The organism is Catenulispora sp. EB89 (assembly GCF_041261445.1).
Taxonomy (GTDB): domain Bacteria; phylum Actinomycetota; class Actinomycetes; order Streptomycetales; family Catenulisporaceae; genus Catenulispora.
The window spans coordinates 57,672-115,342 of sequence record NZ_JBGCCU010000008.1 but is presented as its reverse complement, the minus strand read 5'-3'; the positions used below and the strand labels follow the sequence as shown (position 1 = coordinate 115,342).

37 protein-coding genes and 1 pseudogene (2 of these 38 cut by a window edge) are annotated in these 57,671 nt (G+C 73.0%); 9 read left to right on the top strand and 29 right to left on the bottom strand.

Going from position 1 to position 57,671, the window contains the following annotated elements; translation table 11 throughout:
* Positions 1-3,881, bottom strand: a pseudogene (locus ABH920_RS19085) (type I polyketide synthase); its annotated part reaches 1,564 nt to the left of the window's first position; the annotation flags it as partial.
* Between the two features lie 86 nt (positions 3,882-3,967).
* Complete coding sequence (locus ABH920_RS19080) at positions 3,968-12,442, bottom strand: type I polyketide synthase (RefSeq protein ID WP_370350378.1); 8,475 nt, start codon at positions 12,440-12,442, stop codon at positions 3,968-3,970.
* A gap of 491 nt (positions 12,443-12,933) precedes the next feature.
* Between ABH920_RS19080 and ABH920_RS19075 the strand changes: the two genes are divergently transcribed.
* The 3 genes from ABH920_RS19075 to ABH920_RS19065 all read left to right on the top strand — a co-directional run bounded on the left by ABH920_RS19075 (position 12,934) and on the right by ABH920_RS19065 (position 18,364).
* The gene (locus tag ABH920_RS19075; protein WP_370350377.1) at positions 12,934-14,199 is read left to right on the top strand and encodes a pyridoxal-dependent decarboxylase, exosortase A system-associated; all 1,266 of its coding nucleotides are present in this window, start codon (positions 12,934-12,936) and stop codon (positions 14,197-14,199) included.
* A gap of 46 nt (positions 14,200-14,245) precedes the next feature.
* Positions 14,246-16,219, top strand: coding sequence for a BTAD domain-containing putative transcriptional regulator (locus ABH920_RS19070; RefSeq protein WP_370350376.1), 1,974 nt, complete (start codon positions 14,246-14,248; stop codon positions 16,217-16,219).
* 258 nt (positions 16,220-16,477) lie between these two features.
* A complete protein-coding gene (locus ABH920_RS19065; RefSeq protein WP_370350375.1) occupies positions 16,478-18,364 on the top strand; it encodes an acyltransferase domain-containing protein in 1,887 nt (628 codons plus the stop codon).
* Positions 18,365-18,534: 170 nt separating this feature from the next.
* On the opposite strand, the gene ABH920_RS19060 is transcribed toward ABH920_RS19065, so the two are convergent.
* From ABH920_RS19060 to ABH920_RS19045, 4 genes are read right to left on the bottom strand one after another with little or no spacing between them, the layout of a single operon-like run.
* Positions 18,535-19,302, bottom strand: a complete 768-nt coding sequence (locus ABH920_RS19060) for an ABC transporter permease (RefSeq protein ID WP_370350374.1) — start codon at positions 19,300-19,302, stop codon at positions 18,535-18,537.
* Positions 19,292-20,125, bottom strand: a complete 834-nt coding sequence (locus ABH920_RS19055) for an ABC transporter ATP-binding protein (RefSeq protein WP_370350373.1) — start codon at positions 20,123-20,125, stop codon at positions 19,292-19,294. The genes ABH920_RS19060 and ABH920_RS19055 overlap by 11 nt, the downstream gene beginning before the upstream one ends.
* A 2-nt stretch (positions 20,126-20,127) precedes the next feature.
* Positions 20,128-21,807, bottom strand: a complete 1,680-nt coding sequence (locus ABH920_RS19050) for an acyl-CoA ligase (AMP-forming), exosortase A system-associated (protein WP_370350372.1) — start codon at positions 21,805-21,807, stop codon at positions 20,128-20,130.
* Positions 21,800-22,078 carry a phosphopantetheine-binding protein gene (locus tag ABH920_RS19045; protein WP_370350371.1) on the bottom strand — a complete coding sequence of 93 codons (279 nt, stop codon included), beginning with the start codon at positions 22,076-22,078 and terminating at the stop codon, positions 21,800-21,802. Before ABH920_RS19045 ends, ABH920_RS19050 begins: the two co-directional genes overlap by 8 nt.
* Positions 22,079-22,310: 232 nt before the next feature.
* Here ABH920_RS19045 and ABH920_RS19040 point away from each other — a divergent pair, with 232 nt between their 5' ends.
* Positions 22,311-23,393, top strand: a complete 1,083-nt coding sequence (locus tag ABH920_RS19040) for a hypothetical protein (protein ID WP_370350370.1) — start codon at positions 22,311-22,313, stop codon at positions 23,391-23,393.
* Between the two features lie 134 nt (positions 23,394-23,527).
* Here the strand turns inward: ABH920_RS19040 and ABH920_RS19035 are convergent, their stop codons facing one another.
* The 17 genes from ABH920_RS19035 to ABH920_RS18955 all read right to left on the bottom strand — a co-directional run bounded on the left by ABH920_RS19035 (position 23,528) and on the right by ABH920_RS18955 (position 40,796).
* Positions 23,528-24,379 (bottom strand): hypothetical protein, encoded by an 852-nt coding sequence (locus ABH920_RS19035; protein WP_370350369.1) that lies wholly within the window; start codon positions 24,377-24,379, stop codon positions 23,528-23,530.
* Entirely contained in the window at positions 24,376-25,344 is a 969-nt protein-coding gene (locus ABH920_RS19030; RefSeq protein WP_370350368.1) for a 3-oxoacyl-[acyl-carrier-protein] synthase III C-terminal domain-containing protein, read from the bottom strand. The genes ABH920_RS19035 and ABH920_RS19030 overlap by 4 nt, the downstream gene beginning before the upstream one ends.
* Positions 25,345-25,400: 56 nt before the next feature.
* Positions 25,401-25,664, bottom strand: coding sequence for an acyl carrier protein (locus ABH920_RS19025; protein WP_370350367.1), 264 nt, complete (start codon positions 25,662-25,664; stop codon positions 25,401-25,403).
* 219 nt (positions 25,665-25,883) lie between these two features.
* Positions 25,884-27,134, bottom strand: coding sequence for an NAD(P)/FAD-dependent oxidoreductase (locus ABH920_RS19020; protein ID WP_370350366.1), 1,251 nt, complete (start codon positions 27,132-27,134; stop codon positions 25,884-25,886).
* Positions 27,135-27,272: 138 nt separating this feature from the next.
* A complete protein-coding gene (locus ABH920_RS19015; protein ID WP_370350365.1) occupies positions 27,273-28,052 on the bottom strand; it encodes a hypothetical protein in 780 nt (259 codons plus the stop codon).
* Positions 28,045-29,181, bottom strand: a complete 1,137-nt coding sequence (locus tag ABH920_RS19010) for an acyl-CoA dehydrogenase family protein (protein WP_370350364.1) — start codon at positions 29,179-29,181, stop codon at positions 28,045-28,047. Before ABH920_RS19010 ends, ABH920_RS19015 begins: the two co-directional genes overlap by 8 nt.
* Before the next feature lie 19 nt (positions 29,182-29,200).
* The gene (locus ABH920_RS19005; protein ID WP_370350363.1) at positions 29,201-30,187 is read right to left on the bottom strand and encodes a 3-oxoacyl-[acyl-carrier-protein] synthase III C-terminal domain-containing protein; all 987 of its coding nucleotides are present in this window, start codon (positions 30,185-30,187) and stop codon (positions 29,201-29,203) included.
* 71 nt (positions 30,188-30,258) lie between these two features.
* Complete coding sequence (locus ABH920_RS19000) at positions 30,259-31,800, bottom strand: amino acid adenylation domain-containing protein (RefSeq protein WP_370350362.1); 1,542 nt, start codon at positions 31,798-31,800, stop codon at positions 30,259-30,261.
* Between the two features lie 20 nt (positions 31,801-31,820).
* Positions 31,821-32,531: a 4'-phosphopantetheinyl transferase superfamily protein gene (locus ABH920_RS18995; protein WP_370350361.1), complete on the bottom strand. Its 711-nt coding sequence runs from the start codon at positions 32,529-32,531 to the stop codon at positions 31,821-31,823.
* A complete protein-coding gene (locus ABH920_RS18990; protein ID WP_370350360.1) occupies positions 32,528-33,388 on the bottom strand; it encodes a hypothetical protein in 861 nt (286 codons plus the stop codon). Before ABH920_RS18990 ends, ABH920_RS18995 begins: the two co-directional genes overlap by 4 nt.
* An 8-nt stretch (positions 33,389-33,396) precedes the next feature.
* Positions 33,397-33,660, bottom strand: a complete 264-nt coding sequence (locus ABH920_RS18985; RefSeq protein ID WP_370350359.1) for an acyl carrier protein — start codon at positions 33,658-33,660, stop codon at positions 33,397-33,399.
* A gap of 42 nt (positions 33,661-33,702) precedes the next feature.
* Positions 33,703-34,857 (bottom strand): acyl-CoA dehydrogenase family protein, encoded by a 1,155-nt coding sequence (locus ABH920_RS18980; protein ID WP_370350358.1) that lies wholly within the window; start codon positions 34,855-34,857, stop codon positions 33,703-33,705.
* On the bottom strand, positions 34,854-35,483 hold the full coding sequence (locus tag ABH920_RS18975; RefSeq protein ID WP_370350357.1) for an acyl-CoA dehydrogenase family protein: 630 nt from the start codon (positions 35,481-35,483) through the stop codon (positions 34,854-34,856). Before ABH920_RS18975 ends, ABH920_RS18980 begins: the two co-directional genes overlap by 4 nt.
* Positions 35,480-36,415: a 3-oxoacyl-[acyl-carrier-protein] synthase III C-terminal domain-containing protein gene (locus tag ABH920_RS18970; RefSeq protein ID WP_370350356.1), complete on the bottom strand. Its 936-nt coding sequence runs from the start codon at positions 36,413-36,415 to the stop codon at positions 35,480-35,482. Before ABH920_RS18970 ends, ABH920_RS18975 begins: the two co-directional genes overlap by 4 nt.
* 54 nt (positions 36,416-36,469) lie before the next feature.
* The gene (locus tag ABH920_RS18965; RefSeq protein WP_370350355.1) at positions 36,470-37,792 is read right to left on the bottom strand and encodes a type III PLP-dependent enzyme; all 1,323 of its coding nucleotides are present in this window, start codon (positions 37,790-37,792) and stop codon (positions 36,470-36,472) included.
* The gene (locus ABH920_RS18960) at positions 37,789-39,150 is read right to left on the bottom strand and encodes an ATP-grasp domain-containing protein (RefSeq protein ID WP_370350354.1); all 1,362 of its coding nucleotides are present in this window, start codon (positions 39,148-39,150) and stop codon (positions 37,789-37,791) included. Before ABH920_RS18960 ends, ABH920_RS18965 begins: the two co-directional genes overlap by 4 nt.
* Positions 39,147-40,796: a condensation domain-containing protein gene (locus ABH920_RS18955; protein ID WP_370350353.1), complete on the bottom strand. Its 1,650-nt coding sequence runs from the start codon at positions 40,794-40,796 to the stop codon at positions 39,147-39,149. Before ABH920_RS18955 ends, ABH920_RS18960 begins: the two co-directional genes overlap by 4 nt.
* A gap of 197 nt (positions 40,797-40,993) precedes the next feature.
* Between ABH920_RS18955 and ABH920_RS18950 the strand changes: the two genes are divergently transcribed.
* The 3 genes from ABH920_RS18950 to ABH920_RS18940 all read left to right on the top strand — a co-directional run bounded on the left by ABH920_RS18950 (position 40,994) and on the right by ABH920_RS18940 (position 43,349).
* A complete protein-coding gene (locus ABH920_RS18950; RefSeq protein ID WP_370350352.1) occupies positions 40,994-41,590 on the top strand; it encodes an acyl-CoA dehydrogenase in 597 nt (198 codons plus the stop codon).
* Positions 41,591-41,670: 80 nt separating this feature from the next.
* Entirely contained in the window at positions 41,671-42,921 is a 1,251-nt protein-coding gene (locus ABH920_RS18945; protein WP_370350351.1) for an acyl-CoA dehydrogenase family protein, read from the top strand.
* 32 nt (positions 42,922-42,953) lie between these two features.
* On the top strand, positions 42,954-43,349 hold the full coding sequence (locus ABH920_RS18940) for a hypothetical protein (RefSeq protein WP_370350350.1): 396 nt from the start codon (positions 42,954-42,956) through the stop codon (positions 43,347-43,349).
* 37 nt (positions 43,350-43,386) lie between these two features.
* On the opposite strand, the gene ABH920_RS18935 is transcribed toward ABH920_RS18940, so the two are convergent.
* Genes ABH920_RS18935 through ABH920_RS18910 form a run of 6 tightly spaced genes read right to left on the bottom strand, consistent with a single transcriptional unit; the run spans position 43,387 to position 56,098 of the window.
* Positions 43,387-43,827 carry a hypothetical protein gene (locus ABH920_RS18935; protein WP_370350349.1) on the bottom strand — a complete coding sequence of 147 codons (441 nt, stop codon included), beginning with the start codon at positions 43,825-43,827 and terminating at the stop codon, positions 43,387-43,389.
* A 28-nt stretch (positions 43,828-43,855) separates the two neighbouring features.
* The gene (locus ABH920_RS18930) at positions 43,856-49,096 is read right to left on the bottom strand and encodes a CHAT domain-containing protein (RefSeq protein WP_370350348.1); all 5,241 of its coding nucleotides are present in this window, start codon (positions 49,094-49,096) and stop codon (positions 43,856-43,858) included.
* A gap of 24 nt (positions 49,097-49,120) precedes the next feature.
* Positions 49,121-52,417 carry an FHA domain-containing protein gene (locus tag ABH920_RS18925; RefSeq protein ID WP_370350347.1) on the bottom strand — a complete coding sequence of 1,099 codons (3,297 nt, stop codon included), beginning with the start codon at positions 52,415-52,417 and terminating at the stop codon, positions 49,121-49,123.
* On the bottom strand, positions 52,405-53,073 hold the full coding sequence (locus ABH920_RS18920; RefSeq protein ID WP_370350346.1) for a 4Fe-4S single cluster domain-containing protein: 669 nt from the start codon (positions 53,071-53,073) through the stop codon (positions 52,405-52,407). The genes ABH920_RS18925 and ABH920_RS18920 overlap by 13 nt, the downstream gene beginning before the upstream one ends.
* Positions 53,067-55,025 (bottom strand): AAA family ATPase, encoded by a 1,959-nt coding sequence (locus ABH920_RS18915; RefSeq protein ID WP_370350345.1) that lies wholly within the window; start codon positions 55,023-55,025, stop codon positions 53,067-53,069. Before ABH920_RS18915 ends, ABH920_RS18920 begins: the two co-directional genes overlap by 7 nt.
* On the bottom strand, positions 55,025-56,098 hold the full coding sequence (locus tag ABH920_RS18910) for a hypothetical protein (RefSeq protein ID WP_370350344.1): 1,074 nt from the start codon (positions 56,096-56,098) through the stop codon (positions 55,025-55,027). Before ABH920_RS18910 ends, ABH920_RS18915 begins: the two co-directional genes overlap by 1 nt.
* A gap of 243 nt (positions 56,099-56,341) precedes the next feature.
* Here ABH920_RS18910 and ABH920_RS18905 point away from each other — a divergent pair, with 243 nt between their 5' ends.
* On the top strand, positions 56,342-57,094 hold the full coding sequence (locus ABH920_RS18905) for a hypothetical protein (RefSeq protein WP_370350343.1): 753 nt from the start codon (positions 56,342-56,344) through the stop codon (positions 57,092-57,094).
* A gap of 54 nt (positions 57,095-57,148) precedes the next feature.
* Positions 57,149-57,671, top strand: partial view of an RES family NAD+ phosphorylase gene (locus ABH920_RS18900; protein ID WP_370350342.1) — the 5' portion only. Its footprint extends 170 nt past the window's final position; 523 of the gene's 693 nt are visible here — the first part of the coding sequence; its start codon is at positions 57,149-57,151; the stop codon falls past the right edge of the window.

The window sequence follows — 57,671 nt, the reverse complement described above, 5'->3', positions numbered from 1 at the left end:
GCGGGGACATCCGGGTCCGCGACCACGACGAGCCGGGCTCCGGCGTCGCGCGGTTCGGCGACCCAGGCGCGCAGGGCGTCGAGCACTTCGCGGAACACCGTGCGCGCTGCGGTGATCGGAGGCGTCGCGGGGTCGGCGATCGACACCCACTGCGACCCGTCCGCGAGCCTCGCCGAGGCGTGCTCCGCCCGGGGGGTGTGCTCGATCCAGTCGACGCCGCAGTAGCCGACCGGGCCGGAGCCGCCGGGAAGCGCAGCGGCCGTCAGTGTTCTGACCCGCATCTCGCCGATGGTCAGCACCGGCAGACCAGCACCGTCCGCGACGTCAAGTGAAAGCCGGTCGTCCCCGCCGGTGCCGATCCGGACTCGGATCCCGGTGGCTCCCGTGGCGTGCAGGCGGACGTCGTGGAACGCGAAGGGGACGCGCAGATCAGCGCTGCCGCTCTCGGCGATGGAGGGGTGGAATGAGGTGTCCAGCAGCGCCGGATGAAGGCCGAAGCCGGGGGTGTCAGCCTCCTGCGGTAGCTCGGCCTCGACGTAGAGGTCGTCGCCGAGCCGCCAGGCCGCGAGCACGCCGCGGAAGGCCGGGCCGTAGGCGTAGCCGAGCTCTGCGAGCCGGTCGTAGGCGTCGTCGAAGTCGATCGGCGCCGCGTCCGCCGGCGGCCAGGACAGCGCCCAGCCGGTGTCGGCCGGGGCCGCGGATCCGGCCGCCTCCAGTCGGCCGGAGGCGTGGCAGGTCCACTCGGCGTCGTCCTCGGCGCGGGCGAAGACCCGGACCGTTCCGTCGACGGGGTTCACGACCGCCTGCAACGCCAGCGCACCCTCGGCAGGCAGCACCAGCGGGGCCTCGAAGGCGAGCTCTGCGACGCTCTCGAAGCCGGCCTGGCGGCCGAGTTCGAGCACGAGGTCGAGCACCGCGGCGCCGGGCACGACCACCGAGCCGGCCACCGCGTGATCGGCCAGCCAGGGCAGGTCGGCGAGCGCGGCCCGGCCGGTGGCGACCAGCGGGCCGCCTTCCGCGACGTCCAGCGCGGCGCTCAGCAGCGGGTGCTCGATCGCGCGCAGGCCGGCCTTCGCGACGTCAGCCGGCGCGGTCGGCGGCAGCAGCCAATAGTTCTCGCACTCGAAGGCGTAAGTCGGCAGCTCGATGACGCGGCCGCCCTCGGTGAGCGCCGGCCAGTCGACGTCCAGGCCCGCGGCGAAGGCCGCGCCGAGGCCGAGGACGAAACCGTCGAGTTCCGGCTGCCGCTTGGCGGCAGTGGCGGTCACCGGGGTGTCGGCGGCGGCCAGGCAGGAGCGGATCATGGCGGAAAGCACCGGCTGCGGGCCGATCTCCAGGTAGGCGCCGATCCCGGCGGACTCCAGCCGCCCGATCATCGGGGCGAAGCCGACGGCCTGCCGTGCCTGGTCGGTCCAGTAGGACGGCTCGGTCCAGGAGCGCTCGGGGCCGAGGTCGGTCTGCGCGGCGATCCGCGGGGCGTGGAAGGTCATGGTCGCCAGGTGCGCGGCGAGGTCGGCGATCATCGGCTCCATCAGCGGCGAGTGGAACGCGTGGCTGACGGTGAGCCTGCGGACCCGCCGACCCCGCTCCTCGAACTGCGCCGCGAGAGCAAGGCAGGCCTCTTCCTCGCCGGAGATCACGACGTCGGCCGGGCCGTTTACGGCGGCGATGCCGACCCGGTCCGCGAGCAACGGCAACACCTCCTCCGGAGTGGCCGAAATCGCCACCATGGCACCGCGTTCGCTCAGGGCCTGCATCAGCCGGCCCCGCACCGCGACGAACCGGGCCGCGTCGGGCAGGTCCCAGACTCCGGCGACGTGCGCCGCCGCGATCTCGCCGACGGAGTGGCCGGCGACGACGTCCGGTTCCAGGCCGAGCGAAGACAGCAGCCGGAACGCGGCGACCTGGTAGGCGAACAGGGCCGGCTGGGTGTAGGCGGTCTCGGTGAGCGCGGCGGCATCCGGGGAGTCCGGCTCGGCCCACATGACCTCGCGCAGCGGACGCTCCAGGTGCTGGTCCAGCGCTTCGCAGACCTCGTCGAAAGCCGCGGCGAAAGCCGGGAACGCGCGGTACAGGTCGCGGCCCATGCCGGGGCGCTGGCTGCCCTGTCCGCTGAAGACGAACGCCGCGCGGGCTCCGACCTCGGCCGTGCCGAGCACCACCGGGACGTCGTCCCGGCCGGCGATGAGGGCGTCCAGGCCGGCGAGCAGCCGGTCCCGGTCGGCGCCGACCACGACGGCGCGGTGGTCGAAGCGGACGCGGGTGGTCGCCAGCGAGCGGGCGACATCGAGGGGGCGGATGGCCTCGTCGGCCTGCACCCGGGCGCGGAGTCGGCGCGCCTGGCCTTCGAGCGCTGTGCGGCTGCGGGCGGTGAGGATCCAGGCGTGCGGCGGCGTTTCGGATGATGGCTCGGGCGATGGCTCAGGCGATGGCTCGGGCGCGGGATCGAGTGCGAGATCGAGTGCGAGATCGAGTGCGGGATCGAGTGCGGACGCCGGTTCGGCTGCGGACCGCAGCATGTCCGCGACGTCTGGCTCCTCAAGGATCACGTGCGCGTTCGTCCCGCTGATCCCGAAGGAGGACACGGCGGCCCGGCGCGGCCGGTCGCCGCCGGGCGCCCAGGCGCGCGGCTCGGTCAGCAGCCGGACCGTACCGGCCGACCAGTCGACGTGCTGCGTGGGCTCCGTGACGTTGATCGTCCGCGGCAGCACGCCGTTGCGCATCGCCATCAGCATCTTGATCATGCCGGCGACGCCCGCGGCGGCCTGGGCGTGGCCGATGTTCGACTTCAGCGAGCCGAGCCACAGCGGCCGGTCCTCGGGACGGTCCCGGCCGTACGTCGCGATGATCGCCTGCGCCTCGATCGGGTCGCCGAGCCGGGTGCCGGTGCCGTGCGCGTCCACGGCGTCCACGTCGCGCGGGTCGAGCCGGGCGTCGGCGAGCGCCTGGCGGATGACCGCCTCCTGCGCCGGGCCGTTGGGCGCGGTCTGGCCGTTGCTGGCGCCGTCCTGGTTGACGGCGGTGCCGCGGATCAGGCCGTAGACGTGCCGGCCGTTGCGCCGGGCGTCGGAGAGCCGTTCCAGGACGAGCACGCCGACGCCCTCGGCCCAGGAGGTGCCGTCGGCATCCGCGGAGAAGGACTTGCACCGGCCGTCCGCGGCCAGGCCGCGCTGCCGGGAGAACTCGACGAACAGCGTCGGGGTGGGCATCACGGTCTCGCCGCCGGCCACCGCGAGGGCGCACTCGCCGCCGCGCAGGGACTGCACGGCCTGGTGCACGGCCACCAGCGAGGAGGAGCAGGCGGTGTCGACGGTGATCGAGGGGCCCTCGAAGCCGAAGGTGTAGGAGACGCGGCCGGAGAGCATGCTGCCGGTGCTGGACACGGCCAGCAGGCCCTCCAAGGCCGGCGGGCTCGCGGCGAGGAAGCGGGTGGAGTAGTAGTCGTACATCTGCCCGGCCCAGACCCCGGTGCGGCTGCCGCGCAGCGCGGTCGGATCGAACCCGCCGCGCTCGAAGGCCTCCCAGGCGCAGGCCAGGAAGAGGCGGTGGCCGGGGTCGGTGCCGAGCGCGTTGCGCGGGCTCATCCGGAAGAACGCGGCGTCGAACTCGCCGGCCGCCTCCAGGAAGCCGCCGCGGCGCGAGTAGGAGGTGCCGACCGCCTCGGGATCCGGGTCGTACAGGGCCTCGGTGTCCCAGCCTCGGTCGCCGGGGAACTCCGAGGTCGCGTCCCGGCCCTCGTCGACCAGGCGCCACAGGCCCTCGGGGCTGTCCACGCCGCCGGGGTAGCGGCAGGCCATCCCGACGATCGCGATGGGTTCGTGGCGGCGTGCCTCGGCCTCGGCGATCCGGCTCTTCGCGTCCGCCAGGTCCGCGGTCACCTTCTTGAGGTACTCGCGCAGTTTCTCTTCACCAGCCATGGATGTTCACCCCTTCTGGGCCTGTCGGTGAGCGCTGTCCGGGTCGGCTGTCAGAGCTGTTCGATGAACTGGAAGATCTCTTCGTCGGACACCCCGTCGAACCGGTCGGCGCCGCCGCCGGTGCGCTGCGGGGCGCCGAGGCGGGCCAGGGCCGCGTCGAGGACGGCGGCCACGCGGGCGCGTTGTGCGTCGTCGGCGCCGTCGGCGCCGAGGCGGTCCAACGCGCGGTCCACGGCATCGCGCAGGACGTCGTCCACACCCGGTTCGTCGGCCGCCAGCTCCCGGAGCAGGAACCCGGCGACCGCGGCGACGGTGGGGTGGTCGAACAGGAGCGTCGCGGGGAGGCGGCGGCCGAGCTCGTCGCCGAGCGTGCGGCGGAGCTCGACGGAGGACAGGGAGTCGAAGCCGAGTTCGCTGAAGGAACGGTCGACGTCGACGGCCTCAGCGGTCTCGTGGGCCAGGGCGACGGCGACGTTGCGGCGGACCATGGCCAGCAGGGCTTCGAGGGCTTCGGGGCGGCTCAGGTCGGCGAGTCGGGCCGCGGGCGTCGGCTGCCGTGCCGGGCGCGCGCCGGGCTGCCGGGGCGGGGTGGTGGTACGGCGGGGGGCTTCGCGGTCCCACTTCGCGGCGACGACGACCGCAGTGGAGGTGGCGGTAGTGGCGTCGGCATCGGCATCGACATCGGCGGCGGTATCGGCGGAGCGCAGCGCGGCGTCGAACAGGTCGAGGCCCGCCGCCGCGTCGAGCGCGGCGAGTCCGGAGCGTGCGAAGCGTGCCTCGTCGGCCTTCGTCAGGCCCTCGGTCATGCCGACGGTCCACGGGCCCCAGGCAATCGCGATCGCCGGCAGGCCGAGCGAGCGACGATGCGCGGACAGCGCGTCCAGGACGGCGTTCGCCGCGCCGTAGTTCGCCTGTCCGGCGTTGCCGAGCACGCCGACGACCGAGGAGAAGAGCACGAAGGCGCGCAGCGGCAGGTCGGCGGTCAGCTCGTGCAGCAGCCACGCGGCGTCCGCCTTGGGCCGCAGGACGGCCGCGCAACGCTCCGGGGTCAGGGCCGCGACGAGCGCGTCGTCGAGCATGCCGGCCGCGTGCACCACGCCGACCAGCGGCCGGTCGGCGGGCACGGAGGCGAGGAGTGCGGTCAGGGCCGTGCGGTCCGCGACGTCGCAGGATTCGATCCGGACCCGTGCGCCGAGGTCGGTGAGCCGAGCGGACAGGTCTGCCGCACCGGGTGCCGCGGCGCCGCTGCGGGAGACGAGGAGCAGGTCCCTGACTCCGTGGTCGGTGACGAGCCGCTGGGCGACCAGGGCGCCGATGCCTCCGGTCGCTCCCGTGATCAGGACGGTGCCCGTGGTCAGATCGGACAGGTCTGGCGCGGCGGTCGCCGCCGAGCGCCGTGCCAGGCGCGGAGCGAGCAACCGGCCACCCTCCACGGCGAACTGGGTCTGCGCGGCGTCGAGCCCGGCGGCGACGAGGCGCCACGCCGCACGGTCGCGGACCTGACCGCCGAGCAGCCCGGGATCGGCGATCGCGAAGCGTCCCGGATGCTCGGCCTGCACACAGCGGATCAGGCCCCAGACAGCTGCGGCGGCGGGCGTCGTCCGGTCGGCAAGGACCAGCAGCTGCGTATCCGCGAGGCGTTCGTCGGCGGCCCACTGCTGAACGAGGTCGAGCATCGGCGTGAGCGCTTCGCCGATGGCGCGCGCCGCCTCTGCCGCGCAGGGCACGACGACCACTGCGGGCAGCTCGCTGCGGGGTGCCGTGACCAGGGCGGACAGATCGTCGAAGTGCTCGATGTCGGCGCCGAACTCCTTCAGCGCGGCGGTGATCGCCGCCGATTCGCTGCTGTCGCCGAGCACGGCCCAATGGCGTCCTTCGAGGTCTGCTTCGCTCAGGCCGGTCGCCGCCCACGTGAAGTCATACAGGCCCGAGGCGGCCGAACCGCCGAGTGCGCGATTCACCGGAACGCGGCGCAGCGCGAGGCTGTCGACGCCGCCGACGCGACGGCCGGTGGAGTCGAAGAGATCAAGCTTGACCGCGCTGTCGGAACGTCCGGTCAGGCGCACTCGCAGGCTTTCGGTCCCGGTGACGGCCACGTCCAGGCCCGAGAAGGAGAACGGGAGCAGCAGGCCGGCGTCGGGCGCGTCGCTCATCGCGTCGAGGACGAGGATGTGCAGCACCGCGTCGAACAGCGCGGGGTGCATCGCGAATGCACTGGCTTCGGGCATGGCGCCTGCGGGCAGCCGGACCTCCGCGCAGAAGCCGTCGTCGGTGCGCCATGCGGCTTGGAGGCCTTGGAACGAGGGTCCGTATTCGTACCCGGTGGCGGCCAGTCGCTCGTAAAGGTCTTCGAGGTCCACGGGGACGGCGTCGACCGGTGGCCAGGTGGCCGGCACCGCTCCCCCGGCGGGGGCGGAGTCGCCGGGGCCCAGCTGTCCGCTCGCGTTCCGGGTCCATTCGGAGCTGGAGCCGTCGCAGGGACGGGAGTACACCGACAGGGAGCGCCGGCCGGACGCGTCGGCCGCGCCGACCGTGACCTGGATGTCCATCGCGTCCGATGCCGTCAGCGCCAGCGGCGTGTGCAGGGTCAGCTCCTCGATCCACTCGGCCCCGGCCCCGGCCGCGTCCGCGGCTTGCAGGGCGAGCTCCGCGAAGGCGGTGGCGGGTAGGAGCACGACACCGCCGATGGTGTGGTCTGCGAGCCATGGCGACGAAGCGAGGGAGAGCCGGCCGGACAGCAGGATCCGGTCGTCCTCGGCGACCGCCACGATCGAGTCGAACAGCGAGTGCCGCTGGGCGCTCGTCGATGCGTGATCGGTGTTCTTGGTGCTGTCAGCGTTCTCAGTGCTCTCCAACCAGAAGCGCTGGCGGTCGAACGCGTACGCCGGCGGCTCGACGTACCGGTCTGCGGAACCCAGCAGCGCCTGCCAGTCCACCGGGGCGCCTTGGACGTAGGCCTGCGCGGCCGCGGCGAGGAACTGCCGCCGGCCGCCGGAATCGCGGCGCAGCGAGCCGACGGCCGCGCCGTCCAGGCCCGCCTCGGCCAGGGTGTCCTCGACGTCGCCGCACAGGATCGGGTGTGGGCTGACCTCGATGAACAGCGGCGACTCGACGACGGCGGAGGCGGCGCGGACCGCCTCGTCGAACCGGACCTGGCAGGCCAGGCTCTCGTACCAGTGGTCGGTGCCGAGCGTGGCCGGATCGACGCGGGCTCCGAGGTAGGACGAGAGGATCGGGATGTCGGCGGCGGCGGGGGTGATCACGCCGATCTTCCGGTAGAGCTCGTCGCGGACCCGGGCGATGTGCGGGGTGTGCGCCGCGTAGGCGAGGGCGGCGCGGCGGAGCTGGATGCTCTCGCCCCAGCGCTGCGTGAACTCCTCGACCGCGTCGGGATCGCCGCCGATCACCGTGCTGTGGGGGCCGTTGCGCAGCGCGACCCACAGCCGGTCGGCCCACGGTGCGAGCAGCTCGTGGATCCGCGCGGCGGGCGCGACCGCGGAGAGCATCGCGCCGGTGCCGTCGATGGAGCCGATGACCTGGCTGCGCGCGGCCACCAGCTTCGCGGCGTCGGGCAGGCTCAGCGCGCCGGCGATGTGGGACGCGGCGATCTCGCCCATCGAGTGCCCGACCACCGCCGCGGGACGGATCCCGGCGGCCTGCCAGAGCGCGGCGAGCGCGATGGTGACCGCGAACAGGACCGGCTGGATGACGTCGGAGCCGTCCATCGGCGGGGCGCCTTCGGTGCCGTGCAGGACGTCGAGGACGGACCATCCGGTGTGCGGGGCCAGGGCTTCGTCGCAGCGGCGGAGGTGCGCGGCGAAGGTCTCGTCGGTGCGGGCGAGTTCGGCGGCCATGCCGTGCCACTGCGAGCCCTGGCCCGGGAAGACGAACACCGGCTCGGTGCGCGGGGAGGCGATTCCGGTCCAGGCGGCGGGGTTCGGGCGGTCGGCGGCGAGGTCTTCGAGCGCGGCGCGGAGGTGAGCACGGTCGGCGGCGACGACTGCGGCGCGGTGGGGGAACTGAGCGCGGCGGGCGAGGGCTGGGCCGGTGGCTAGCAGGGTGCGGTCATCGACGGCGTCGAGGTCGGCGGCGAAGGTCGCGAGGCGGGCGGCGTAGGCTCGGAGGGAGGCGGCGGTGCGTGCCGAGAAGGTCCAGACCAGGGGCGCGGTGGCGGCCGGAGCGTCGGGGGCCGGAGCGTCGGCGGCGGGTGCGGGTGCATCGTCGAAAGGCTCGAAGGACTCGAAGGACTCGATGATCAGGTGCGCATTGGTGCCGCTGATCCCGAAGCTGGACACCGCCGCGCGCCGGGGCCGGTCCTGCCGCGGCCAGGGGCGGTCCTCGGCGAGCAGCCGGACGGCGGCGGCGTCCCAGTCCACTTCCCGCGTGGGCTCCTCGGCGTGCAGGGTGCGGGGCAGCAGCTCGTGGCGCATCGCCATCACCATCTTGATGACGCCGGCGACACCCGCGGCGGCCTGGGTGTGGCCGATGTTCGACTTCACCGATCCGAGCCACACGGGAGCGGCGTCGGAGTGCGCGCGGCCGTAGGTGGCGGCGATCGCGTGCGCCTCGACCGGGTCGCCGAGCGCGGTGCCGGTGCCGTGCGCCTCGACGACGTCCACCTCGTGGGCGGCGAGCCCGGCGTCGGCCAGGGCGCGGCGGATCACGTCCTGCTGAGCCTGGCCGTTGGGCGCGGTCAGACCGTTGCTGGCGCCGTCGGAGTTGACGGCGCCGCCGCGGACGACGGCCAGCACCGGGCGGCCGGCGCGGCGGGCGTCGGAGAGACGTTCGAGCAGCAGCAGGCCGGCCCCCTCGGCGAAGGCGGTGCCGTCGGCCGAGGCGGAGAAGGCCTTCGCGCGGCCGTCGGGGGCCAGGCCGTTCTGGCGGCTGAACTCCACCAGGTGCCCCGGGTTCGCCATCAGCGTGACCCCGCCGGCCAGCGCCATCGGGCACTCGCCGCGCCGCAGCGCCTGCACCGCGAGCTGCACGGCGACCAGCGAGGAGGAGCAGGCGGTGTCGACGGTGATCGCAGGACCCTGGAACCCGAAGGTGTAGGCGATGCGGCCGGACGCGACGGACAGCGCGGTGCCGGTGAGCAGGTGGCCGTCGGCAACCCCGGTGGGCCGGTGCAGCCGCGGACCGTACTCGGCGGCCATCGCCCCGACGAAGACGCCGACCGGCGAGCCCTCAAGCCCGGTCGGGTCCAGGCCGGCGCGCTCCAACGCCTCCCACGCGGTCTCCAGGAGCAGACGCTGCTGCGGGTCCATGGCCAGCGCCTCGCGCGGGCTCAGACCGAAGAACGCGGCGTCGAAGCGGTCGGCGTCGTGCAGGAAGCCGCCGAAGCGGGTGGCGCAGCTACCGGGACGGCCCGCGCCGGAGCCGAGGAGCGCATCGAGGTCCCAGCCACGGCCGGTGGGCAGGGGGGTGATGGCGTCGGTGCCGGCGGCGACAAGGCGCCAGAGGTCGGCGGGGGATTCGACGCCGCCGGGGTAGCGGCAGCCGATTGCGGTGATGGCGATGGGGTCTTGGGCCTGGTCCTGGTCGGGGCTCTGCGGGGCGCTCGGGCTTCTCGGCGCGGCGCGGGTGAGCCGCGCAGGCTGTGGCTCGTTCGGCGCGGAGGGCGGGGTATCGGCCAGCCCGGCGTGCAGGTGGTCGGCGAGGCGCTTGGGGGTCGGGAAGTCGTAGACGGCCGAGGTGGCGAGGCGCAGGCCGGTGGCGGAGCGCAGGCGCCGGCAGAGTTCGACGGTGGCGGATGAGTCGAAGCCGAGGTCTTTGAAACTGCGGGAGTGGTCGATCGCTCGGCGATCGGGGTGGCCGAGGATGTGCGCCGCGGTGTCGGCGACCAGGTCGCGGAGTTCGGTGCGGCTGCGGGCAGCAGTAGACGTCGGATGCGCGGGGGCCGGCGGCGGTTCGATGGCAGTCGGCTCGGTCGGCTCGGCCGACTCGGCCGACTCGGCCGACTCGGTCGACTCGGTCGGCTCGATCGGCTCGATCGGCTCGATCGGCTCGGTCGGCCCGGCCAGCTCGGCCGACTCGGCCAGCTCGATCGGCTCAGTCGGCTCAATCGGCTCGATCGGCTCGATCGGCTCGGTCGGTTCAGTCGGCTGCGGCATGTCCGCGAGCCAGTGGCGCTCGCGCTGGAAAGCGTAGGTGGGCAGGTCGATGAGCCGGGCCCCGGGGAGCACGCAGTCCGCGTCCCAGTCGATGTCGGCCCCGGCGACGAACGCCTCGGCGCGAGCGTGCCGCAGCCGGTGCGGTCCGTCTTGGTCGCGGCGCAGGGTGCTGACAACGGCGACGTCTTCCGCCTCGGCGCTCTGCTCGATCGCCTCGATCAGCACGGGATGCGGGCTCGGCTGGATGAACAGTCCGGCGCCGAGGTCGATGGCTCCGCGTACGGCGTCGGCGAAGCGCACGGGATGGCGCAGATCGCGGGACCAGTAGTCGGCGTCGAGGGTGGCGGTGTCGATCGGCTCGCCGGTCACGCTGGATATGAAGGTGGCGGGCACGCTCCTCGGCCGGATCGAGGCGAATGCGGAGCGCAGCTCGTCGGCGGACGATCGCGCGTCCAGGCTGCGCCGCGCGACGACGAGCGCGGCATCCTCCAGGTCCAGCGCACCGATCGCGGTCGCGGCGGCGATCTCGCCGTCGGAGTGGCCGATCACGATGTCGGGCCGCACGCCCCAGGAGCGCCAGAGCTCTGCGAGTGCCACCGTGACCGCCCACCGCACGGGCTGCGCCACGTCGATCCGGGACGGCTCCGGGGCACCCGGCCGCTGGTGCAGGACGTCGAGCAGCGCGTAGTCGAGATGCGGCTCCAGCGCTTGGGCGCACTCGTCGAGGCGGCGCTCGAATGCCGGGCAGGCTCCGTCGAGCAGGTCGCGGGCCATGCCGGGCCACTGCGAGTCCTCGCCGGGGAAGATCAGCGCGACGGAACCGGAGACTGCGCGCCCCGTGACGACTGCCGGCTCGGGGCGGTTGTCGGCGAGCGCGTCGAGGCTGGCTTTCAGCGCGGTGCGGTCGGCATTGAGGAACACGGCCCGGTGTTCGAAGCGGGTCCGGGTGCGGATCAAGGAGAGCACCACGTCGGCGGTGTCGGTGGCAGCGTTGCGGTCCAAGTAGTCGGAGAGGCTGCGCGCCTGGCCGCGCAGGGCTTCGGCGGAGCGAGCGGAGAGCACTACCGCACTCGGGCGGGCCTGCGCAGAGACCGGTTCGGCCGACACCGCAGCCGGCGCCTCGGCGAGCACCAGGTGGCAGTTCGTGCCGCCCATGCCGAACGAGCTGACCCCGGCCACCAGCCGCCGATCCGGCCTCGGCCAGCCCCGCCGCTCGCGCACCACATCAAGCTTCAGATCCGCGAGAGGGATCTGCGGCGACGCCGTGGTGAAGTTCAGGCTCGCGGGGAGTTCCCGGTGCGTGAGGCTGAGCACGACCTTGAGCAGCCCCGCGATGCCTGCCGCGCCCTCGAGGTGGCCGATGTTCGTCTTCACCGAGCCGACTAGCAGCGGTCCGGCGCCGTCGTCTCTCCCGGCGCCGTCGCCTCCCGCCGCGTCAACCGCGTCAACCGCGTCAACCAGCGCCCCGCCCAGCGCCGCCGCCTCGATCGGGTCGCCGACCGCCGTCCCGGTGCCGTGCAGCTCCACGTACTGCACCTCGGCGGCGCCGACGCCGGCCTGGCGCCAGGCGCTGCCGATGACCTCGCGCTGGGCCCGGGCGTCGGGGACGGTAAGGCCGGTGCCGCCGCCGTCGTTGTTCAGCGTGCCGCCGAGGATGACGCAGTGCACTGTGTCGCCGTCGGCCAGCGCCGCACGCAGCGGCTTCAGCACGAGGAGCGCGCCGCCCTCGCCGCGGACGTAGCCGTTCGCGCGTGCGTCGAAGGTGTGGCAGCGCCCGTCGGGCGACAGGGCGCCGAAGCGGCTGATCGCCTCGGTGGTCTCCGGCAGGAGGTTGAGGTTGACGCCGCCGGCCAGCGCGATGCGGGAGTCGCCGCGGCGCAGGTCCTCGCAGGCGCTCAGCACGGCCGCCAGCGACGAGGACTGGCCGGTGTCGACGGTCATGCTGCGGCCGCGAAGGCCCAGCACGTAGGAGATCCGGTTGGCGATGATGCCGCGCTGCACGCCGGCCAGCGTGTGCGAGCTGAGCGCGGCGGCGCCGAGCCGGTCCACGAGGGCGGCGTAGTCGGCCGCGATGGCGCCGACGTACACCGCGGTGTCGCTGCCGCGCAGCCGGTCCGGCGCGATCCGCGCCTGCTCGCAGGCCTCCCAGGCCAGCTCCAGCATCAGCCGCTGCTGCGGGTCCATCGCCGCCGCCTCGTGCGGGGAGATGCCGAAGAAGCCCGCGTCGAACCGGTCGACCTCGTCCAGGAACCCGCCGCGCCGGTACCCGGCCGCCGCGCCCTGCGGCCAGCGCTCCGCCGGTACCTCGCCGACCGCGTCCACGCCCTCGCGCAGCAGCGTCCAGAACCCTGCGGGGTCCGACGCGCGAGGCAGCCGGCAGGCCATGCCGATCACCGCGATCTGCTCCGCGGGCACCGTTCCCTGCGTTCCCTGCGTTCCGTGCGCTCCGTACACCGGCGTGCCGCCTCGCTCGCTATTCCGGGAAGACATAGAACACCCACCGTCGCAGTGCCGATAAGTGGGCCCGCGGACCCTTGGAAATCCTGTGAAACGTTTGTTGCAGAGTCAAGGTTGATAATGCCGCCGACCGCTGGCATGTAAGTGCCGACATAAAGCTGCCACCGGCAATACCCTGAATCGGGTTCCGGCATTATCGCAGTGCACCGACAACGCGCCAGGTATTCCCCGGCGGCCGTTTTCGGCAAAGCACGTGACCTACCGCCCGGACCTGCGGAACACGGCCACCGGGCACGTCCGCGGCGGCAGCAAGGGCGCGGACTTAGCCGTGCGGGACAGTTTGTCCACGGCGACTTGGCCACATCGGACGAGGCGCGATCGCTGATCGGCGGATAACGTTCCTGCTGATCGAATCAGTGTTCTTCATTCCGTGTCGAGGAGGGCCTCTCATGACGAATGCCGCCCCGGACCGGGCCGTTCCGTTCAAGCGCGACCGCGGCGTCCTCCTTGTCGGCGGAATCCCGGCGGACCGGCTGGCCGAACGCGTCGGGACGACACCGTTCTTCGTGTATGACAGAGCACTGATCAGCGAGCGGGTGTCCGCGGTGCGCGCCGCGCTGCCGGCGGGCGTCCGGCTGAACTACGCCGTCAAGGCCAACCCGATGCCCGCGGTGCTCCAGCACCTGAGCGGCCTGGTCGACGGCTTCGACGTGGCCTCCGCCGGGGAGCTACGCGAGGCGCTGAACAGCACGATGCCGGCCGAACACGTGAGCTTCGCCGGCCCCGGCAAGACCACGGCGGAGCTGCGGCAGGCGGTGGCCGCCGGGGTGACGGTCGAGGCGGAGTCCGAGACCGAGCTCGCCCGGCTGCGCGAGGTCGGCGGCCTGCTCGGCGTCCGGCCCCGCGTCGCCCTGCGGGTGAACCCGGACTTCGCGATCCGCGGTTCGGCGATGCAGCTCGGCGGCGGCCCGCAGCAGTTCGGCATCGACGCCGAGCGGATCCCGGACGTCCTCGCGGCGGTGGCGGACGGGGATCTGGACTTCGAGGGCTTCCACGTCTTCGCCGGATCGCAGAACCTTGACGCCGAAAGCATCTGCGACGCCCAGCGCCGGACGGTCGAGCTGATCCTCAAGCTCGCCGCCGCGGCCCCCGGACCGGTCCGCTACCTGAACCTGGGCGGCGGGTTCGGCATCCCGTACGCGGCCCGCGACCGGGCGCTCGACCTGGCCCCGATCGGCGCGAACCTCGCCGAGCTGATGGACACCGCGATCCGGTCCGAGCTGCCCGCGGCGCGCGTCGTCATCGAACTCGGCCGGTACCTGGTCGGCGAGGCGGGGGTGTATCTGACCCGGGTGGTGGACCGCAAGGAATCGCGGGGCCGGACCTACCTCGTCGTCGACGGCGGCCTGCACCACCAGCTCGCGGCGTCGGGCAACTTCGGGCAGAAGATCCGGCGCAACTACCCGGTCGAGCTGGCGACCGCGGCGGGCGACGCCGCCGAGGACGCGAGCGAGAACGAGAACAAGAACGAGTACGAGACGGTCGACGTCGTCGGCTGCCTGTGCACACCGCTGGATCTGCTCGGCGACCGCGTGAGCCTGCCGCCCGCGCGGATCGGCGACCTGGTCGCGGTCTTCTGCGCCGGCGCCTACGGCCTGACGGCCAGTCCCACCGCGTTCCTCGGCCATCCCGCGCCCGCCGAGGTCCTGGTCTGACGAGCGGCACGACGCGATGCTGGCCCGACCCCGAGCGGAGTACAGAGTGCAGACCCTTCCCGGAGTGGCGAGCGGCGCTCCGGGTGTCGCGACCGTCCGATCCCCGTCGCCGTCGCCGTCGCCGTCATCGCCACCGTCAGCCGACGGGTCCGCGCAGTTCCCCGCACAGCCGCCGCGCTTCAACGTCCTGGGGCCGCTGCACGTGTTCGGCGACCGGCTGGTCCCGATCACCGCGCGCCGGCAGCAGATCGTGCTCGCGCTGCTGCTGCTGAACGGCAACCGGACCGTGCCGCTGGAGACCCTGGTCGACGCGCTCTGGGACCACTGTCCCCCGGTGACCGCCCGGGCCCAGGTGCAGACCTGCGTCTCGGCACTGCGCCGAGCGCTGCTCTCGGCCGGCCTCGGCGAGCGGATCCACCTGCGCGGCGGCGGGTACGACATCTCCGTCGGCCCGGCGGAGCTGGACCTGCTGGTCTTCGAACGGCTGATGGCCGCCGGCCGGACCGCGGCCGCCGCGAACCGCCCGGCGCAGGCCCGCGCCGCGTTCCGCGAAGCCCTGGCGCTGTGGCGCGGCGAGCCGCTGGCCGGCATCGACAGCGACGCGATCCAGGGCCACAAGGTGCGGATCGGCGAACGGCGGGTCGAGGCGATCGAGGAGTGCATCGACTCCGAGCTGCGGCTGGGCCGGCACCACGAGGTGGTCGGCGAGATCTCGACGATGGTCGCCGAGCACCCGCTGCGCGAACGGCTCGTCAAACAGCTGATGACCGCGTTGCACCAGTGCGGCCGGCGGGCCGAGGCGCTGGCCGTGTACCGGAACGTGCGGCAGCAGTTCGTCGAGGAGCTGGGGCTCGAACCGGGCCACCTCGTGAGCCGGGCGCACCAGGAGATCCTGAACGGTTCGCCGGTCGCCGAGGAGGCGACGCCTGCGCCTACGCCTACGCCTATGCCTGTGTCGGAACCAGCGCCGGTGCGGGTGCCGATTCCGGTGCCGGTACCGGTGCCACGCATGTTGCCGGCGCGTATCCCCTACTTCACCGGGCACTGCGAACTCCTCAAAACCCTGTGCTCCCGCCTGGTGGAGAACCGCGGTTCGGACGCGGGACTGGTGACGGTGCTCACCGGACGCGGCGGGGCGGGCAAGTCGGCGGTGGCCAACGAGGCCGCGAACGAGGTGGCGGCCGCGTTCCCGGACGGCCAGCTCTACGCCCGGATGGCGGCCGGCGGGGACCGGATCGAGAACGTCTCGAACGTCCTGAAGCAGTTCCTGTCCGCACTGGGGTTCCCACTCGCGCAGATCCCGGCCGAGATGGAGGACCGGGCCGCCGTGTACCGCAGCGCGATCGCCGGCCGCCGGATGCTGACGGTGGTCGACGACGTGGCCGACGAGGCGCTGCTGCGGCCGCTGGTGCCGGGCACGTCCAGCTGCCGGCTGCTGGTGACCACCCGGGCCCGGACCGCCCCGCTGCTCGGTTCGGCGGTCTTCGAGCTGGACGTGTTCAGCCCGGAGGAAGGCGTCGAGCTGCTGGCCGCGATGATCGGCCGGGAGCGGATCGAGGCCGAGGGCCGGGCGGCGGCCGAGCTGGTCCGGCTGTGCGGCGGGCTGCCGCTGGCGGTGTGCAGCGCCGCGTCCCGGCTCGTCGCGCGGCCGCACTGGACCATCGGGGACTTCGTGGCGCTGCTGCGGGACGAACGCGGCCGCCTCGACCAGCTCGACAGCCGGGGCTTCGACATCCGGGAGAGCTTCCGGCGCGGCTGCCTCGGCCTGTCCCCGGCCGCGCGGCACCTGTTCGCCCAGCTCGGGCTGCTGGAGTCGAGCACCTTCAGCGCGCGGGTGGCGGCGCAACTGCTGGCCCCGGACGCGGGACCGGTGAGCGAAGCGCTGGAGAGCCTGGTCGACGCGCGGCTGGCGGACATCGTCACCGGGAGCGGCGCGGCCGCGCACTACCGCATGCACGAGCTGGTCCGCATCTTCGCCCGCGAGTGCGTGTTCCGGGACGGGATGGGACGTTCCGTCTGAAGGCCGGATCCGTTCCCCGCATCACCGATATCCGGTTCTGCGATATCCACGCGCATATTGAACAGTCGTTCGTTGACAGTTAGCTGCCGACACGTTCCAGACGACGCATAACCGGCTACCGCCGTTGACGCCCCGATCAATGACAAAGCACACTAAACGCACAAGGGCGTCGCGCTACGTCACGGCTCCGTGACAATTCGCGCAGCTATGCGATTCGCCCTTTCTCCATGGCCTCGTTGAAACGGCGGTGAGCGGGTTTTGGCCTCCCTGGATTCCGATTCGGCGGCGGGGGAAGCGATCGCGGTCATCGGCGTCGCCTGCCGGGTCGCGCAGCCTGCCGACGCCCTGGAGCTGGCCTGCGAAGCGATCGAGGACGCCGGGATCGCGCCGGCCGGGCTGCGCGGTTCGGAGGCGGGCGTCCACATCGGCTCGATCGGCGGCGACCAGGAGGCCGAGCGGATAGCGGAGCGGCTGGGACTGCGGGGCGCCGCTCGCGCCCCGAGCTCGTGTCTCGGGGCAGTGCGGTCCGCGTGCGAGGAGCTGCGGCGGGGCGCCGCGCGGCTGGCTCTGGCCGGCGGCGTGAGCGTGGGGGTGGGCGGCGCCGTGGTGGTGCTCAAGCTGTTGTCCGTGGCGCAGGCCGATGGCGACCATGTTCATGGCCTGATCGAGACTGCCGCGCTGGGTGCCGGCGACGGTGCGGGGCTCGGCATCGGCGGAGCCGATCAGGGCTCGCGTCCGGTCGGCTCGTGCGCGGGCGGGGTCGGCTCAGGTGGGGTCGAGGTCGAGGCCGCCGATCCGCAGGATCCTGCCGGCGTAGCCGACCTGCTGAAGCTCGTGCTGAACCTCAGGCACCGCCGACCACCGCCCGGCCCGCAGCATCAGCGCCCTGATCCCCTCCTGCTGTCCGCTCGGAGCGCTCCGGCGCTGCGGGCGCAGGCCGGCGCTCTGCTTGAGCGGATCGTCGCGCGGCCGACCGGCGAGGGCTCGGGTCGGCCGCTCACCCCGTCGCTCACGCCGTCGCTGTCCTTGTCGCGGCCGCGCGGGCGGTTCGAGCACCGCGCTGTGGTGTTCGGTGAGGACCGTGCCCAACTGCTCGCCGGGCTCGAAGCGCTCGCCTCGGGGCGGTCGGCCGAGTCCGTCGTGGTCGGCAAGGCCGTCGCGGGTCAGGACGTGCTCGTCTTCCCCGGCCCGGGTTCGCAATGGCCGGGGATGGCCTTGGGGCTGCTCGAAACCTCGCCGGAATTCACGCGGCGGCTGGCCGAGTGCGCCGAGGCGCTGCGGCCGTACCTCGCGTGCCCGCTGCTGGATGTGCTGCGGGGAGGGCCTGCCGTGCCGGATCTGGACCGGGTGGGAGTGGCGGAGCCCGCGCTGTGGGCGGTGATGGTCGCGCTGGCCGATCTGTGGCGGGCGCACGGTGTGCAGCCCGCGACCGTCGTCGGCACGTCGCAGGGCGAGGTCGCGGCGGCCACGGTGATCGGCGCGCTCACGCTCGACGACGCCGCCCGGCTGGTGACCGCGGGCAGCCGGATCGCCGCGTCCCGGGCGGGCGGTGCGCTGCTCGCGGTCGCCGCGCCGCTGGCCGCCGTCACCGGGCTGCTGGCCGGGGCGCCGGAGGCGGCGCTCGCCGTCGTCAACGGTCCGCGGTCGGCCCAGGTGTGGGGCCCGACCGAGGTGATCGAGGTGCTGCGGGCGGCCGCGGCGGCCGACGGGCACCGGGCCGAGATCCTGCCGGTGCGGCACGCCTCGCACTCCCCGGCCGTCGACCCGCTCCGTGAGGAGCTGCTGGAGGCGCTGGCGCCGATCCGGCCGCGCGCGGCCTCCGCCACCTTCGTGTCCACCGTGACCGGGCTGCCGACCGATCCCGCGACGCTCGACGCCGAGTACTGGTTCGCCAACCTGCGCCGGCCGGTGCGGTTCGACGACGCGGTCGCCTACACGCTGGAGCGCGGCGCGCGCCGCTTCATCGAGTGCAGCCCGCATCCGGTGCTGTGCGGGAGCGTCGAGGAGAACGCCGAGCACGCCGGCCACGAGGTCGTCGCGCTCAGCACGCTGGCCAAGGACGACGGCGGCCCGGAGCGGGTCCGGCGGGCGATGGCGCGGGCCTGGGCGGCCGGCGCGCCGTGTTCGCCGATCGCGCGGCGGTGATCAGCACACTGCGGCAGTGATCAACACACTGCACCCGCGCCACGACAACCCTGCCCGGCGCGGGCGTGATCAGCAACCGCGCCTCGGCCACGACATCGCCGGAACCCGAGCGCGAAGTCGTGGCCGAGGCGCCCCCGGCGAGATGTCCGAGATGTTTCGCCGTACCTCGCTCAGGCCAGCCGGCTGCGGCCCCACCCGCGGGCCAGCCGATAGGCCGCGACCGAGCCGGCCGCCACCCCGATCGCCAGACAGATCGACGCGGCGCGCATCATCTCGCCCGCGTGCCCGTTCACCGCCGCCTGGGTCATCCGCAGCCCCCAGTAGCCGGGCGACACCGGCGCGACGTGCCGCGCCCAGCCGGGCATCAGCGCGACCGGCAGCAGCGCCCCGCCGAGCGCGCTCACCGCGATGGACCCGACGTCGGAGGCCATCATGAGGTCGCCGCGGCTGCGCACCAGCGTGGCCAGGGCGGAGCCCATCGCCATCAGCGTGAAGCCCCAGACCGCCACGCCCAGCACCAGCAGCCCGACCGACTTGGGCGCGGGCATCCCGACCACCAGGCAGCCGTAGTAGATCAGCACGATCTGCTGCAGCACCAGCACCGCGTACACCGGCAGCGACTTGCCGACGAGCAGTTCGCCCTTCGTCGCGCTGCTGGCCCGCAGCCGGTCCCAGGTCCGCCATTCGCGCTCGATGAAGATCGAGTTGCCGACGATGGCCATGGCGAAGACCGAGAACATCACCATCTGGCCGGTGACCGCCTGCACGACGCCGCCGTTGAGCGGGCCCGAGTAAGCCTTCGTGTACAGGGGCTTGAGCAGCAGCATCAGCACCATCGGCGTGACCATGTAGCTGATCAGCTGGCCGGGGTCGCGCAGCCGGAGGATCAGGTTGTGCTTCACCAGCGCACTCGTGCGATACGGGACGTCACCGAACATCGGACACCGCCAGGGATCGGTAGAGATCGTCGAGGTTCGCCGGCCGCAGCTCGATCTTCTCGACCGGCCCGCGCACCGTGCCGAGCAGCTCCAGCAGCGTCGAGGTGACGTCGGTGGTGGTGACCACCTGGTCGCCGTCCGCCGCGCCCACCAGGACCTCGCCGGGGAGCCCGTCGAGCAGTTCCGCGGCGCTGCCCCGGGCCACGATCCGGCCGCGGGAGGCGACCGCGATGGTGGCCTGGAGCTCGCTGAGCTCGTGGAGATAGTGCGTCGTGTACACGACCGCGGCGCCCTCGCCCGCCCGGCGCTTGACCGCCTCCAGCAGGGCCTGGCGGGTCTCCGGGTCGGCGCCCGCGGTCGGCTCGTCGAGCAGCAGCAGCCCCGGGGAGTGGATGAGCGCGGTCGCCGCCTGCGCGCGCCGCTGCTGGCCGCCGGAGAGCAGGCCGGCCGGCCGGTCCAGGAACCCGGTCAACCGCAGTTCGGCGGCCAGGTCGTCGATCCGGCTGCGCAGCGCGGCCGGGCGCAGTCCGGCGAGCCGGCCGTACAGGCGCAGGTGTTCGCGCACTGTGATGGATCGGTAGAGGGCGATGTGCTGGGGCGATATCCCGATCCGGTCGCGGGCCTTGGCCGGCGTGCGACCGTCGACGCGGATCTCTCCGCTGTCCGGATTCTGCAGCCCGGAGACCATCTCGACGAAGGTCGTCTTGCCGGCGCCGTTGTGGCCGACCAGGCCGACAATCTCCCCGGCTGCGGCCTCCAGGCTGAAGCCGTCCAGGGCCTGGACGTCGTCGAAGCGTTTGGTGAGGTCGGTTGCCTGCAGCACGGTCACTCCTTGTCCAGGATCCGGCGCAGCCCGACCCGGTCGAATTTGCCGTTCACCGATCTGGGCAGCCGGTCGAGCACTTCGACGCGCGCCGGAAGCATGTAGGCCGGCAGTTCCTTGGCCAGCGCCTTGGACAGCACGGCCGGGGAGGCGCCGGGGCCGGTCAGCACGACGGCGAGCACGACGCGCTGGCCCAGCCGCTCGTCCGGCACGCCCAGCGCCACCGCCTCGCCGACCAGACCGGTGGCGTAGGCGGCCTCCTCGATCTCGGTCGGGCTGACCCGGTATCCGGAGGTCTTGATCATCTCGTCCGCGCGGCCGACGAAGTACAGGAAGCCTTCCTCGTCCCGGTACACCGTGTCCCCGGACCAGACGGCGATCTCCGGCGGGACCGGCGGCACCGCCCGGTCCGCCCCGGCCGCCCCGTCGGCCCCGCCCGCGCCCGCGACCGACGCCGGCACCGGGCGGAAGCGCGCGGCGGTGCGCTCGGGGTCGCGCCAGTAACCCTGGGCCACGAGCGCGCCGCGATGCACCAGCTCGCCGTGCTCCCCCGGGTCGCAGAGCGTTCCATCCGGCCGCACCACCAACAGCTCGGCGTTCGGGATGGCCTTGCCGATCGAGTCCGGACGGCGGTCCGCCTCGGCGGGGTCGAGATAGCTCGACCGGAACGCCTCGGTGAGCCCGTACATCAGGTAGGGCGCGGCCTTCGGAAAGATCTCCCGCAGCCGGGCCAGGACCGCCTCGGGCATGCGGCCGCCGGTGTTGGCGAAGTAGCGCAGTCGCGCGGTGGCCTCGCCGGGCCAGTCCTGCGCGATGAGCTGGAGCCACAGCGGGGGGACGCAGGTGAGTGCGGTGATCTGGTGCCGCGCGCAGAGCCGGACGACGTCGGCGGCCACCAGATGGTTCGCCAGCACCACGTGCGCGCCGGCGAGCAGGCCGGTGGTGAGCTGGCTGAACCCGGCGTCGAAGCTGAACGGCAGCAGGGCCAGCACCACGTCGTCCGGGCGGTGCCCCAGGTATTCGGCCACGCTCGCGGCGCCGGCCAGCAGGTTGCGGTGCGAGAGCACCACGCCCTTCGGGCTGCCGGTGCTGCCGGAGGTGTACATCAGGGCTGCGATGTCCCGGTCGACGACGGCGACGCCGTCGGGGACCGGGGTCGGCTCGGAGGCCTCCAGCTCGGCCCACGCCGACACCTCCAGGCCCGGCGCCGTCACCGGTTCCGGACCGTCGGCGCCGATCAGGACGGCGGCGCGCACCGACGTGTCCGGAGCCAGCGCCGCGCTGACGGTCTCCCAGCGACGGCCGGTGGTGATCACCATCCGGGCGGCGCAGTCCTCGACGACGTGGGCCAGCTGCGGGGTGCGCAGCAGCGGGTTGGCCGGCACCAGCACGGCCCCGGCCGCGGCGATCGCGAGCAGGGCCACAGCCGTCTCGATCCGCTTCTCGACGTAGACCACGACCCGGTCGCCCCGCCGGACGCCGCGCGCGTGCAGGCCGTTCGCGACCCGCGCGACCAGGTCGCGGGCCTGCGCGTAGGTCAGCGTCCGGGCGCCGAAGGTCAGCGCCGGCCGGTCGGGGTCGCCGCCGCGCAGCACGTGGTCCAGCCGGACCGGCGCGGACACCCGGCGGCCGGCCGGCGCGGGCAGCTCGGGCAGCTCGGGCAGCTCGGGAAACTCAGACATCGGCGAACCGGTCGGCCCCGACGAGCCGGCCGACCACGCCCCACAGCGAGCCGACCGTCCCGAAGGTCTCCTCGGTGATCAGCTCGTCGGGCAGTTCCAGACCGAAGGTCTCCTCCAGATCGGTCAGCAGCTGGACCACGCCCATCGAGTTGAGACCGAGCGCCGTGAGGTCGTCCGCGGCCGTGAGGTCGGCGGCGTCGGCGTAGGGGAGGTGGGCCAGCAGGGTCTTGCGGAAGGCGACCGGAATGTTCGTCGTCAACGTGATCTCCATGGGCTCCGGGTCAGACCTGTCTGCAACGCAGTGCACCACGCCCCGCGATCGATCGGACCTCGAACCGCTATCGCCCGGGCGGGACGGGCAGGAGGGCCGCGAGAGAGGAACAGGAGCGGGACGGAAGCGGGGCGGGGGCGGACGGCAGCCGGCGCGATAGCGGCTTGAGGGACCCCTCTGCCACGGTGAAGTCGACCAAGGCATCTTGGGCATCTCACCCCTGGGAGGCAGTGTGCTCACCACCATGCCGGTTCTGGCCGCCGAAGACGCACCTGTCGCCGACCAGCCCGTCGGTCCCGTCGGGCCCGTCGAACTCGCCGAACGAGCCGAGGCCGACGTCTACCGCCACGCCGTCCAGTACGGATCGATCGAATCGCTGGAGGACGCCGCGGCCGTGCTCGGTCTGCCGGTCGTCGAGATGTTCGCCACGATCACCCGGCTGATCGAACTGCGTCTGCTGCGCACCGATGACAGCGCGGGACACCGGCTGGTGCCGGTGGATCCGGGCGCGGCGGCCGCGGCGCTCGTCTCCCCGGTCGAACGCGCGATGTACGAGCGGCGGGAGCTCGCCGACCGGCTGCGCGACCGGATCGAGGCCGTCACCCGGCCCTCGGGCGCCGGCGCCATCGCGGGCGGCGGCACGGCGCCGGTCGGCGCGATCGACCACCTCGACGGGGCGGCGGAGATCCGGGGCCTTTTCAAGCTGGTCGGCGAGACCTGCCGCAAGGAGGTGCTGATCCAGCGGCCCAGCCACGAGGACGAGGATCTGCTCGACCACCTGCTCGAACCCTGCTACCAGACGCTGGGCCTGGGCGTGGACGTCCGGGTGGTCGGCCCGCACCGCAGCCGGGCCGGTTTCGCCTCCCGGGCCAAGGCGAAGCGGCTGATCGAGGACGGCGCGCAGATCCGCACGGTCAGCTACCTGCCCCAGGCGGCCGTCGTCTTCGACCACTCGCTCGCGGTGATGCTGAACGTGCCCGGATCGAGCGCGCCGCCCACGGCCCGCCGGATCCGCGACGGCGAGGTCGTGCGGTACCTGGTCGATCTGTTCGATCAGCTGTGGGAGGGGGCGGCGCCGTTCGCCCTCGCGGAGCCCGGCTACGCGGACGTCACCGACAGCCTGCACCAGTCGATCGCGCGGCTGATGGCCGAGGGCCTGACCGACGACGTGGTGGCGCGGCGGCTGGGGATGTCGGTGCGGACCTGTCGGCGGCACATCGCGGCGCTGCTGCGCGATCTGGATTCGGTGAGCCGGTTCCAGGCGGGGGTGCAGGCCGCGGGGCGGTTCGCGATCAGCGGGCCCCATACGGCCTGAGTCCTGGTTCTCGGGGCTGGTTCTCGATTCTCGGGCCTGGTTCTCGGGCCTGGTTTTCGGACGCCGGCGGTGTGGATCGAGTCCACGGCCGCCGGCGTTCCGCATGCCCGTCGGCAGATCGCAGCCGACCCCGATCAGGACTCGGCGCCGATCAGCGCGACGTCGCCGCCGAGCAGTACCGACGCGGTGTCCACCGCCTCCACCAGCAGCCAGCCCTCGCGCAGCGGACCGCATGCGTGCATCAGCACGCGGTCCCCGTCCCGCACCTTCTCGGCCGCGAGCGCCTCGTGGAACGCCAGCCAGCCGTCGCACGGGCCGCGGCCGGAGAACCGGTGCTCCGCCCAGCCGGGACCGTCGTCCGGAGCGCCCTCGCCCCAGCCCAGGACGCGCAGGGGACCCGGGCCCCGGCGCAGCCGCAGGCCCACCGCCTGGAACCGGCCCGGCACGCGCGCGTCGATGAACACCGGCTCGTCGCAGATCACCGCCGTCGCCCCGGTCCGCTCCGGGACGGCCCACTCCAGCACGCCGAAGACGGCGGTCCCGCCCAGCTCTTCGAAATCGGTGAGCCCGACGTCCTCGCCGGCCCAGCCGGACTCGTGCACCAGCTGGGCCAGCGCCGCCACCATCCCGTCGCGCAGCGGACCGGAACGCACCAGGAACAGCGGCTGCGCCGTCGCCGGGGCGCCGAGGCCGGCCAGGGCCAGGGTGCTCACGTCGGGCCCGGGCCAGCCCTCGGTGTCGTCCTCGCCCGGCGGGCGGATCACCAGCACGTGCTCGCGCGGGATGCCGTGGTCCCGCTCCAGCCGGGCCCACATGGCCGTGTCCGGCACGACCACGTCCGGCCCGACGGCGTCCAGCGGCACGTAGTTCTCGAAGGGAAGCGTCGCCGCGCTGAGCGCCTCGACGCTCAGACCCGCGCTCCCGTTCGCCGCGCTCCCGTTCGCCGCGCTACCGATCTCCGCGTTCCGCGGCTCGCCGCCCCTCACGAGTCCTCCTGGACTTCGACGATCACTGTTTGGATGTACATACCCTGACCGACCGCCACCAGCGCGCACCGGTCGCCGGGGCTGAGCCGGCCGGCACCGTCGGCGTGCTCCAGGGCCATCAGCGCGTCCGTACCGAAGTTGTGTCCGCGCTCGGCGATCAGGTCCAGGCAGATCCGGTCCCAGGCGAATCCCGCGTCGTTGCAGAACCCTCGCCACATCGTTCGGTTGGACAGGTGCGGCATCACCCAGTCGACCTGCTCCAGGTCCAGGCCCGCGGCTTGCGCCGCGGCGCGGACGGCGTGCACGACCTGGTTCCGGACGGCGTCGGCGAAGCCCACGCGTTCGGCCTGCGACATCCGCAGGTTGCGGTGGAACCGGGTGTCCCGGACGAGCGCGCCGCCGAGGTACCGGTAGCGCGGACGCCCGGCGCCGGGCCCCTGGACGAGGACCGCGGCGACGGTGTCCCCGGCCACGGTGAGGCCGGGCGTGACCCGGGCCCGGTCGTAGCGGCTGCCCTGGTCCCCGCCGAGCACCAGCACCCGGTCCGCGGGGTCGGCACCGGGCCGGCCCAGGAAGCGGCGGGCGAGCTCCACCGAGCGCAGCACCGAGACGCAGTTGACGTGCGAGACGCCGGACAGGACGGCACCGGGCACGCCCAGCCGCTCGCGCAACCGGTCCCGGAACGCGCCGCCCATTTCGACCTCGGTGTACATCAGGGTGTGCCCGTACAGGACGAGCTGGGCGGGCCGGCCGTCGAGCGCGGCCCGGCCGGCCCGCACCAGCAGGTCCTCCAGCCTCTCGTCCTCGGCCAGCGTCGGGCTGTCGCGCAGCCCGTGCACCTTGGCGAACATCCGCCGCTCCCGGGGCCCGCTGCCGGTCCGCTCCAGGATCGCGTCCACCGACTCGACCCCGCCGGGCAGCCGGACCGCCACCCGGGACAGTCCAATGCCCGAGTCCGATCCCAAGGCCGGTTCCGAGGCCGGTCCCGCGGCGCTCGCAGCGGCCTGACTCAGCACGGCGGCTAGGCCTTCGCGGTCTTGGCCAGCGCGGCCTCGATGTAGTCGCCCAGGCTGGCGACGGTGCTGAACACCGCGGGACCCAGCTCCTCGGGGTCGATCTCCAATCCGACGGTGTCCTCCAGGACCATCAGCAGCTCGATGACGCTGGTCGAGTCCAACGACAGGTCCTCGAACAGCCGCGCGTCCTCCCGCAGTTCGGGAACCTCTCGGTTCAACACCTCGGACAGGCTGCTGCGCAGCCCGACGAGAATCTCTGCACGGTCCATCACAACTCGCTTCCCTCGACTGGTGAATAGGCCAACCTCGTGCTGTGCTGAGGGCCCGCACTCATCTAGCCAGCAGGTCCCGTACACGGTCAATGACCAGGCCGTTGACAGCTTTCTGCCGTTCCTTGGACCCGCACGGCGGCACCGCACGGCACGGCACAGCCCGCCCACGTCGCCGGCATCCGGCGATGGGGGCGATCCGGCGGATCCGAGGCCCGCTCACACGCGAACCCGCCGGGCATCGCGCATCCACGCGATCGCCTGCCGCACGGACTGCGCGGCGTCCGCGTCGGTGCCGGTGCCGGTGCCGGCACCGGTCAGGCTGCCGGCCCCGGACCGCGGCGCGCCGGCCATCGCGGAGAAGAACTCCTCGACCCGCACGGGATCGGCGGCGACCTCGCGCAGCATCCCGACCCGGTGCCAGGGCACGGCGAGCCGCGCCGTGCTCAGGGTCCTGTGATAGTCGCCGAGCAGCGCGTCGTACCGTTCCCGGGCGTAGCGCGCCAGGGCGGCGTCCAGCCGGGCCGGGTCGTCGAGCACCGGGGCGACCAGCCCGGCCAGCAGATCGGCTTGGAGGAACGCGTGCGTGATGCCGCGGGCGGTGATGGAGTCCCGGTGGTGGCTGGCGTCGCCGGCCAGGGCCCAGCCGGGACCGGCGGCCGTGCGGAAGAAGTTGCGCTGGTCCCCGGTGCCGTACAGCCGTCCGGCCTGCCCGCCCGCGAGCATCCGTTCGTAGAGCTCGGGAGCCGTGGTGCGGACGTTCTCCAGGTACGCGGCCGGCGCGTCGGCGCGGACCCGGGAGAACTCGTCCTGCCGGAAGTACGCCTGGACCAGGGTCAGGCCGTCGTTGGTGGGTACCGCACCGACCCACCGGCCGGGCGCCTCGTAGAGCTCGAAGTGGTCGGCGGCACCGGCCCAGAACGAGTAGTAGACGCAGGTCTGCGGCGGGTCGCGCACCAGATCGGTCGCCCCCACGCGCGCGGCGACCGTGGACCGCATGCCGTCCGCGCCGACGACGAGGCGCGCGGGCTCGTCGAGCAGGGCGCCGCCCGAGCGCAGCCGCACCCCGGTGATCCGGTCCCCGGCGTACAGCAGGTCCTCGACGCAGCAGGACTCGCGGAACTCGGCGCCCGCGGCCACCGCCGCCTCCACCAGGATCGCGTCCAGGCTGTAGCGCCGGGGCGCGTACGCCGCCCGCATCCCGTCGACCGGCCGGGGGAAGCCTTCGAGACGGACGTCGCCGATCTGATAGCTGATCCGGTCCAGGGCGGGACACACCGCGGCGACCTGATCGAGCAGACCCCAACGGTCCAGATACCCCACGCCTCGCCGCTGGATGTACAGGGTGGACATGGTGTCGCGCGGGAACGCCGCCCGATCGACCACCAGCACGCGCCGTCCGGCGCGGGCCAGCAGCAGCGCGGTGGCGGCACCAGCGCATCGGGCGCCCACGACCACGGCGTCGTACATGGAATCAACCTCCTGTGACAGGACCCGCCTCGGGCGGATGCATCTCGCCGGGCCGCTCGGCGCTCGACGCTCGACGAACGCAGCGGTCTCGACAATCTCGGCGCCTCGACGACCGCAGCGACCTCGACGACGCGGCGGTTACCGGACCGGATCCGGATCCGGCGTCAGCGCCGGCGCACGCGCCAGTCGCACGTCCGCAGCGCTCTCGGCCCGGATCAGCACCCAGCCTTCCCGGAACGCGGTGCGCGCCTCGATCAGGATCCGCTCGCCGTCGGCGATCGCACCGGCGGCCAGCGCGTCGAACAGATCCACCCAGCCGTCGCACGGACCGGTGCCCGCGAACCGGTGCTCCACCGCCTCGGCCGCCGCTCCGGGCGCGCCCTCACCGCAGTCGAGAACCCGCAGCGGCCCCGCGCCGGGGCGCACCCGCATGGCCACCGCACAGAACCGGGCCCCACCCAGCCGCGTGTCTCCGAACAGAGGCTCGTCGCAGATCAGGGCGGTGGCGCCGGTCTCGGGCATCGCCCAGTCCAGCAGATCGAACACGACGGTCCCGCCAAGCTCCTCCAGCTGCGTGATGCCGACGTCCTCGCCGACCCACCCGGAGCCCTGCACCAGTCCGGCCAGCGCCGAGACCATCGAGTCCCGCGGCACGTCGTGGACCAGGAACAGCGGCTGCGCGTCCCCGGGCAGGCCCAGCGCCGCCAACGCCAGCGCGCCGACGTCCGGTTCATCCCCGGAATCCGCGGCGTCGTCCATGGCGACCTGCATCGCGTGCTCCACCGGGATGCCGCGGGCCCTGCGCTGGTACCGGTCCGCCACCTCGATCGGAGCGGACGCGACATCGACCCGCAGCGGCAGGTAGCCGGTCGAAGGCAGCACCGCGACACCGAGTGCGGCCACACTGAGATCAGGCATCTGCGTCTCCGGTCTGATAGCCGCGCTGGACATGCAGCCGCTGCATGTTGCTGGTGCCGTCCATGAACTCGAACGCGCACACGTCCCGCGTCCACTTCTCCAACAGCGGATGCTCCAGCAAGCCGCCCGGACCCATCACCCGAGCCGCCCAGCGACCCGTCTGGATCGCCATCTCCACGGCCGTCACCTTCACCGCGCTCGACCAGTACGCCCGCTCCGGATTGCGGTCCAGTCGCGCCGCAGCCGCGTACAACGCCTGGCGCCCGGCCTCCGCACGCGCGACCGCCACATCCAGTCCCGGAGCGCTTTTGCGGTGCTCGCCGACGTACTCCACCATCGCCAAAGCAGTGCCGATCGCGGCCGCCGCGACGTGCAACCGCACCTGGTTGAACGTCTTCAGGGCGCCCCACAACCCGCGTTGCGCCACCGGCAGATGCTCGCCCAGCATCATCTCCCCGGGCACCGGAACGCCCTCGAACGTCAGCTCACTCAGATAGGCGCCCCGCAGACCCACCGTCTCCAACCGCACCCCGGACCACCCCGGAGCCGGCAGCTCCACCAACGCCGCCCGAATCGACAGCGCCGAACGCCCGGTGCGTCCGAAGACCACCCCGATGCCGCCGCGCGCGGCGTTCCCGATGTACCGTTTCGAGCCGAACAGCAGCCAACCGCCCGCGCCGTCGGGCTCGAACCGCGTGTCCATCGCGCCCGCGTCGCTCCCGTGCGCGGCCTCCGTCATCGCGAAGAACGGCCACGTCCGGCCGCCGTGCAACCGGCGGAAGAACACCTCCTGCTGCGCCGCGTCACCCAGCAGGCGCACCATGACGCCGGCCAGGCCCGGCCCCGGGCAGGCGAACGCGGTCGCCGCGTCGCCGCACGCGGTCTCGGTGAAAGCCACCACGGTCTCCAGGCAGCCGCCGGCGTCGGGCGGCCGAGAGAAGCCGGACGCCGACTCACGGAACTCCGCCGGAGTATCGGACTCCCGGATCGTCGCGAAGACCGGGGAGTCGAAGTGCGCCTCCATCGCGTCCGGATCCGCGTCGATCGCCAGTGCCCGGGAACGCAGGTCGGCGCTCGCCTCGCGCGCGGAATCGCGCACGCCGCGCAAATAGTCGTCGAGCTCGATCATGTCGGTCCTTCCTCCCCTGTCACGACGCGTCGTCCAAAACCTCGACGATCGCCGCCTGGAAATACGCGCCCCGGGCGGTGGCCACCAGCGCGCAGCGGTCTCCGGGGCGCAGCCGCCCCGCGCGGTCGGCGTGTTCGAGCGCCATCAGCGCGTCGGCGCCGAAGTTGTGCGCCCGCTCGGCGAGCAGGTCCAGACAGATCCGCTCGAACGGAAAGCCCGACTGGCTGCAGAAGCTGGTCCAGACCATCCGGTTCCCCAGGTGCGGCATCACCCAGTCGATCCCGTCGAAGCCCACTCCCGCGTCCTCGGCCGCGCGCCGGACCACGTCGAGCGTCTGCGCCCGGATGACCTCGGTGTTCGCGGCGATCTCGGCCGGGGTCATCCGCAGGTTGCGATGGAACCTGGCGTCCCGGCTGGCGGCGCCGCCGAGGTACCGGTAGCGCGGCCGGTCCGCGGCGTCGGGATGCTGGACCACGACGGCGGCCACCCCGTCCCCGGAGACCGACCGGCCCGGGAAGACCCTGGTGTGCTCGAAGACGCTGCCCTGCTCGCCGGCGAGCACCAGCACCCGGTCGTCCGCGGCGCCGCCGCGCCGGGCCAGGAAGCGGCGGGCGAACTCGATCGAGCGCAGTCCGGCGACGCAGTTCACGTGGGAGACGCCGAAGACGGACGCCTCGCCCAGGGCGAGCCGGTCGCGTAGCGACTCCCGGAACGCGCCGTCGCAGAGGTCGATCTTCCGGGTCAGCAGCGTGTGTCCGTAGAGGACCAGCGCGGCCGGCCGGCCGTCGAGCGCCGCGTGGCCCGCGTCGAGCAGCAGGTCCTCCATCCGCTCGCCGTCGGCCAGGCTCAGGACGGTGCGCAGGCCCAGGGCGTTGAACTTCCGGGCTTCCCGCTCGTCGTACCCGGCGCGCGCCACGACATCGGCCACGGGCTCGGCCCGGCTGGGGATCCGGACGGCCACCCGGGACAGACCGACCGCCCCCAACGCGGTCGCAGAGTAGGCCATGGTTCAGTCCTCCGCGGCCGTGGCCGTGGGCGGTGTCGCGGCGCACGGCCACGCGGTCTCGGACAGGCGCATCAGAACTCACTTTCCGTTCGGGAAAGGCTGCTCGCCGCCCGCGCGGCGAGCGCGGGCCGGTCGGTCTTCCGGTTCGCGTTGAGCGGGAACTCCTCGACGTACTCGTACCGCCGCGGGATCAGCTCCCGGGGGAAGAACCCGCCGAGTTCCTCCATCAGGTCCGCGGCGGGGCGGGGTTCGCCGATACAGAACGCGAACAGCTCTCCGCCGACGGCCACGGCCACGGCGTCGGTGACCCCGGCGCAGCGCCGCAGCGCCGACTCGACCTCGGCGAGCTCCACCCGGATCCCGTGGATCTTCACCTGGTGGTCCCGGCGGCCCAGGTAGCCCAGTTCGCCGTCGGGAAGCCGCAGGACCAGGTCGCCGGTGCGGTACCAGCGTTTTGCCTCGTGGTCGAGAAAGCGTCCCTCGTCGTCCGCCGGGTCGAGATAGCCGGGAAACATCTGCGGGCCGGTGACGCACAGTTCGCCGTTGTCCGGGTTCGGATTCCCCTCGGGGCCGAGCAGCAGGTACTCGCTGCCCGGATGCAGCGAGCCGATCGGCACGACGTCGTTGACGCACCGGCCGGGCGAGGTCGCCGGATCCCACCGGTGCACGCTGCAGGAGATGGTCAGCTCGGTCGGGCCGTAAAGGTTCTCCACCACGGAGTCCGGCGCGGCCGCCTGCCAGTCGGCCGCGTCCCGGCTCAGCAGCGGCTCGCCGCAGAACAGGCTGTAGCGCAGTCCGGCCAGGGAGTCGGGACCGAGCGCACTGCGTCGCCGCAGGAACGGGATCACGCTCGGCGAGGAGAACCACACGGTGATGCCGTGCCTGGCGACGAAGGCGGCCACCGAGGCGAAGGCCCGGGGCGGCACCGAGACCAGGGTCCCGCCGCTGCCCCACGCCGTGAACAGGTCGAACATCGCCAGGTCGAAGGTGAGGTCGAAGGTCTGGGAGAACACGTCGTCCGGGCCGAAGCGGTAGCGGTCATGCACGAAGCGCAGGTAGGCGCAGACGTTGCGATGCAGGACCGGCACGCCCTTGGGGCGTCCGGTGGATCCCGAGGTGAACAGGATGTAGGCGGTGTCCTCCGGGCCGGGCGTGCGGGGCCGCTCCAGCGGCGCGGCGCCGCCCGGCTCGTGCACGACCGGCACTCCGGCCAGCACCTCGGCGACCCGCGGCACGACGGCCAGGCCGGACTCGTCGACCACGAGCGCGTCCAGCTCAGCGGCGGCGATCATCCGCGCGGTGCGCTCGGCCGGGAACTCCGGGTTGAGCGGCACCACCGCGGCGCCCGCGTAGCCGGCGGCCAGGATCCCGGCGTACGCCTGCTCGCTGCGGGACGCGAGCAGGCCGACGCGGCGCGGCCGGTGCTCGGCGTGCCGGGCCGTCAGCTCGCCGGCCAGGGCCAGCGCCCGTTCGTGCAGCCGCCGATAGGTGAAGCTCTCCCGGCCGATCCGCAGCGCCACCGCCTCCGGGTCGGCCAGCGCGCTCCGCAGGAACCAGCCGTGCAGGTGGTCCTCGGCAACACTCGGCTCCGTCCCAAGCGCCAGACTGCTCATCGTCATCCCCTCACGTGCTCTCAGCCGACCGCGGCCGCCGGCTCGGGGACGCTCGCCGCGTCCCGGGCCGAGGCCACCGCCCGCGCCACCGCCCGGCGGGTGCCGGGCAGATCGGTCATCTGGTAGAAGTCCGGTTCGGGGATCCGCACGCCGTAGTGCTCCTCGAGGCGGGTCAGCAGTTCGATGGTCAGCGCGGACGTGGCGCCGAGGTCGCCGGCGAAGGACTCGGCCGCGGCGACGTGGATCTCGCTGGAGCCGAACACCTCCGCCGCCATCCGCGCGACGTCGTCCAGCCCGCCGACCGCCCCGGCGCCCGCGTCCTGCTCCCGGGGCGCGGCGCGGTAGGGGGACGGCGGGCGGCCCCGGTCCGAGGCGGCGACCGCCATCACCAGATCCACCTGGTGGGTGAGCGCCACGGCGATATCGCCGATCCCGGCCTCGTCGGCCAGCCGCCGCGCACCGCCGGACAGCGCCACCGCGGGGGCGCCCCAGTCATCGGCGCAGACCTCGATGTCGGGCCATCGCAACCCCTGGCCGAAGCCCCGGCCGAGCAGTTTGCAGGTGGCCTCCTTGACGCAGAACCGCCCGGCCAGCCGTTCGAGGCAGCGCGCCGAACCGAGCTGCCCGGCCTCGCTCAGCTCGCGCTCGGTGAACACCAGCGCGCGGTAGCGGCGGTGCTCGGCGACCCGCGCGAAGCGGGACACCGACATCAGGTCGACGCCGATCCTCATCGCGACCCCGCGCTTTCGGCCATCGGACCCGTGCGGTCGGCCAGCCGCACGGATGCGACGTCCACGGCCGCCAGCAGCAGCCAGCCCTCGCGCACCGGACCGCGCGCGTGCACCAGGACGCGCTCGCCGTCCCGTACCTCGCCGGCCGCCAGCGCGTCGTGGAACGCCAGCCAGCCGTCGCACGGGCCGGGCCCGGAGAACCGGTGCTCGGCGCGGTCAGAGCTGTCAGCCCCCTGAGACCCGTCAGCGCCGTCAGCCCCCTGACCGCCGTCAGGGCCATCAGCGGCGGCCGGTCCACCCACGCCGCAGCCCAGGACCCGCAGCGGACCCGGGCCCCGGCGCAGCCGCAGGCCCACCGCCTTGAACCGGCCCGGCACGCGCGCGTCGGCGAACACCGGCTCGTCGCAGACCACGACGGTCGCGCCGGTGTCCGCCGGAACGGCCCAGCCCAGCAGATCGAAGACCGCGGTCCCGCCCAGCTCCTCCAGATGCGTGATGCCCAGGTCCTCGCCGGCCCAGCCGGACTCGTGCACCAGCTGGGCCAGCCCCGCGACCATCGAGTCGCGCAGCGGACCGGAACGCACCAGGAACAGCGGCTGCGCCGCCGCCGGGACACCCAGGCCGGCCAACGCCAGCCCGCTCACGCCGGGCCCGTCCCAGACAGAGTCCTGCGACGACAGCACCAGGGCGTGCTCGGGCGGAATCCCGTGCTCCCGCTCCAGCCGGGAGCGCGGAACCGCGAGCTCGTAGGAGTCCACCGGCACGTAGTTCTCGAACGGGAGCGTCGCAGCACTCACCGCCTCGACGCTCAGACCGGCCGTGCCGGCCCGCGCGCCCTCAGGCTTGCCGCTCTCCACGGATCCCCCTAGGCCTTCGCGGTCTTGGCCAGTCCGGCCTCGACATACTCGGCCAGGCTGGCGACGGTCTTGAACACCTCGGGCGCCAGCTCCTCGGGGTCGATCTCCAGCCCGACGGTGTCCTCCAGGCTCATCAGCAGCTCGATGACGCTGGTCGAGTCCAACGACAGGTCGTCGAACAGCCGCGCGTCCTCCCGCAGTTCGGGGACCTCCCGGTTCAGCACCTCGGACAGGCTGCTGCGCAGCTGGAGAAGAATCTCGGCACGGTCCATCACAACTCGCTTTCCTCGACAGGTGAAAACGGGACGAGCGGGTCAGGCATCCGCGTCCCCGGTCTGATAGCCGCGCTGGACATGCAGCCGCTGGATGTTGCTCGTGCCGTCCATGAACTCGAACGCGCACACGTCCCGCGTCCACTTCTCCAACAGCGGATGCTCCAGCAAGCCGCCCGGACCCATCACCCGAGCCGCCCAGCGACCCGTGCCCACGGCCATCTCCACCGCCGCCAATTTCGCAGCGCTCGACCAGTACGACCGCTCCGGACTGCGATCCAGCCGCGCCGCCGCCATGTACAGCGCCTCGCGTCCGGCCTCGGCCCGCGCGACCGCCACGTCCAGTCCCGGAGCGGTTTTGCGGTGCTCGCCCACGTACTCGACCATCGCCAAAGCCGTCCCCACCGCACCGGCCGCGACGTGCAGGCGCACCTGGTTGAACGTCTTCAGAGCGCCCCACAACCCCCGCTGCGCCACCGGCAGATGCGCACCCAGCATCATCTCGGGTGCCACCGGCACGGCGTCGAACACCAACTCGCTCAAATACGCGCCCCGCAACCCGACGGTGTCCAACCGCGTCCCCGACCACCCCGGAGCCGGCAGCTCCACCAACGCCGCCCGAACCGACAGAGCCGAACGCCCGGTGCGTCCGAAGACCACCCCCACTCCGCCCCGCGCCGCGTTCCCGACGTACCGCTTGGAGCCGGACAGCAACCAGCCGCCCGCACCGTCGGGCTCGAACCGCGTGTCCATCGCCCCGGCGTCGCTCCCGTGCGCGGCCTCCGTCATCGCGAAGAACGGCCACGTCTGCCCGCCGTGCAACCGCCGGAAGAACACCTCCTGCTGTGCGGCATCACCCAGTACCTCGATCAGGACTCCGGGCAGGCCCGGGGCGGGGCAGGCCAGCACGGTCGCCATGTCGCCCCGGGCGACCTCGATCAGGCTCACCACGTTCATCAGGCAGTTCCCGCGGTCCGGCAGCGACGCTCCGTCGGGCAGTTTCAGACCGCCGGACAGCGGCTCGCGGAACTCCGCGGGTGTCGCGGTGATCCGGAGCAGTTCGAAGGCATCGGAGTTCAGATGCTCTGCCATCGCTTCCGGATCGGCGTCGATCGCCAGTGCCCGGCCCCGCAGATCCTCAGCCAGCACGCGCGCGCCGTCCCGCACGGCGCGCAGCTGGTCATCGAGCTCGATCATTCCGACACCTCTTCGCGGGGAACCCAGGTGCCCGCCACGAGCGCGGACACGTACAGAGCGCGGCCCGGGCCCTCCGCCAGGTAGCCCGCGGCGCCGAAGAGCTTCAGGACCTCCCAGCCCAGAACGTCCAGACGGGTGTGGACGTCGGCAAGCGCGGCCGGCCCACCCTGCGTCGCCACGGAGGCGCGCAGCATTTCACTGCCCGCCATGACATCGGCGATCGCGCCGACGATCAGTTGTTTGCGGATCAGCGGCTCGCCGCCCGACTCCCGGCCGGATAGGTGCTCGACCGCCCGGTCGAGGGCGGCGCGCAGCACGCCGAGCCGGACCGCGGCCAGCAGCCGGGCCACCTCGGTCCACGTCGGACCGCCGTCAGGGTGCTGACCCGGGCATTCCACGAAGACGACGCCCTCCGCGTCGGCGAGGCGGTGACGGAGCACCGTTGCGCCGCCGTCCGGGCCCGCGCCCTCCGCGCCGGCGGCAGGCACCGCCGCGTACCGGCCCGGCGCGGTCTCGGCGACCGACGTCCCCGACAGCACCGCTGCCAGGCCCGCCGCCAGGCCTTCCTCGCGTCCGGCCTTCTCGCACTCCGCCATGCCGGCCTGCGACAAGGTACTGATACTCATGAATCCTCCTCGACCTCGACGACCATCGCCTGGAAGTACGCGCCCTGACCGATGGCGAACAGCACGCAGCGGTCGCCCGGCCGCAGCCGGCCCGAGCGGTCGGCGTGCTCCAGCGCCAGCAGCGCGTCGGCCCCGTAGTTGTGGCCCAGCTCCGGAATCAGGTCCAGGCAGATCCGGTCCTTCGGGATGCCCGAGCTCCGGCTGACCCGGCCCCAGAACATCCGGCTGGTCAGGTGCGGCATGACCCAGTCGACCCGGTCCACGGTCAGGCTCGCGGCCGCCACCGCCCGCCGCAGCGTGCGCACCGTCTGCTCGCCGCTGGCCTCCTGGAACAGCCCGAGCTCCGGCGGCGACATCCGCTGGTTGCGGTGGAAGCGGGCGTCCCGGGAGGACGCGCCGCCCAGGTACCGGTAGCGCGGTCGGCGCCGCGTGGTCGGGGCGTGGACCATGACGCCCACGGCGGCGTCGCCGGGCACTGCGACGCCGGGGATGACCCGCGCCCGGCCCTGGTGGCTGCTGGCCTGGTCGCCGCCGAGGACCAGCACCCGCTCCGCGGGACCGGCACCCGGCCGGGTCAGGAAGCGCCGAGCGAGTTCCACCGAGCGCAGCATCGCGGCGCAGTTGATGTGCGACACGCCGTAGAACGCGGTGTCGGACTGCCCGAGCCGGGAGCGCAGCCCGTCCAGACGCGCGTCGGCACTGTCGAGGTCGGAGTTCAGCAGCGTGTGTCCGTACAGAATCAGCTGCGCTGGCTCGCCGCCGAGCGCGTCCAGGCCGGCCCGGACCAGCAGGTCCTCCATTCGCTCGTCCGCGGCCAGCGTCGGGCTTTGGCGCAGCCCGAAGACCTTGGCGAACATCCGGCGTTCCATGGGTCCGCGCCCGGCCCGGACCAGCAGATCCTCCACGGGATCGGTCGACCGGGGCAGGCTCACCGAGACCCTGGACAGGCCGACGGCGCTTTCGACAGACGGCGGTAGCAACACAGGTCACACCGCTACGGTCTCGGCGGGTTCGCGTCCCTCGACAGGCAGCGCACTGCGATAGAGGTACTGCGGGCTCATCAGGTCCTCGGGCTCGTCACGGCGGCGCACCAGGTGCGCGGTGCCGTCCACGACCAGCACCTCGGCCGGGAACCCGTGGCTGAGGAACAGGCCCGGCGACGCCGAGGGCCCGTAGGCGCCGGAGCAGCGGATGCCGAGCAGGTCGCCGGGCCGCAGCGGCGGCAGCTGCGCGTGCTTGAGGATCGAGTCGTTGGGCGTGCACAGCGGACCGGTCACGTTCCAGGACTCGGGCGCCCCAGCCTCGCCGGACTGGTCGGCGTGGTCTGCGCGCCGGCTCAGCAGCTCCGCCGGGAAGTTCCGCTTGACGAAGGAACCGATGCCGACCGCCGCCATGTGGTGGTGGGTGCCGCCGTCCGCGACCGCGAACCGCTCCCCCATGGACTCCTTCACATAGCGCACGCCGATCACGTACGTCCCGGCCTTGCCCGCCAGGTATCGGCCCGACTCCATGATCAGGCGGGTGTCCGGGTGGCTCTCGGCGAACGCCGCCAGCTGCGGGTTGAGCTGCGCGGCCAGGTCGGCGGGGTCGAGGTCCCGCTCGCCCTCGAAGTACGCGACACCCAGACCCCCGCCGATGTCGACGGTGTCCAGCCGGATGCCGGTGCTGTCCGCCACCCGGTCGGCCAGGTCCAGGATGTAGGCGGTGTTCTTGCCGACCACCTCGGCGTCCAGGATCCGGGTGCCCAGGTAGACCTGGACGCCGGCCACGTCGGCGTGGCCGTACTTCTTCGCCAGGTTGCCGGCCGAGAGCACCTGCGCCTCGTCGATGCCGAACTGGCGGGGTTTGCCGCCCATGGTCAGCCGGGACCCGCCGATCGCGACCTCCGGGTTGACCCGCAACAGCACCCGCTGACGCACTCCGCGCGCGGCGGCGAGACGCTCGATCTCGTCCAGTTCCGCGAACGACTCGCAGACGATCGCGTGGATCCCGGCCTCCAGGCACGCGGTCAGCTCGCGCTCGCTCTTGCCCGGGCCGAGGAAGATGATGTTCTCGGGCGTCGCACCGGCCGCGAGCGCGGTGCGCAGTTCGACGAGCGAGGAGACCTCGGCGCGCGCGCCGCCGGCCCGGAGCACGTCGAAGACGCTGATGTTCGGGTTGGCCTTCAGCGAGTAGAAGAACTCCAGGGCCGGGTGCAGCGCTCGGCGCAGCCCGGCGATCGCCTCGGTGAGCACGTCGCCGTCGTAGACGTAGAGGGGCGTGCCGAAGCGCTCGGCCAACTCCTCGTATTCGATGCCCTGGACGTTCATGCCTGCTCTCCTGTCATCTCGTTGAGCCGCCGCTCGGCCTCGGTGCGCACGGCCAGCGCGGCCTCAGCCGACTCGGCCAGGCAGATCGCGTAGAGCCGGCCGTGGAAGCTGCCGTCCTCGGCGGCCGCCGCGTTGAGCGTGGCGAAGTTGTTGATCAGCACGCCGGAGCGGCCCGCGCCGTCCAGCAGCAGCCCGCCGAGCGCCTGCGCGACCTCGCCGAAGGTGTGGCGCCGGGTCAGGCGCAGCCCGAACGTGGCGGCGATGGCGTGGGTGCCGTCCGGGATCAGCCGCTCGGCGATCCGGCTCTGATACGTCGACATGTTGAACCTGGCGTTGATCTCCAGGCAGGGGTAGAACGTGTCGTCCTTGCCGAGCATGGCGTCGACGCCGACCAGCCCGAAGTAGCCCTCGGCCGACAGCGCCTCGCCGATCCGGCGCGTGGCGTCGTGCAGCTGTTCGGTGACCGCCGGCGAGAGCTCGACCGGGAAGCGGTGGCCCTGGTGCACGCCGTCGCGCAGCACCGCGGCCTTGACCGTCTCGAACCGCACGCCGCCGGAGCGGGCGACGACGAACTGGTAGTTGAGGTCCTGCGCGTGCTCGATCCAGGACTCGACGACCAGGTTGGCCGGGGCGTCCGCGCCGCGCCGCTCGATCAGGCGCAGCAGCCGCTCGGCGCCGCGCTCGGTGTCGACCCGGACCATGCCGCGCCCGGAGACGCCGAGCGATTCCTTCACCACCACGCCGCCGCCCAGCCCCAGCTGCTCGGTGTGCGCCATGTGCTCGGCGAGCGCTTCGCGCAGCTCGCCGACCGTGCGGCAGGTCCGGCCGGGGACGGCGCGCAGACCGGTCCGGTCGACCAGATCGCGGCTGAACACCTTGCCGTTGACGGCTTTGCAGATGGCCGCGCTCGGACCGGCCAGCGGCAGGCCGGTGGCCTTCGCCAGGTCCTCCTCCGCGGCGGAAACGCCCAGCGGCATCAGGTAGGTGCGGCCGTCGTCCAGCGCACGCAGCTGCTCCAGCAGCAGCGGCGAGGCCAGCGCGTCCTCGGTGACCATTCGCTCCGGCTCGTGGTTCTCGGCCGCGACCGTGTGTCCGGCGGCCGCGCCGAGGGTCGCGAGGTACGCGGCGAACTCCGGGTCGAGGCCGTCCTTGAGGACCACGACGTCGCCCTCGCCGGCGAGCAGGACGCCCATCTCCTCCATGCGGTTGACCGTCGCGCCCGCGAAGGAGACGCCGGCTCCCGGGAGCTTCGGCTCGCCGAGCGCCCAGCTGCGTTCCACCTCGAAGTTGTTGACGAAGACGAAGCGGGCCGAGGCGTCGCCCGTCAGATCCTGTTTCAGACGCTCAACGAAGTTCATCGTGGATTCCCAATCTGCGGCGAGCGCGTCATGCCTGCGGCGAGGGCCCGGAGCGGGCCGGCCCCGGCGAGTTGGTCGAGGGAGACACCGGTCCAGCCGAGGTCCTGCAGCGCGGCGAGGACGCTCGGCAGGCGCAGGACGCGTCCGCCGGCGGCGACGTAGCTGGTGGCGGGATCGACGTGCGCGAGGGCGTTGGTTTCGGCGGTGATGGCGGCGAGGGCTTGTTCGGCTTCGGTGGCGGCCTCGGTTGCGGCTTCGGTGGCGGCTTCGGTGGCTGGATCAAGAGCCTTTGCCGGCTCGGCAAGGGGCAGAGAAGAGGCGAAGCCCATGAGGTCCGTGGCCTGACCGGTCGTCAGGTCGGTGCCGGGTTCCCGGTGCGCCTCCAGCAGCCGCGCGTATCCGCGCAGGAACGCCTCCACCGCGTCCCGGTCCATGATCTCGGCCGTGGCCTGCAGGGCGAGCGTGACGCCGTCGGACCACTCGTAGATCCGGAGGTAGAGGTCTGAGCCGGCCTTCGCCCAGTCGGTCGGCGCGGCGTTCCAGGTGAGCCTTTCCCGCCGGGTGCCGCAGGAGCGCGGCGCGTTGTCCAGGAAGTTCACCTCCGTGGCGACGCGCAGCGGCCGGCCGCGCCTGGCGCCCTCCTGCGCGACGAACTCGGCGACCCGGTCGTACGGGACGTGCGCGTGCTTCATCGCGTCGTCGATCCGATGCGCGGCGCGGCGCAGCACCGTGCTGAAAGCGGGGTTGTCGGTGAGGTCGAGCGAGGCCAGCGTCGGGTACGACAGGCAGGTCAGCACCGTCGGGAAGCCGCTGGCAGTGCGCTGGCTGGTGTACAGCCGGTGCGCGACGCGCCGCTCGCCGGTGTACGCCGCCACGGCCACCGCGTACGCGGCCAGGTGCACGGCCGCCGGCCAGCAGCGCTCGCGGGCCGCGATGCCCCGCGTGGTCGCCAGCAGCGACGGCACGGTCAGCGACGCGCTGTGGCAGCCGACAGCGGAGGGGTCGCGGCGCCGGGCGAACACGTCGGTGGGCAGCGTCCGGACCTCGCCGCGCCAGTGTTCCAGCGACGCCTCCACCGCTTCGGGCGCTCGGGCCGCCTCGAACCGCGCCAGGTCCACCGGCTGCTGCGGCACCGGGTCCAGCGTCGCCGGACGGCGCTCGACGCGGGCGGCCAGGATCGCGTCCAGGTCGCGGCCGAGCACGCCCAGGCTCACGTCGTCGAAGGAGAGGTGGTTGAAGACCAGGTGCAGTCGGCGCAGACGGCCGCCGGTGGTGACGACGCAGGCCCGGATCGGCCACTCGCGGGTGACGTCGAACGGGGCGCGGGTGATCCGCGTGATCACCTCCATCGGCGCCGGCGTGCCGTCGTCCTCGGTGGTCGCCTCGGTGACGCGCAGCGGGGCCGGGGGCTCGACGCGTTGCCGCGGCCACGGCTGCGCGTGCAGGTCGTAGACGGTGCGCAGGCCTTCGTGTCTGCGGACCAGGTGGTTCAGGGCCCGCGTGACGTCCTCGGCGGTGCAGCCTTCGGGCAGCGGGAAGTCGGCGGTGATGTGCGCCTCGTGCCTCGACGCGGCCGGAACCTGGTGGTACCGCAGGAGGTGGTAGTGCTGGCCCCAGCACAGCCGGGCGCTCTTGAGGACTGGCATCGGGCTCCCTCCAGTGGTTGTCGGTCGTGATGCTCGGCGCAGTGATAATCGCCCGGCCCGGTCGGCGCGGACCAGAGCCCGCCGGTGGCGTCCTCGGCCGCGAAAAGCTGCCAGCGCGGCACGCCCGCGACCGTCCGCAGAGCATTGACATGCGCGTTCGCGGACGGCGACCCTTTCGGCGGAGAACGGAGGAACCGATGCAGAACACGATCACGGCCTGCGAGGAAGCCGGCCGCCACGACGGACTCGCGGCGGGTCTCGCCGTGGCTCTGGCCGCGCTCGACGCCGGCGCGGCGCCGGGCGGCATCGCGGCGCTGCCCGCGTCCGCGGTTCCCGCCGGGGCCGAAGTGATCCGGCACGAGATGGCGCTCGCCGAGGGCATCGGCTTCGTCCGTCCGGCGACCCGGCGCGAGGCTCCGGCCGACGAGCTCACGGCGCTCGCCGCGCGCCTCGGCGCGGTGCGGATCGGGGCCACCCTGCGGTTGATCGAGCAGGTGGCCGGGCATCTGTCGCGCCGCTTCTTCGGCGGGGAACCGGTGCTGGCCAAGCAGCTCGTCCAGGGCACGCTGGCCGACGCGCTGGTCGCCACCGAGACCGCGCGCTGCGCGCTGGCCACGGACAGCCGCGCCGCGATCGTGGACGTACACGACCGGCTGACGCAGGTCGACTGGGAGCTGGCGCGGATGTTCGGGGCCAGCGGCTATGCCGGCCGGGGCGAGGGGAATCCGGCGCGCGGCGCGTATGTGTCCCGCCTGGTCGCGAACTGCTGGGTGGCGAGGGAGGGAGTCACATGAGCTTGGCGGAGAGCCGCTTGGAGGCGGCGAGAAGTCGCGTGGACGTCGTGGGCGGCCGCACAGGCGTCGTGGGAAGTCGCGTGGACGTCGCAGGAAACCGCTTGAGTGCGGCGAGCGGTCGCAGGAGCGCGGCGGAGGACCTGACACCGGGGATGCTGGAACTCCGCGAACTCTGCCGAGCCGTCGCGGGCGACCTGCGGCGCGAGGCGCTGGCCGTGGACGCCGACCCGTTCGACAGCGCCCGGCTGCGGAACTGCGAGGCGCTGGAACTGCTGCGCCAGATGAGCATGCCCCGGGACTACCGAACGCGGGAGGTCCCGGCGTGCGCCGACGAGTTCACCGGCAGCGCGCTGGGGCGCGTGGTCGCCAACATCGAGGTGGCCGGCGGCGACGCCGGGGTGGTGAACGCGTGCGCGACGCCGTCGCTCGCGGGGCTGGCGGTCGACGCGCTCGGCGATGAGCGGCAGAAGGAGCTGTTCTACCGGGACATGGCGGAGCGGCGGTCGTGGACGTTCTTCGCGATGACCGAGCCGGATCACGGGAGCGACGCCACGGCGATGGAGACGCGGCTAGACCCGGATCCGGGCTCGGGTTCGGTTCCGGGCTCGGCTCCAGGCTCGGGCTCGGGCGGCGACGGCTTCCTGCTGAACGGGACCAAGCGCTACGTCGCCAACGCCGAACGCGGCGACATCGGCGTGGTGTTCGCCCGCACCGGCCGCACGCCCCTGTCCATCCGCGCGGTGATCCTGCGCCGCCCCTCCCCCGGCTTCACCGGCACGCCGCTGGCGATGACAGGCCTGCGCGGCGCGTGCATCGGCCACATGGAGTTCCACGACACCCCGGTCGCCCGCGAGATGCTGCTCGGCCAGCACCTGCCCGCGTCCCGCCGCGGCATGTGGGGCGCGATGCGCGCGTTCAACGTCATCCGCCTGCAGATCGCCGCACAGGCGCTCGGCGCGGCGTTCGCGATCCGCGACTACGTGCGGGCACAGCGGCCCGGATGGTCTGGCGCTCGGGGCTGGCCGGGCGAAGAACTGATGTCCGCGCGGCTGGAAGCGGCGCGCGCACTTCTGCACCGGTACGCGATAGAGGTCGACCTGGCGCCGGACGCCCGGCTGGCCCCCTCCATCGCCAAGCTGCACACCACGGAGCTGGCGCAGGAGACGACCCGCTGGGCCGAGGCCGCCCTGGGCCCCGGCTCGCTGCTGGAACACCCGCTGTTGGAGAAGTGGTGCCGCGACGTCTGCGCGTTCGAATTCATGGACGGCACCAGCAACATCCTGCGACTCACCATCGCCGCGGACGCCGAGCCGACCCGCGCCCGGGGTTGAGGTCGGGCCGCCGACGGGGTAGGAGTCATACCATGCCCTCGCCCACGGACAGGATCGCCAAGAGCGCCGCCCGGAAGCTGCCCTCGCCGGTGCTCCGCGTGACCGCGCGGGTCGCCGGCAGGTTCCTGCTGCCGGTCGCCGGCGCCGCCGCGGTCGCGGCCGTGCACCGGGCCAGGTGGCGGCTCGGCGCCCGGCGGAACCCGCCCGGGACGGTGGTCGTCGACGTCGGCCGGGGACTGCACGTGCTGGCCCCGGTGTCCGGAAGCCCGCCCGAGCCGCTGCTCGCGCTGACCGAGCGGGCGCACGTGACGCTGGCCGGGGTGCCGGGCCGGTCCGTCACGCAGCTGCGGGCCGTGCCCATCCGGGCCGGAGACGACATCAGCGAGGACGTCGCGCTGGCCAAGCGGCGGCTGGAGACCGAGACGTAGGCCGGGGACGCCCCGACCTCGCCAGATCACCGGCCGATCACCGCCGGCCGGCCACCAAGCTGACGAGAAACTGGCCGCCGCCCGCATCGACCCGGGCGGTCACCGGCAACCCCGGCACCAGACGCGAGAAGCGGTCCACCAGCCAATCCGCCGCATCCTGCGCGTCCTGCTCGGTCGGACAGCGGCCCACCACCTCGCGGCCGCCCTTGCGCTCCAGCCGGTCGGCGACGGCGATCAGCGCCGCGGGCTCGACCACGTACAGACTGTCCGGCCAGGGAATGACCACCTGGACCGCACCCTTGCGGGTGTTGCACCCGCGATGCGCAAGGCGCTCAACGACCTTCGCCTTCCGATCGGCGGTCCGGCTGTCGACGCTGGGCCCGCGCGGATCGTTCACCGACATGTCGGGGTCGACGGGCTCGTCGCACACCCAGCACCGCCAGCCGTCGCGTTCGGCCACGTCGTCGAGGATAGTCACTGGGGCAGACTAGCCTGCGCCCTCAGCCTCAGTGCCCGTGGTGCGTGAACGCCGCCCAGAACACCGGGTCGGCGAGGTTCTTCTCCTCCAGTCGGGCGAACGCCGCCTCGTCGGCCCCGTCCGGGACGACGCGGTCGGGGTCGAGCATCCACATCTGCGCCGCGCGCAGCGCGTCCGCCGGGGATCCTGCCGACTCGGCGCCAACGGCGTGCAGGAAGTGGTGGAACATGTACATCAGCACGAGAGTCTGCGGCTGGTCCGCGATGGCCCACTTCGAGCCCACCACCGAGCACGCGCCGGAGGCCAGGACCGCGGTGGCCAGGGTGACGGACTCGTCGTAGCGCGCCACGGCCAGGTCGGTCACGCAGTCCGCCAGGACCACCAGCCCGCCGGGGGCCCGCGGGTCACGCCCGAGCGCGCCGGACAGCAGGCGGTCGACCGTCAGGACGCGGCCGGGCTCGGTACGGCGGTGGTCGTCCAGGATCAGGCGGGAGTGGGACGCGTCGACCGTGGACACCGCGTGGCAGTTGGCGATCGTCACCGCCGCGCTCGTCGGGCCCCGGCCGGGGAGGTAGGGGTCGAGCGCGTCGGCGAGCGCCGGTCGGGGCTGCGGCCGGCGCCATGCGGAGTCGCTCTGAAGGGGGTGGAAGCCGAGGGAGCCCACGACGTCGGCGTCGGGGTAGAAGCGATACCGGATCAGGACTGCTTCCTTCTTGGCGATCGACGAGCCCTGCGGATCGACGACCATCACGGCCGGCCCGGCGACCGGCATCCGCGGCCGGGCCGCGACCTCGACCAGCTGGCGGGCGGTCGCGCAGTACGACACCACGGCGTCCTGGCAGACGTAGCGCTCCCGGCCGGTCGACGTCGGCAGCGTTCCGGCGTGCCAGGGCACCATGCCCAGCGGCCCGACCGGGACGAGCACGAGGCGCGGGGCCCGGCCGCTCACCGCCGCGCGCACATCCGCCAGCACCGGGGCCATCATCCGTCCCGTCCAGGCGCCCAGGTGAAGCAGTGCCTTGTGCCAGCGGTCCTCCACACCGGCTGCCGGGGCCGCGTCGCGGGCGCGCAGAGCTGCCGCGTAGGCGGTCAGCTCGGGGCTGTCGAGGCTCAGCCCTTCGATCGCGACGGTCCGGACGGCACCGGACGCGTCGACGACCAGCACGTGACCGTTGCCTTCGCCTGTGTCGGCGAGCAGGTAGACGAACGCGTCCGCGCCGACCGCGACGAGCGCGCGAGCGGTCTCGGCCGGCGAGGGCGCGGACAGCAGCCGGCGCTCGGCGGGGCTGCCCTCGACCGCGAGCAGAACCCTGCGTCGCAGGTCGTCGGGGACGCTGTCCGAGGGTGACAGGGACAGCGACGGCGACGAGGATGGAGACAGCGCGGCGCCGGTAGCTGCGGTGCCGATGACCGTGGCGTCGGTCGACCCGATCTCGGTAGACCCGATCTCGCTCGTCCCAGCCCCGCCGACCCCATCCCCAGCGACCACCGCATCAGCCGCACGCCACTCCGCGGCCAGCCCCGGATGCCCGGCCGCGACCAGCAGCGCGGGCACCGTCGAGGCGACGGTCGCCGCGTGCAGCGTCAGCCCCCGCCCGAGCTCGACCGCCTCCAGCGCCCCGGCGGTGTCGTCGTCCGCGAGGCACCAGCGCACGAGCCGAGCCGCATCGTCACCGGCCCGCCGTGCGGCTTCCAGAGCCCTGCGGGTACCGCTCTGCAGCAGCACAGCGCGGCCATGAGCCCACATCACCGACCGGGCCGCGACCCGCGACCGCTGCCGGTGCGCCGGGTCCGCGGCCCCCATCCGATAGGTGGAAGCCAGAGAACGCTTCAACGCCGCCGCGAAGGGGTCGGCAGAGGCCGGTCCATGAACGTTCTCGGCCTCGGACAGCGCCGCGATGGCGCGCTCCAGATCCTCGGGATCGCCGGTCACCCGGTGCCGCGCCGCCAGGAGTTCGCCGAGGCCGTACTGGCATCGGGCCCAGCCGCCGTAGTAGAGCGCCGACGAGCCGCGGGTGACCTCCGACAGCTCCCGCACGATGTAGGCGGCCAGCACCAGCCCGGACTCCCGGGTCCGCACGTCGGCCAGCTGCGCGGCCGCCACCGCCGCGGCCCGCAACAGCAGTCCGGGACGATGCTGGCTGGACTCGGCGCACGCCGCGGCAGCCGCCGCGACGTCGGCGGCGGCGACGATCCGCGCCGCGGCGTCGGCCCGGCGGCCCGCCTCCGTCCAGCGCACGAGCGCGCTCTCGGCGAGCGCCGCCGGCCGCAGCGGATGCCGCGCGCCGAGCCCGGCGAGGGCGGACGTCAGCCGGTCCAGGCCCAGTGCACGCAACTCCGTGGCGGTCAGCGCGCCGTCCTCGGCAGCCAGTTCGGCGCCGTCGTCCCGGGACACGAGGTCGGCAGCGGCCAGATCGGCCAGTCCTGCAAAGGCCAGCAGCTCGGCACGGAACGGGCCCTCGTCGAAGAGGTCGGCGCGGAACAACTCGCGCACACCCAAGACCTCGTCCTCGGCGGCGGCGGCGTTCAGCAGCACGGCCAGACCGGCACGCGGTCCATCCGGCGTCGTTTCCAGCAGCGCGCTCCATATCGAACGCGCGGTCTCCAGATCCGCGTGGTCGCCGTAGAGCAGGTAGCGGTCATGGAGGAGCCCTGCGACGACAGCGTTGACACGGTCGGCCAGCTCGGGCCGAGCCGTAGCAGAACGGGACGCCGCACCCCGGGCCAGCCGCACGGCCAGGCTGATGTCGGCGGGGTCCCGCTGACGCAGCCAGCGGACGTGCAGCGCCAGCGCGGTGAGCGCGGCCGGGACCGGTTCCCTGACACCGTCGGCATTGGCGTCGGCGGGCCCGTAGAGGCGATCGACCGTCTCGATGACCAGACCCGGCGGGTGGATGAACGGCGACTCGGACCCGTCGCCGAGCAGCGGGGCGGCCGAGGCCGCGACCACGCCGAAGACGTCGGACTGGACCGGCTCGCCTTCAGGGACCGGACGTTGCGGAGCTGTGAGCGCGGGCTCGACCGGACCGCGCAGCATCGCCTCGACCATCCTGGTCAACTGCCCCATGGCGATCGCCGGCTCATCCTCGACCAGGGCCAGGAAGCGGTCGATGTACTGCGTGCCGAGGCCCTCGGGCACGACTGCCCGGAAGGCTCTCAATTCGGCCACGGCCGACCGGACGGCGGCGATGTCCGCTCCCGCGGTCAGCGCATGAGCGGCCTCGATCATCGCGGTCATGATCTGCAGGATCAGGCGCGGGACTGCCTCCGACTCGTCGGTCCGGTTCAGGGCTTGCCGCAGACGCCGGGCCCACATGTCCAGTTGCTCCAGCGAGGGCGGCCTTTCGTCCCATCCGCGGGCGTCCACGAAGATGCCGAGGAAGATCAACGCCGGGTCGGGATCGGCGGTCTCGTTAAGAATGGCCTCCATCATCCGCCGCGCGAGGAACAGCTCCTCGACGAGGGCGGGAGTCATCGCCTCAATCGAAAGATCCACGTCTGTCCCGGGCTGTGACTCCATGCCGCGCAATGAGGTATCCGTCATGAGGAGGGCTGCCACCGTCAGCAGGACCATCTGCTGCCGCTCCGCGGGGCTCACCACCCAGTCCTGCGGGTTGAGATCGTGGAGCTTGCGCTGCCATTCCAGGCCCTCGCGAAGAAGCGCCCGGTCGCCGTGCGGAAACGACATCAGGAAATGGAGCGGGAGGCTGTACCCGATGATCAAGGCTCCCATCGGATAGAACTCGTCCTGGACCGGATACAGGCTCAGGCCGATCCGCACCAGATCGGCCGCCCGGGCGAAGTCCGCCGCGAGTTCCGGATCCGATGCCCCGACCGTCATGACGAGCGGGCGGGCGAGCAACCCCGTGTCGTACCGCATGGAGTCGAAGTACGGCGCGAGTCGGCGGAAGGACCTCCGGAAGATCAAAGCCCCGACCCTGATGTGCAGCTCGGCACGCATGCTGTCGTCAGGGCGCGTTGTCGCGAGCAGTTCCGATCCCAGGGCGATGGCCCGGTCAGTGATTTCGGGTTCGACACCGTCGTGGTCCAGGCGTGCCAGCACGTCGAACAGGAAGGACTTCACACGGTTCGACTCGTCGCTGTCGGGCAGCGTCGCAAGGAGTTCGTCGTGCACGGCATCCACCTGCGTCACGGCCTCGCGCAGGAGAGCCAGCCGCTGGGGATCGGTTTCCGGCCATTCCTCCTCGATCACGATCTCGACAAGAGCGAGCGCCAGATCCACCCGGTAGCCGCGCAGCTCCTTCGCGGTCCAGCCAGGATGTTCCACAGCCAGCCGGTACCACTCGACGGCGAGCATCCGGTGCTCCGGACCGGGATCGTGGTCGACGAGGTCGTTGACCAGCAATGTGCACAGCTCCAGGACCCTGGCGCCGGCGTAGACGTCCGCGTCGTCGATCAGGGGGCTGAGCATCGCGAGCAACGTGTGCAGTTCCTCCGACGCGTCGGGCCGGGACCAGTCCAAGAGCTTCCAGCGCAGTCGACCCTGCTGGACGTACATCTCCCACTTCAGTTCCGGGTCGACGTCCAGGTCGGCAGCCTTCTGCCACAGCTGCGCCCCGCGGACCTCGTCCAACGGCGGCACCGTCTCGCCGGTGTCGGGGTCGCGTGCACTGTCGGCCAACGCGGAGGCCAGTGCCATCCACACCTGCGCGAGCAGTTCCTGGTCCTGGTCGGCCGGATCGGCATCGACGTCGGCATGGGAATCGACGTCGACATCGGCCAGCGGCCCGAGCAGCTCCACGACCCGGGCGCGGTCGTCAGCCGCCTCGCCGGCCGTGAAGCGCTGGGAGTAGAGCAACCCGAGCCAGCCCCGGGTGTCGCCGTCGACATCCAGGTCCCACCACATGTCCGGCGGCGGCATCGGCGGCACCAACGCCGCCTCCAGCCATGTGATCATGTCGTCGAGGGGTAGCACGCGCTCGAACAGCAGCGCCTCGGTGCGCAGGCTCTGCGCGGTCAGCCAGCACAGCCGGTGTCGGCGGCCGCTGCCCTCGGGCGCCTCGGGCAGCAGTTCCTCGACCAGCGCCGAGGCTTCCCGCCACAACGGTTCCGCGTCGTCCTCGACCAGCGGCGGCAGCTCCAGCGTCGCGGTCTCGATGATCATGTCGGCCCGGGCGAGCAGGACGTCGCACAGCTCAGTCCGCAGCTGCTTCGCGTCGTCGCTGTGAGCGGGAACCGTCATCAGCTCGAGCCGCACCCGCCGCGTGGTCTCCAACAGTCCCTCGTAGTGCTCATACCGTTCGTCCATTGCGAGGTTCCCGGTTCAGAGGGGTCACCGGCCTGTGCGGCCGGCGTTGTCGAAGCTTCTGCGGAGGGTGGGAAGCAGCAGGCAGACGAGCAGCAGCGCCGTCACCCACGCGTACCAGACGGCAGCCGTGTCGGTGGTGCGCCACAGCCACCCGGTCAGGCCGGGAAGGACCGGTCCGCCGAGCGCGAGCGGCAGGCTCGGCGAGACCAGCCACGCCGCGGCGCCGACCGCCACCGCCGCCGGCCACACCACCCAGCCGCGCCGTTGCCGGCTCAGCAGCGTGACGGCCACCGCCAGCACCGCCAGGACCAGGGCGTAGCGGCCGACGAGCGCCGACGGATCGGGCAGCGGAGCGACCGCCGCCGCGTGGACCGCGCCGCGCGGCGCCGGTGGCACCGTGACGGCCGGCGCAGCGGGGAACATCTCGCGCTGCGCCACCGCGCCCGTCCACGCCGCGGCGGACAGGACGAGGAACAGCACGGCTCCCCCGATGACCAGCGCTCGCGTGCGGTACTGATTGCTGCGTTCGCCGAACCAGCCGGGGACTCCTATCAATGCGGCGGGGGTCCGCCCGGCCGTGAACGGGGAGCCGTTGGCGCCCGACAGACCGCTGACCGACTCCGCGCCTCTGATCACCGCCACGCCGGCGCCCAACGCCGCGAGGGAGAGCACGATCACCCAGCCGGAGTTCATCGAACCGGCCGCGTGGCCCAGCGTGCGGCTCAGCGACTGCTCGGCCGACTGCGGCAGGCCGACCGGGCTCGGCGGCTGGACCAGGCCCGCCATGCCGGCGATCACCGCGACCCCCGGCGGGACGCTCCGCAGCGGTGCGGTGGTGCCGATCCCGTAGGCCGCGGCGACCGCGGCCACCGCCGCCAGCAGGGAGAACCCGAGGTATCCCAGCTGCGCGGAGCTGGCGCGGACCGCGATCAGGGGTATCTGGAGCCAGAGTTGGTGGCCCTTGTCGACGGCGTCTGACGTCAGGACCTCGAAGAACCCCCGCGCCACGAAGGCGCACCAGCTCAGCAGCGCACAGGCCAGAACCATGAGCAGCACCTGGCCGACCAGCGCTCCGGTGCTCGGCAGCGGACGCCAGGGGCGCGCCGACGCGGCCCGGGCGGGGTCCTTCTGCTTACGGGCCTGCAGATCCTCGGCCGCGATCCGCTGCACGGACACAGCGGCGGCCACCGCCGCGATCCCGCGCGCGGTCCGGACGTCGGCCTTGCCCGCGTCGGCGGCCAGCTCGCGCCACCAATCCGCCGGACGCGGTCCGAGGGCACCTCTGCCGATACGGAGATCGGGCACGGCGGTGGGTTCCAGGGCGAGCATGAGGGCCGTGGCGTAGATCGCGTCCTCGTCCGGCTTCACCGCGCTCGCGGCCCCCCGTCCCGTCGCCCATCCCGTCCCCGCTCCCGCAGCCGTCCCCGGGACGTCACTCGCAACACGGTCAGCGATCCGTTGCGCGAGCGGCACCGCTTCGTTCACGAGCGCGGAGGCCCGTTCGAGGACCGCACATGTGTCGCGGTCCGCGCATTCTGTGTGGTGGCAGTCGGCCAGCGCCGCGACCGACAGGATCCGGTTGTCGATCAGGATCTTGGCGAAACTCCCGCCGGGTTCCCGGGCCAGGCCTTCCACCAGACCCGCGGCGTCGGCCCGCCGGCCCTGGAACCGGGGCTCGATCTTGGGCGCGAACGTGGCGATGAAGGACGTCACGGCCACCGCCGCGCGCAGCGGGTCCCGGCCCACCGCGGCCAGGTCGTGGGTGTCGTAGCCACTGCCGGCGGTCTTGAGCCAGGCGGCCAGCCGGGCCGCGCCGCCGTCGGCCATCCACTCGTCGGCGCCGGTGCCGTCCGCGGCCATCTGCCTGGCCAGATCTTCGGTCTGCCGCATGCCGCGGCCCCGGTAATTCAGCTCCTTGCCCTGCGGCTGTCCGCCAGGCCTGCTGCTCTGCCGGGGAAGCGGCGGACTCCCCCCGGCGAGCCAGTCCCGCACCTGCTGGCCGGTCCACCGGTCCTCGCGCGCCAGCAGACCGCGCAACAGCATCCGCCAGCGTTCGGAGGAGACCTCGCGCAGATCGAGGTCTCCGATGTGGCGGGACCGGAAGACGACCTCGTCCGGCTGGCCCTCGTGCCGGTGCCGGCCGGTCAGGATCTCGTAGACGATCTCGCCGAGCCCCCACCACGGCCACGGCACGGCCCGGTCGTTCCAGTGCTCCTCGGGCGGCGCGTAGGCCTGCTTGTAGCGCGCCTGGCTGATCAGCTGGCTGGCGCGAAAGGCCACGACGCCGCCGAAGTCGGCCAGCACCAGCTGCGGTGTCGGCAGTCCGCGCCGGACCAGGATGTTGTCCGGGGAGAAGTCGAGCGGATTGCGCTCGACCTTCTGCTGCCAGAAGGTGATCAGGTTGGCCAGTTCGGCCACGAGGGCCTGGGCGCTGACCTCAGAGAGGCCGCCGGGCTGAGCCCGCTCGCGGTGGATGAGGTCGGCCAGCGACTCCGGGAAGAACTCCATGACCAGCCAGTACCGGGAGCCGCCCGAGGTGTGGGAGCGCCCGGAATCCAGGATCTTCGGGACGTGGCGGATGAAGGCGGGATCGGAGCGCAGGTACTCGACGAGCTCGGTACTCATGGGCTGCCCGGCGTAGTAGACCTTCACGGCCACGGGGTCGCCGCCGTCGGCGGGCCGGGCCTTCCACACCATCGCCTCGGCGCCCTCGCCGGCCTCCTCCTCGGGCACGTACCGGTCGAGGAGTTCGTCGGGGAACCAGGAAGCTGAGGTGCGCGAACCGGAAGCGGGTTCCTCGGGCTCGGGTTCGGGTTCCGGCTCCGCCTGGGCGCCGTTGTCGCGCGGCAGCCCGAACTCGTCCAGGTCTGCCAGCTCGATGACGACGGCGACCCGGTCGGCCAGCCGCAGGCTGGTCCCGGGCGCGACCGGCTCCTCCACCATCGGATCGATGCGCCGGCCGTCGATGAAGGTGCCGTTGTCAGAGCCCAGATCCATCACCGAGAGCCGGCCGCCGTGACAGCGGATCCGAGCGTGGTGGTCGTCGATCCCGGCCTTGTCGGCCAGCCCCGGCACCGCCGCGCACCCGCGGCCGAGTTCCAGGCCCTCGGGAGGGACGACGACGTAGGCGCCGAGGACGCGCACCTGGTAGCGGGTGTCCAGGTCGCCGGCAGCGGCATCCTGGCTCTGCGGGCCGACGTCGTCCGTCGCGCTCACGCGCCTGCGGCGAAGCTTCTCCAGCGGGTGCCGCGGGCAGAACCCGGGCTTGCTCTGCGGCGGGCAGTCCGGGTCGATCTCGCAGTAGTAGGTCACGGTCGCCACGAGACACCGCCTCCGAAAGTCAGTCCGTCGCCGCGCATGCGTCGCTCGGCCTGGGTCAGCACGCCGCGATCCGGGATCCCCACCAGCAGGAGGGCCTGGTCGTCGGCGAACACCTGCATCTCCGTGTTCTCCACGACGCGGTCGGCGTGGCCCGCGTAGCGCTGCCGGCCCAGCGGCGTGCGGGGCAGCAGGCGCTGGTTGGCCGAGCCCCGCCAGGCCAGCCGGGTCGGCTCCGCGACCCGGAACCGGCCGGTGATCAGGGCGTCGGCGCTGTCGGCCAGACGCAGGGCGGCGGGACCGAGGCCGGCGAGTTCGTCTTCTTCGTAGCCGGTGTAGACGAGCACGTCCGCCTCGCAGCCGACCGCGGCCGCCACGTCCCGGGCCGCGTCCAGGAAGTCCGCGAGCGCCGCGGCCTGTTCCATCGGCTCGCCGCCGCTGACCGTGATGCCGGTCGCGCCCAGATCCAGGAAGTCGCGCCACAGCGCGGTCAGTTCCTCCAGCGTGACCTCGCCGCCGCCGTCGGCGTCCCACGTGTCGCGCGACATGCAGCCTGGGCAGGCCAGCGGGCAGCCCTGCACCCACAGCACGAAGCGGCGCCCCGGGCCGAGCACCTCGACCAGGCCGGGTGCGGTACGGCTGAGCCGGAGGGTCACCATCGGTCGACCTCCGCGGTCCAGAACTCGCTTTCGTTGAAGCTGCGGACCGAGAGCGTCTCCCCGGCGCCGGCCGGCCTTTGGAACAGCTCGCGAGACAGCGGGTTGATCAGCGCGGCCTCGACGACGTGGCCGATGCCCCGGCCGCCCTGGGTCCCGGCGCGCTCCAGCGCGACGTCCAGCAGCGTGGCGCGGGCCTCGGCGGTGACTTCGAGCCGTGCACCGTGCACCGCCGCCACCCGGCGGCCCACCGCGGCCAGTCCTCGGTCCAGGATCCATTCGACGCTCTCCTTGTCGATGAAGCCCATGTCGACAAAGCCGTCGCCGAACCGGTTCCGGAGCTCGGGCCGCTTGATCTGCTTGTCGAAGAAATCCTCGAAGGCCTTGCGCAGCAGCTTGCTGACCGTGGCGGGCTCGACGGCGGCGGTCAGGACCGGCTGGTCGTTCTCGTCGACCACGCCGAGGTTGGAGGTGAAGATCAGGACGCAGTCGCTGAAGTAGACGGTGTCGCCGCGGCCGTCGGTGAGCCGGCCGTCCTCCAGGATCTGCAGGAAGATGTCGAAGACCCGTTTGTCGGCTTTGTCGATCTCGTCGAAGAGCACGACGCTCATCGGGTTGGCCCGGACGGCGTTGGTGAGCTCGCCGCCGGACTCGTGGCCGACGAAGCCCGGCGGGGCGCCGATGAGCCGGTCGCGGGCGTGTTCCTGGCTGAACTCGCTCATGTCGAACCGCAGCGGCGCGGCGTCGTCCCCGAACAGCATCGTGGTGATGCCCTTGGCCAGCTCGGTCTTGCCGACCCCGGTGGGCCCGGACAAGAAGAGCACGCCGCGCGGCCGGTGCGGGGAGCTGCTGGACTGCGCGCCGGTCAGGCCGGTCGCCGAGCGCATGAAGATATCGACCGCCTTGCGCACGGCGGCCTTCTGGCCGACGACCCGCTCGTTGAGGTACGCCTCGCCGTCGGCGATGCGCGAGCGCAGCACGTCGCTGTTCCAGGGGTTGTCGACCACGCCGATGCGGTAGAGCCGCACGGCGTCGTCCATGCGGTCCGGCGGCAGTTTCCGGTCCTGGGCCAGCCGCGCCACGGACAGGATCTGGTCGTTGCTCAGGCCGGCGGTGGAACGCAGGAGCTTGGCGGCCGCCCGCTCGCGCGCCGCGGCGTCCGCGCTCTGGCCGTTCGCGGCGAAGAGCTGGGCGACCACGTGCCCGCACGCCGCCTTGCGCTGCCGGCTGTCCCCGGCCGGGACGCTGACCACCCGGATGCGGTGGTTGGCGGTGTCGAACTCGGCCGGCAGCTCGTCCTGGCGCTCGACGAGCCAGAACACGGTGTTGTAGGGCGTGACCGGCTCCGGGCCCGGGACGGCCGAGGCGCTGTGGCCCAGCGCCTCGGCGGCGGCGAAGAAGCCGCGGCCGTCGGCGCTGAGCTCGGAGCGCGGCGAGCCGAGCCGGGAGGTGTAGGGGAAGACCACGGCGATCGCCGGGCCGCGGTGGGCCACGGCCGCCACCAGGGCCTGCCGGAGCCGGCCGTAGGGGATCGAGCCGGGGGCCTCGCCGAATCGGGCGCCGCCGCCGGTCGAGGGCCGGGACACGTCCAGCGCCGCGAGGGCCGGAGGCAGCTCCAAGTCGTCGGTGAGGACGGTGATCTGGAAGCCGTCGCGCACGATCTCGTGGACCGCGATCGCGCCGTAGCCGCGCGCTTCGCAGATCCGCTCGATCGCCTCGACCATCGAGTAGGGGGCGAGGGTTGGGGGTTCGTCCTGGTCCGGGTGCTGGTCCTGGTGCTCGTTCGCGTTCTCGTTCTCGTCGGCCTCGTCGGTCTCGTCTTCGGCAGCCGGAGGCAGCAGGAAGACGTCCCGGACGTTGCCCGACAACAGGATCTGGGGCTGGACCGGGAGCGCGAGGTCGACCTCGCGGTACCACGCGGGCAGGACGCCGTCGTGGTCTGTCGGTTCGCTCACTACCGGGCTCTCCCGTCGTCCTTGTGACGTGTCGTGCCCTCGCCGCGGTCCCAGGCCAGGGCGGCACTGGTGCCGGGCGGCGGATGGCCGGGGTCGTTGCGGTGGAAGGGCCGCATCGCGACGCCGGCGGTGGCGAAGGACTCGGTGAACCGGGGCAGACCGCTGTCGCAGAACTCCTGCTGGACGGCGGTGTCCCGGTCGGCGTCCGAGGCCACGTCGTCACGCCGGACGACGGCGGTGAGCAGCCGGTCGCCGTTCTGGAAGCGGACGATCAGCCCGTAGGGGCCGTCTTCGAAGGGCGCGACCACGGACTTGGCCTCGGCCAAATCCAGCACCGCGCCTTCGGATACCCGGCATCCCAGATCGCGCAACGCCTTCACCGCGACGGCGGCGACGGCCGCGGTCCGGCGGGCGGCGTCGGCCCGGCCCACGGCCGCGGTCACGGCCTGGCCCGCCGCTTTCAGATCCGCGGCGCCGGTGACCAGGTCGCGCAGCGACCCCTGCTCGGCCTCCGGCGCGTCAGCGACCAGAGCGAGCAGGCGCGCGCGACGGATGTCGGCCTCCCGGGCCGCGTCGCCGGCGATCGCGGCCTTGTTCATCTGGATCTTCATGCTGTGCAGGGCGCCCCGGACCTGCTGCCGGGTCTCGGCTTCGGCCAGCTGCCGCTGGCAGACCTCGACGAACCCGAGATCGTCCGGCAGGCACCGCGCGCGGTAGTCGTCGACGAGTGCCTCGGCCTCGATGAGCGCCGCGTCGCGCTCGGCGGCCACGACGGCGAGTTCCTCGGCCTCGGTGGGTCCGGCGACCGGCGCCGAGAGCCGGCTGCCGCCCTCCCGCTGGGCCGACGCCCGCGACAGGGCTTTGCGCAGGCGCTTCTCCCCCACGCGCCGGTGCTCGTTCTCCACCGCCGCGCGAGCGGTGGCCAGCGCTTCGGTGAGTCGCTGGTTGCGCGTGGCGAGGTCGGCGGACGTGCTGCCCTCGCCGGCCGGGACCGCGTCGGGCACGGCCACCCGGCTCCCGCCCAGCGCGGCAGCCGCCGCGGCCTGGGTGCGAACGTGTCTGAGCTCTGCCATGAGCTCGGCTTCCTCACCGCGCCGGCGCCGCCGTTCTTCGGCTTCCACGTCGCGGTAGCTGTATGAGTAACCCATCCCGGAACTCACGGGGATCCCCCTCCCTGTGGTGCTCGCCGGCAAGCCCGCACCTCGTGCCTGACGGACGGCGGAGGCGATTGCCGACGACATCGTAGCTGACTATTGTTCTCAGAACACATAATCGTGAATCTGAGTACGACTCGTTATCCGGAGCCGGGAGGGGCCATGCTGGAGGAGGCTGACCGGGCCGCCATCGAGGCCTACGCGCGCGATCGGGAGCGAGTCCGGGCCCTGCTGCCGGCGGCGGTCGCGGCCGCCGTCGACGAGGCCCTGGCACTGCTCGCGGTCGCGGACCGCGGGTCGGAGCAGGAGTCGGATCTGGCGCGGTTCATCGCCGGGGAGCTGCGGGCGACGCTGGATCCCGGCGAGTACGGGCCCTTCAATCGTGGCACGGGGACGGCCGAGGCGCAGGATCTCAGCCATCTGCGATTGTTGCTGTTCGGCCACCAGGCTCCGGGATCGGAACCCGATCCGCTGGAGTCGCTGGGGTTTCCCGAGTTTTCCGAATTTTCCGAGTCATCCGAGTTTCCGGAGGCGTCCGAGCCGCCGGACCCCCAGGACCTGCCGGACCCGTTGTGGCAGGCCGTCGTCGCCCGCGTCTCGGCAGCGCCCTCGTACTCGCCGCACTTGTTGTGGGAGAACTTCGGGCAGCGCCCCGACGACCCCCGCCTGATCCGGCTCGACCTGCCGGGCGGCGCCGTCCGGTTCCCGGCGTTCCAGTTCGACGGGGCCGGCGTACCGCTGGCGGCGGTCCTGGCGGTCAACGAGATCCTCGGCGCCGCCGACGACCCCTGGGCGGTCGCCGACTGGTGGCTGTTCACCAACCCGTGGCTGGAGTCCGCGCCGGTCGTGGCGCTGGGCACGGTGTCCGACGAGACGCTGGTCGACGTCGCGCGGGCCGTGGTCGACTGGGACTGACCCCGCGCCGGCCGGGGTCCGGCCGGCCCACACCGAGCGAAGGGAGCCGGACCGATGCCCCGGCCGCGAAGACTGTTGGAAACCCTGCGGGGCGAACCGGAATCCGTGATCTGGGACGCGGGCACGGTCCTGTACCGGGTCCACCGGAACACGCGTCCGGCCGAGCACTTCAACCCCGTGCCCGCGGACCCGCACTTCCAGGGCGGCCGGTTCGACGCGACCTGCTACGGCGCCCCCTATCCGTACTCGTACGTGTCCCTGGACCCGGCCACAGCGATCACCGAGACCGTCTTCCGCGACAAGATCTTCACCAACGACACCCAGTCCACCCCCCGGGTCCGAGTGGCCGACCGCCGCCTGTCCGAGGTCGTCCTGGAGGTCCCGGCACGACTGCTCTCCCTGGTGTCCGGCAAGTCGCTGTCCAGCCTGCACACCGACGCGTGGCTGGTGACCGCCGAGGAGCAGGAGTACGCGTTCACCCGCCGCTACGGCCACTGGATCAGGGAAATGGCGCCGTGGGCACAAGGGTTCGTCTGGCACTCCCGCCGCAACCCCCCGGCCACCACCGGCATCCTGT

Coding starts and splice junctions, on each gene's coding strand:
- ABH920_RS19075 (WP_370350377.1), top strand. CDS start 12,934: ATGACGAATGCCGCCCCGGACCGGGCCGTTCCGTTCAAGCGCGACCGC.
- ABH920_RS19060 (WP_370350374.1), bottom strand. CDS start 19,302: ATGTTCGGTGACGTCCCGTATCGCACGAGTGCGCTGGTGAAGCACAAC.
- ABH920_RS19050 (WP_370350372.1), bottom strand. CDS start 21,807: ATGTCTGAGTTTCCCGAGCTGCCCGAGCTGCCCGAGCTGCCCGCGCCG.
- ABH920_RS19045 (WP_370350371.1), bottom strand. CDS start 22,078: ATGGAGATCACGTTGACGACGAACATTCCGGTCGCCTTCCGCAAGACC.
- ABH920_RS19025 (WP_370350367.1), bottom strand. CDS start 25,664: ATGGACCGTGCAGAGATTCTCGTCGGGCTGCGCAGCAGCCTGTCCGAG.
- ABH920_RS19020 (WP_370350366.1), bottom strand. CDS start 27,134: ATGTACGACGCCGTGGTCGTGGGCGCCCGATGCGCTGGTGCCGCCACC.
- ABH920_RS19015 (WP_370350365.1), bottom strand. CDS start 28,052: ATGCCTGATCTCAGTGTGGCCGCACTCGGTGTCGCGGTGCTGCCTTCG.
- ABH920_RS19010 (WP_370350364.1), bottom strand. CDS start 29,181: ATGATCGAGCTCGACGACTATTTGCGCGGCGTGCGCGATTCCGCGCGC.
- ABH920_RS19005 (WP_370350363.1), bottom strand. CDS start 30,187: ATGGCCTACTCTGCGACCGCGTTGGGGGCGGTCGGTCTGTCCCGGGTG.
- ABH920_RS19000 (WP_370350362.1), bottom strand. CDS start 31,800: ATGAGCAGTCTGGCGCTTGGGACGGAGCCGAGTGTTGCCGAGGACCAC.
- ABH920_RS18995 (WP_370350361.1), bottom strand. CDS start 32,531: ATGAGGATCGGCGTCGACCTGATGTCGGTGTCCCGCTTCGCGCGGGTC.
- ABH920_RS18985 (WP_370350359.1), bottom strand. CDS start 33,660: ATGGACCGTGCCGAGATTCTTCTCCAGCTGCGCAGCAGCCTGTCCGAG.
- ABH920_RS18980 (WP_370350358.1), bottom strand. CDS start 34,857: ATGATCGAGCTCGATGACCAGCTGCGCGCCGTGCGGGACGGCGCGCGC.
- ABH920_RS18975 (WP_370350357.1), bottom strand. CDS start 35,483: ATGAGTATCAGTACCTTGTCGCAGGCCGGCATGGCGGAGTGCGAGAAG.
- ABH920_RS18965 (WP_370350355.1), bottom strand. CDS start 37,792: ATGAACGTCCAGGGCATCGAATACGAGGAGTTGGCCGAGCGCTTCGGC.
- ABH920_RS18960 (WP_370350354.1), bottom strand. CDS start 39,150: ATGAACTTCGTTGAGCGTCTGAAACAGGATCTGACGGGCGACGCCTCG.
- ABH920_RS18955 (WP_370350353.1), bottom strand. CDS start 40,796: ATGCCAGTCCTCAAGAGCGCCCGGCTGTGCTGGGGCCAGCACTACCAC.
- ABH920_RS18950 (WP_370350352.1), top strand. CDS start 40,994: ATGCAGAACACGATCACGGCCTGCGAGGAAGCCGGCCGCCACGACGGA.
- ABH920_RS18940 (WP_370350350.1), top strand. CDS start 42,954: ATGCCCTCGCCCACGGACAGGATCGCCAAGAGCGCCGCCCGGAAGCTG.
- ABH920_RS18930 (WP_370350348.1), bottom strand. CDS start 49,096: ATGGACGAACGGTATGAGCACTACGAGGGACTGTTGGAGACCACGCGG.
- ABH920_RS18920 (WP_370350346.1), bottom strand. CDS start 53,073: ATGGTGACCCTCCGGCTCAGCCGTACCGCACCCGGCCTGGTCGAGGTG.
- ABH920_RS18910 (WP_370350344.1), bottom strand. CDS start 56,098: ATGGCAGAGCTCAGACACGTTCGCACCCAGGCCGCGGCGGCTGCCGCG.
- ABH920_RS18905 (WP_370350343.1), top strand. CDS start 56,342: ATGCTGGAGGAGGCTGACCGGGCCGCCATCGAGGCCTACGCGCGCGAT.